This is a genomic window from Pseudomonas sp. Pme6b (genome assembly GCF_058129925.1).
The window spans coordinates 3,327,914-3,384,608 of sequence record NZ_CM176704.1 but is presented as its reverse complement, the minus strand read 5'-3'; the positions used below and the strand labels follow the sequence as shown (position 1 = coordinate 3,384,608).

General features: G+C 57.3%; 48 protein-coding genes, 1 tRNA gene, 4 pseudogenes and 1 other annotated feature (2 of these 54 cut by a window edge). Of the genes and pseudogenes, 36 read left to right on the top strand and 17 right to left on the bottom strand.

From position 1 onward, the window contains the following. Nucleotides 1–525, top strand: partial view of a XylR family transcriptional regulator gene (locus AC4ANE_RS15285; protein WP_460408385.1) — the 3' portion only. It extends 675 nt beyond the left edge of the window; the window shows 525 of its 1,200 coding nt (coding positions 676–1,200); the start codon falls outside the window, past its left edge; its stop codon occupies nt 523–525. A 5-nt stretch (nt 526–530) separates the two neighbouring features. Here the strand turns inward: AC4ANE_RS15285 and AC4ANE_RS15280 are convergent, their stop codons facing one another. Further along, entirely contained in the window at nt 531–1,298 is a 768-nt protein-coding gene (locus tag AC4ANE_RS15280; RefSeq protein WP_002553372.1) for a C1 family peptidase, read from the bottom strand. A 401-nt stretch (nt 1,299–1,699) separates the two neighbouring features. Between AC4ANE_RS15280 and AC4ANE_RS15275 the strand changes: the two genes are divergently transcribed. Continuing rightward, a complete protein-coding gene (locus AC4ANE_RS15275) occupies nt 1,700–2,152 on the top strand; it encodes a DUF3237 family protein (RefSeq protein ID WP_031597066.1) in 453 nt (150 codons plus the stop codon). A gap of 321 nt (nt 2,153–2,473) precedes the next feature. Here the strand turns inward: AC4ANE_RS15275 and AC4ANE_RS15270 are convergent, their stop codons facing one another. Next, nucleotides 2,474–2,905, bottom strand: a complete 432-nt coding sequence (locus AC4ANE_RS15270) for a VirK family protein (protein WP_002553374.1) — start codon at nt 2,903–2,905, stop codon at nt 2,474–2,476. Nucleotides 2,906–3,067: 162 nt separating this feature from the next. Between AC4ANE_RS15270 and AC4ANE_RS15265 the strand changes: the two are divergent. The 6 genes and pseudogenes from AC4ANE_RS15265 to AC4ANE_RS15240 all read left to right on the top strand — a co-directional run. Next, nucleotides 3,068–3,589: pseudogene (locus AC4ANE_RS15265) on the top strand (MCP four helix bundle domain-containing protein); the annotation flags it as partial. Next, a complete protein-coding gene (locus AC4ANE_RS15260; RefSeq protein ID WP_371929229.1) occupies nt 3,563–4,741 on the top strand; it encodes a methyl-accepting chemotaxis protein in 1,179 nt (392 codons plus the stop codon). The pseudogene AC4ANE_RS15265 and the gene AC4ANE_RS15260, both read left to right, overlap by 27 nt. A 216-nt stretch (nt 4,742–4,957) precedes the next feature. Continuing rightward, nucleotides 4,958–5,962: a sugar ABC transporter substrate-binding protein gene (locus tag AC4ANE_RS15255; protein ID WP_002553376.1), complete on the top strand. Its 1,005-nt coding sequence runs from the start codon at nt 4,958–4,960 to the stop codon at nt 5,960–5,962. 15 nt (nt 5,963–5,977) lie between these two features. Beyond that, nucleotides 5,978–7,549: a sugar ABC transporter ATP-binding protein gene (locus AC4ANE_RS15250; RefSeq protein ID WP_460408383.1), complete on the top strand. Its 1,572-nt coding sequence runs from the start codon at nt 5,978–5,980 to the stop codon at nt 7,547–7,549. Continuing rightward, nucleotides 7,536–8,540, top strand: a complete 1,005-nt coding sequence (locus AC4ANE_RS15245; RefSeq protein WP_002553378.1) for an ABC transporter permease — start codon at nt 7,536–7,538, stop codon at nt 8,538–8,540. The genes AC4ANE_RS15250 and AC4ANE_RS15245 overlap by 14 nt, the downstream gene beginning before the upstream one ends. Further along, entirely contained in the window at nt 8,537–9,523 is a 987-nt protein-coding gene (locus AC4ANE_RS15240; protein WP_002553379.1) for an ABC transporter permease, read from the top strand. Before AC4ANE_RS15245 ends, AC4ANE_RS15240 begins: the two co-directional genes overlap by 4 nt. 9 nt (nt 9,524–9,532) lie before the next feature. Here AC4ANE_RS15240 and AC4ANE_RS15235 read toward each other — a convergent pair whose 3' ends face one another. Continuing rightward, complete coding sequence (locus AC4ANE_RS15235; protein WP_002553380.1) at nt 9,533–10,771, bottom strand: acyl-CoA dehydrogenase family protein; 1,239 nt, start codon at nt 10,769–10,771, stop codon at nt 9,533–9,535. Between the two features lie 280 nt (nt 10,772–11,051). On the opposite strand from AC4ANE_RS15235, the gene AC4ANE_RS15230 reads away from it, so the two are divergent. The 9 genes from AC4ANE_RS15230 (at nt 11,052) to AC4ANE_RS15190 (ending at nt 20,350) form a co-directional block, all read left to right on the top strand. Then, the gene (locus AC4ANE_RS15230) at nt 11,052–12,152 is read left to right on the top strand and encodes an AMP-binding protein (protein WP_002553381.1); all 1,101 of its coding nucleotides are present in this window, start codon (nt 11,052–11,054) and stop codon (nt 12,150–12,152) included. A gap of 5 nt (nt 12,153–12,157) precedes the next feature. Further along, nucleotides 12,158–12,952, top strand: a complete 795-nt coding sequence (locus AC4ANE_RS15225; protein WP_029240831.1) for an ABC transporter ATP-binding protein — start codon at nt 12,158–12,160, stop codon at nt 12,950–12,952. A 3-nt stretch (nt 12,953–12,955) separates the two neighbouring features. Then, nucleotides 12,956–13,837 (top strand): branched-chain amino acid ABC transporter permease, encoded by an 882-nt coding sequence (locus tag AC4ANE_RS15220; protein WP_005733105.1) that lies wholly within the window; start codon nt 12,956–12,958, stop codon nt 13,835–13,837. A 21-nt stretch (nt 13,838–13,858) separates the two neighbouring features. Further along, on the top strand, nt 13,859–14,926 hold the full coding sequence (locus AC4ANE_RS15215) for a branched-chain amino acid ABC transporter permease (protein ID WP_031597108.1): 1,068 nt from the start codon (nt 13,859–13,861) through the stop codon (nt 14,924–14,926). Nucleotides 14,927–14,973: 47 nt separating this feature from the next. Further along, nucleotides 14,974–16,305 (top strand): ABC transporter substrate-binding protein, encoded by a 1,332-nt coding sequence (locus AC4ANE_RS15210; protein ID WP_002553384.1) that lies wholly within the window; start codon nt 14,974–14,976, stop codon nt 16,303–16,305. A 5-nt stretch (nt 16,306–16,310) separates the two neighbouring features. Continuing rightward, nucleotides 16,311–17,090: an ABC transporter ATP-binding protein gene (locus AC4ANE_RS15205; protein WP_002553385.1), complete on the top strand. Its 780-nt coding sequence runs from the start codon at nt 16,311–16,313 to the stop codon at nt 17,088–17,090. Nucleotides 17,091–17,274: 184 nt separating this feature from the next. Further along, nucleotides 17,275–18,489 carry an SfnB family sulfur acquisition oxidoreductase gene (locus AC4ANE_RS15200; RefSeq protein WP_002553386.1) on the top strand — a complete coding sequence of 405 codons (1,215 nt, stop codon included), beginning with the start codon at nt 17,275–17,277 and terminating at the stop codon, nt 18,487–18,489. 15 nt (nt 18,490–18,504) lie between these two features. Next, the gene (locus tag AC4ANE_RS15195; protein ID WP_460408382.1) at nt 18,505–18,945 is read left to right on the top strand and encodes an acyl-CoA dehydrogenase family protein; all 441 of its coding nucleotides are present in this window, start codon (nt 18,505–18,507) and stop codon (nt 18,943–18,945) included. 4 nt (nt 18,946–18,949) lie between these two features. Further along, nucleotides 18,950–20,350, top strand: coding sequence for an LLM class flavin-dependent oxidoreductase (locus AC4ANE_RS15190; protein ID WP_031597106.1), 1,401 nt, complete (start codon nt 18,950–18,952; stop codon nt 20,348–20,350). Between the two features lie 484 nt (nt 20,351–20,834). Here AC4ANE_RS15190 and AC4ANE_RS15185 read toward each other — a convergent pair whose 3' ends face one another. Continuing rightward, nucleotides 20,835–21,509: a response regulator gene (locus AC4ANE_RS15185; protein ID WP_031597104.1), complete on the bottom strand. Its 675-nt coding sequence runs from the start codon at nt 21,507–21,509 to the stop codon at nt 20,835–20,837. 5 nt (nt 21,510–21,514) lie between these two features. Then, nucleotides 21,515–22,906, bottom strand: a complete 1,392-nt coding sequence (gene baeS / locus AC4ANE_RS15180) for a sensor histidine kinase efflux regulator BaeS (RefSeq protein WP_002553392.1) — start codon at nt 22,904–22,906, stop codon at nt 21,515–21,517. A 144-nt stretch (nt 22,907–23,050) separates the two neighbouring features. On the opposite strand from baeS, the gene AC4ANE_RS15175 reads away from it, so the two are divergent. From AC4ANE_RS15175 to AC4ANE_RS15155, 5 genes are all read left to right on the top strand, one after another. Then, entirely contained in the window at nt 23,051–24,253 is a 1,203-nt protein-coding gene (locus AC4ANE_RS15175; protein ID WP_002553393.1) for an efflux RND transporter periplasmic adaptor subunit, read from the top strand. 2 nt (nt 24,254–24,255) lie between these two features. Then, complete coding sequence (locus tag AC4ANE_RS15170) at nt 24,256–27,402, top strand: efflux RND transporter permease subunit (RefSeq protein ID WP_031597102.1); 3,147 nt, start codon at nt 24,256–24,258, stop codon at nt 27,400–27,402. Then, nucleotides 27,402–28,805, top strand: coding sequence for an efflux transporter outer membrane subunit (locus AC4ANE_RS15165; protein ID WP_460408996.1), 1,404 nt, complete (start codon nt 27,402–27,404; stop codon nt 28,803–28,805). The genes AC4ANE_RS15170 and AC4ANE_RS15165 overlap by 1 nt, the downstream gene beginning before the upstream one ends. A 114-nt stretch (nt 28,806–28,919) precedes the next feature. Then, entirely contained in the window at nt 28,920–30,659 is a 1,740-nt protein-coding gene (locus AC4ANE_RS15160; protein ID WP_002553396.1) for a tannase/feruloyl esterase family alpha/beta hydrolase, read from the top strand. Between the two features lie 200 nt (nt 30,660–30,859). After that, nucleotides 30,860–30,933 (top strand) — tRNA-Cys (locus tag AC4ANE_RS15155). Between the two features lie 85 nt (nt 30,934–31,018). Here the strand turns inward: AC4ANE_RS15155 and AC4ANE_RS15150 are convergent. Beyond that, the gene (locus AC4ANE_RS15150) at nt 31,019–31,396 is read right to left on the bottom strand and encodes a YceK/YidQ family lipoprotein (RefSeq protein WP_031597096.1); all 378 of its coding nucleotides are present in this window, start codon (nt 31,394–31,396) and stop codon (nt 31,019–31,021) included. 193 nt (nt 31,397–31,589) lie between these two features. On the opposite strand from AC4ANE_RS15150, the gene AC4ANE_RS15145 reads away from it, so the two are divergent. The 4 genes from AC4ANE_RS15145 to AC4ANE_RS15130 all read left to right on the top strand — a co-directional run bounded on the left by AC4ANE_RS15145 (nt 31,590) and on the right by AC4ANE_RS15130 (nt 34,763). Beyond that, the gene (locus AC4ANE_RS15145; protein ID WP_002553398.1) at nt 31,590–32,243 is read left to right on the top strand and encodes a cysteine hydrolase family protein; all 654 of its coding nucleotides are present in this window, start codon (nt 31,590–31,592) and stop codon (nt 32,241–32,243) included. Nucleotides 32,244–32,455: 212 nt separating this feature from the next. Next, nucleotides 32,456–33,469, top strand: coding sequence for an isopenicillin N synthase family dioxygenase (locus tag AC4ANE_RS15140; protein WP_002553399.1), 1,014 nt, complete (start codon nt 32,456–32,458; stop codon nt 33,467–33,469). Between the two features lies 1 nt (nt 33,470). Next, nucleotides 33,471–33,857, top strand: a complete 387-nt coding sequence (locus AC4ANE_RS15135) for a VOC family protein (RefSeq protein WP_002553400.1) — start codon at nt 33,471–33,473, stop codon at nt 33,855–33,857. 144 nt (nt 33,858–34,001) lie between these two features. After that, the gene (locus AC4ANE_RS15130; RefSeq protein WP_031597092.1) at nt 34,002–34,763 is read left to right on the top strand and encodes a lytic polysaccharide monooxygenase auxiliary activity family 9 protein; all 762 of its coding nucleotides are present in this window, start codon (nt 34,002–34,004) and stop codon (nt 34,761–34,763) included. 141 nt (nt 34,764–34,904) lie between these two features. On the opposite strand, the gene AC4ANE_RS15125 is transcribed toward AC4ANE_RS15130, so the two are convergent. Next, a complete protein-coding gene (locus AC4ANE_RS15125) occupies nt 34,905–35,180 on the bottom strand; it encodes a hypothetical protein (protein ID WP_031597089.1) in 276 nt (91 codons plus the stop codon). A gap of 133 nt (nt 35,181–35,313) precedes the next feature. Here AC4ANE_RS15125 and AC4ANE_RS15120 point away from each other — a divergent pair. Then, a pseudogene (locus tag AC4ANE_RS15120) lies at nt 35,314–35,658 on the top strand (tail fiber domain-containing protein); the annotation flags it as partial. Nucleotides 35,659–35,677: 19 nt separating this feature from the next. On the opposite strand, the gene AC4ANE_RS15115 reads toward AC4ANE_RS15120, so the two are convergent. The 4 genes and pseudogenes from AC4ANE_RS15115 to AC4ANE_RS15100 all read right to left on the bottom strand — a co-directional run bounded on the left by AC4ANE_RS15115 (nt 35,678) and on the right by AC4ANE_RS15100 (nt 39,248). Beyond that, nucleotides 35,678–36,463, bottom strand: a complete 786-nt coding sequence (locus AC4ANE_RS15115; RefSeq protein WP_161938536.1) for a radical SAM protein — start codon at nt 36,461–36,463, stop codon at nt 35,678–35,680. 409 nt (nt 36,464–36,872) lie between these two features. Then, entirely contained in the window at nt 36,873–37,853 is a 981-nt protein-coding gene (locus AC4ANE_RS15110) for an IS5 family transposase (RefSeq protein WP_044424202.1), read from the bottom strand. Nucleotides 37,854–37,950: 97 nt separating this feature from the next. Then, nucleotides 37,951–38,646 (bottom strand): annotated as a pseudogene (gene arnD / locus AC4ANE_RS15105) (4-deoxy-4-formamido-L-arabinose-phosphoundecaprenol deformylase); the annotation flags it as partial. A gap of 311 nt (nt 38,647–38,957) precedes the next feature. Further along, complete coding sequence (locus tag AC4ANE_RS15100) at nt 38,958–39,248, bottom strand: hypothetical protein (protein WP_031597969.1); 291 nt, start codon at nt 39,246–39,248, stop codon at nt 38,958–38,960. A gap of 629 nt (nt 39,249–39,877) precedes the next feature. On the opposite strand from AC4ANE_RS15100, the gene AC4ANE_RS15095 reads away from it, so the two are divergent. The 6 genes from AC4ANE_RS15095 to AC4ANE_RS15070 all read left to right on the top strand — a co-directional run bounded on the left by AC4ANE_RS15095 (nt 39,878) and on the right by AC4ANE_RS15070 (nt 47,285). Then, on the top strand, nt 39,878–41,074 hold the full coding sequence (locus AC4ANE_RS15095) for a hypothetical protein (protein WP_144106541.1): 1,197 nt from the start codon (nt 39,878–39,880) through the stop codon (nt 41,072–41,074). Nucleotides 41,075–42,172: 1,098 nt separating this feature from the next. Continuing rightward, a protein-coding gene (locus tag AC4ANE_RS15090; protein ID WP_095178853.1) for an IS3-like element IS51 family transposase occupies nt 42,173–43,395 on the top strand; the annotation gives its coding sequence in 2 pieces (ribosomal slippage) (nt 42,173–42,458 and nt 42,458–43,395; 1,224 coding nt in all). Beyond that, nucleotides 42,451–42,567 (top strand) — a sequence feature (AL1L pseudoknot). Its footprint overlaps the gene before it by 117 nt. Next, nucleotides 43,379–43,888 (top strand): ATP-binding protein, encoded by a 510-nt coding sequence (locus AC4ANE_RS15085; RefSeq protein WP_460408995.1) that lies wholly within the window; start codon nt 43,379–43,381, stop codon nt 43,886–43,888. The genes AC4ANE_RS15090 and AC4ANE_RS15085 overlap by 17 nt, the downstream gene beginning before the upstream one ends. A gap of 136 nt (nt 43,889–44,024) precedes the next feature. After that, nucleotides 44,025–45,092, top strand: coding sequence for an AraC family transcriptional regulator (locus AC4ANE_RS15080; protein ID WP_002553768.1), 1,068 nt, complete (start codon nt 44,025–44,027; stop codon nt 45,090–45,092). 146 nt (nt 45,093–45,238) lie between these two features. Next, nucleotides 45,239–46,312 (top strand): NAD-dependent epimerase/dehydratase family protein, encoded by a 1,074-nt coding sequence (locus tag AC4ANE_RS15075; protein ID WP_002553767.1) that lies wholly within the window; start codon nt 45,239–45,241, stop codon nt 46,310–46,312. Between the two features lie 79 nt (nt 46,313–46,391). After that, nucleotides 46,392–47,285, top strand: coding sequence for a LysR substrate-binding domain-containing protein (locus AC4ANE_RS15070; RefSeq protein WP_002553766.1), 894 nt, complete (start codon nt 46,392–46,394; stop codon nt 47,283–47,285). On the opposite strand, the gene AC4ANE_RS15065 is transcribed toward AC4ANE_RS15070, so the two are convergent. From AC4ANE_RS15065 to AC4ANE_RS15050, 4 genes are read right to left on the bottom strand one after another with little or no spacing between them, the layout of a single operon-like run. Further along, a complete protein-coding gene (locus tag AC4ANE_RS15065; RefSeq protein ID WP_002553765.1) occupies nt 47,258–48,484 on the bottom strand; it encodes an aminotransferase class III-fold pyridoxal phosphate-dependent enzyme in 1,227 nt (408 codons plus the stop codon). The two genes, AC4ANE_RS15070 and AC4ANE_RS15065, sit on opposite strands and share 28 nt — an antisense overlap. A gap of 25 nt (nt 48,485–48,509) precedes the next feature. After that, on the bottom strand, nt 48,510–49,796 hold the full coding sequence (locus tag AC4ANE_RS15060) for a TRAP transporter large permease (protein ID WP_002553764.1): 1,287 nt from the start codon (nt 49,794–49,796) through the stop codon (nt 48,510–48,512). Further along, on the bottom strand, nt 49,793–50,287 hold the full coding sequence (locus AC4ANE_RS15055) for a TRAP transporter small permease (RefSeq protein ID WP_002553763.1): 495 nt from the start codon (nt 50,285–50,287) through the stop codon (nt 49,793–49,795). Before AC4ANE_RS15055 ends, AC4ANE_RS15060 begins: the two co-directional genes overlap by 4 nt. A gap of 4 nt (nt 50,288–50,291) precedes the next feature. Then, nucleotides 50,292–51,284 (bottom strand): TRAP transporter substrate-binding protein, encoded by a 993-nt coding sequence (locus AC4ANE_RS15050; protein ID WP_031598607.1) that lies wholly within the window; start codon nt 51,282–51,284, stop codon nt 50,292–50,294. Between the two features lie 375 nt (nt 51,285–51,659). On the opposite strand from AC4ANE_RS15050, the gene AC4ANE_RS15045 reads away from it, so the two are divergent. After that, nucleotides 51,660–52,778, top strand: coding sequence for a metallophosphoesterase (locus AC4ANE_RS15045; protein ID WP_002553761.1), 1,119 nt, complete (start codon nt 51,660–51,662; stop codon nt 52,776–52,778). 45 nt (nt 52,779–52,823) lie between these two features. Here the strand turns inward: AC4ANE_RS15045 and AC4ANE_RS15040 are convergent. Both AC4ANE_RS15040 and AC4ANE_RS15035 read right to left on the bottom strand, forming a co-directional pair. After that, nucleotides 52,824–53,830 (bottom strand): annotated as a pseudogene (locus tag AC4ANE_RS15040) (EAL domain-containing protein). A gap of 154 nt (nt 53,831–53,984) precedes the next feature. Further along, a complete protein-coding gene (locus tag AC4ANE_RS15035) occupies nt 53,985–55,346 on the bottom strand; it encodes a methyl-accepting chemotaxis protein (RefSeq protein ID WP_002553760.1) in 1,362 nt (453 codons plus the stop codon). 78 nt (nt 55,347–55,424) lie between these two features. On the opposite strand from AC4ANE_RS15035, the gene AC4ANE_RS15030 reads away from it, so the two are divergent. Together AC4ANE_RS15030 and arnT are read left to right on the top strand one after the other, a co-directional pair. Continuing rightward, a complete protein-coding gene (locus AC4ANE_RS15030) occupies nt 55,425–56,405 on the top strand; it encodes an IS5 family transposase (protein WP_044424202.1) in 981 nt (326 codons plus the stop codon). A gap of 68 nt (nt 56,406–56,473) precedes the next feature. Beyond that, nucleotides 56,474–56,695: the 5' end (the start) of a lipid IV(A) 4-amino-4-deoxy-L-arabinosyltransferase gene (arnT, locus tag AC4ANE_RS15025; RefSeq protein WP_460408380.1), read on the top strand. Its footprint extends 1,452 nt past the window's final position; 222 of the gene's 1,674 nt are visible here — the first part of the coding sequence; the start codon lies at nt 56,474–56,476; its stop codon lies beyond the right edge, outside the window.

Here is a 56,695-nt window from a genome sequence, read left to right as displayed (position 1 = left end):
TTGACCAGAACCCTCACGCGTGTCCCGCTGAGCTCGGTGGTTCAAGGCACCGACACAATGGGCCGAACCGCCGCGCGCCTGCTGCACCAGATGTTGCATAGCATGCCGTCTTCCGGCACCCACATTCTGATACCGCCGGACGCTGTCAACGTACAGGCTTCGAGTCTGCACCAACCGTTGGGGGACCCGTATGTCATGCAGGCGTTGCTGTTTATCCGGCAGTACGCGTGCCAAGGCATCAAGACCGCTCAGGTAGCCGCGTACGTGGGCGTTTCGCGCTCGTCGCTGGAAGCGCATTTTCGCCGGGTGCGGGGCTGTAGCGTGCATGACGAGATCCTGCGTTTCAAACTGGCCGCTGCCGCACACGGGCTGCAAAATACGGACTGCGCAATTGCCGACATCGCACGCGATTGTGGTTTCCGGTCGGCGCAATACCTGCATACGGTCTTTCGCCGGGAATTTGGTTGCACGCCGCGAGAGTACCTGCAAGGTGTCAATGCGGCAGTGCAATGCCCAGGTGCCTGAGAAGGTCAGGCAGCCACGACCCTTATCGTCCAGAAGTCGGTGGACAGATTTTCATCCAGCAGATAGCTGTACGGCAGGGTGAAGTAGCCTTCCATGCCCCAGCCAGTGCCCCATGAGTTGCGCAGGATGAAATGCTGATGGGCATCGTTGTAACCCACCGCCAACACGCAGTGCCCTCCGAGCATTTTTTCGTGAGGGCCCGGCATCGGGGCATGACCGGTCTGGGCGACTTTCTTGCTTTCAAAGCTCTCGTAGACGGAAAAACCAATGACAAACGGATAGCCTGCCGCCAGGCAGCCTTTCATCTGGTTGAGGTTTTGCGCAACCTTCTGGTAGGACACCGCTTTGTATTTTCTAGCGTCCTTGTAGCAGGCAGCCGGAGGTTTGACAGCGAACTTTTCAATGTCATAAGGCCACTCTTTTTCAGGGCAATCACCTTGCTCCGCTACACTTTTGATTCCGTGGCGGATCATCGCGCCGCTGTCCGAATCGACGGTATGCTCAATGACCCGTTCGTTGTAGTAGATAAACAACCGCGAGGGCTCGAATGCTGGCGTCAGCTTTTGCTTCATGCGATCAAACTGAATCGCTCCGGCAATACCGTTCGCGGTACAACTGCCCAGTTGGCCCTGGTCGTATACGGGCGGGCAATGGGGACGCAGATCAACCATGTGTGGGAGCGCCGCCAGCGCCGTTGTGGGGGCCGCATAAAGATGATCTCGATGATCAGGCAGATCGCGAATCCATCCATACTGTTTCACGGTATAGGTCATTTCGTATCTCCTTGTAAGACACTGTCGGAAAAGTTGACAGTCCTCATGTAAACAGGTTTTTGGCAGGCGCGGATTAAACTTCATTTAGTAAGTAGTGAGCTATGAGTTGGCCGAGTGGGCTCATTTGGCCAGTACTGTTAGTTGAGTAATAGGCCATGTGAATCAATTTTTAAATGAACTTGCGGAATAGAATTTCCGCTTTTTTCCGCGCTGGGTACGAGCCACAGAGATTTATCGAAAGTGGCAAAACGATACTGCTTTACAGACGCTTATCCTAAGCCTCATAAGCGTACCAGTCGGTACATTTAAATTGACAGCATGCGATGTCCGGGCTAAAAGAAACACCTCGGTACAGTTATGGGCAGGCGCGAGCCACCGCATGCAAGATGAGGGGTAGAGGGATGGAGACGATGCAACTGCATGAAATACTGGCTGCTCACCTGCGTATCGATAAGCCGCAAGCGCTTTGTAACCCTCAACGAGGGCAACGCAGCAGCGGTGAGATACTGGGAGGAGAATTTAACGGCGATCGATTGCAGGGGCAGGTTCTTCCGGGAGGTAGCCTTTTTCTCGTGCCCCAGGATGACAGCCTTGCACGATTCAGCCTGTACTACACCTTGCTGACTGACGACGGAATAAAGATAGATGTCGTCGGAGAAGGGCTCGTGGCCTTCGATGAAACGGACCGCGCGCCATTCTCCGAATCGCGCTGTCGGTGCACGTGCAGCAAACAGTTCAGCGTTCCTTCCGGCGCTCATGATTACCTGCTGAGAAACCTGTACGTCGGCAGATTAAATATAAAAGCCGGGGATGACCGCCTGCGTGTCAGTATTTATCAGGTTAACGAGATATAGAGAGCCTTCAAAGAAGCGCGTGGGTGTGAAAGCAAGTGTCAAGTGTGTTATCAAGGTATAAACCTTGTCGCTGACACTTGGCGGGTCGGCGTGATGGCGTTTAAATCATTTTTGCTGGTTATGTATATAACCAGAGACTGGTCAGTCTGACAGGGCGGCTTGCGTGCAGGCTGGGTTCAACCATTCTCAGTTTATCAATCGGGTTTGACGTGCTCGAAATTGTCCACCAATAAGCAATTCAAGCGTTACTTTCAAGGGCGTGAGGACGGTCTGTCGCCCACGCCGGATATATGTCTGGTTCATTTGGTTGTGGCGTGACCGTTACTGGCTGGCAAAAAAGCTTAGTCCTTTGCCGATCGCGCATTCATAACTCACCGGATTGCCGACCTGCTGGTAGCCGGGAACACTCAGCGTCGTCATGCTGAATACTGCACTGCCATTAGAGCGTATCTGGTAGCGAATGAACTGCTCGATGGGCTTGTTATCGCGATCGAGGGTGAAGTGGCTGTCCGAGAACGCGAGGGTGCCGTCGGGAGTGATGCGGTAGGCATCGATGCGTTTGCCGCCTTTGGTTTTGGACGGCTCGGCACCCGCGACCGAAGACTTGCATTGCCCAAGATCAATCGCCACAGCGACCGACTCTCCGGTGTTCAACGCCTGGACGATAGCGGGGTAGCTGACCAGCGCGTCGCCAGCGTGAGCAGCACCGGGCAGTGCAAGGGCAAGTAATGCGGCAGCGTAATAATGTTTCATGGCAACTCCAGTAAGTCAGTCTGAAGGTTGAAAAGACCGTCATCTCGTGGTTATCGAGCGTCGCGAAACCTACCATAAGGTTTCCTTGAAGTGGGCCCTGAATAGCAGTGGCACTGCTCTGATTCGACGTTCTTCATTCTTTTTCTCGATCAGCCGATAGAAATGACGGTGCTAATTTATTCGTCAGCCACGGGAAGGGGATTGAACATGCTGAGACAGCTGAAAATAGCCGCGCGGACCTCCGCCTGCTTTGCGTTGATGGTGGTGCTGGTGTTCGGGCTTGGTATTTTTAGCATTCAGCAATTGCACGGTATTCGTGAGCAATCGCTTGAAATCGAAAACGACGCGCTTCCAGGGATTGCGCTGGGTGACGATATTGCCCTGGCGGTCGAGAAAACCCGCACCACCGTGGCCAAAATGCTTGCCACGCATGATCTTGCGCAGGTAGCTCAGGCTCACAACGAGTTCCTTGAAAGGAAGGCCGGTTTCCAAAAGGCCGTAGAGGCCTACGACCCGCTGATCACCGATGATGAAGAGCGCGCGCTCGTAGAGGGTCTGAAGAGCACTTATCAGGGCTACATCGAGCGTGCCGAAAAGGTCTATACGCTGATCAACGAGAATCAGGCAGAGGCCGGAAGGTCGCTCGTCTGGGGCGAGATGAAGGCCATGGCGGAAAGTATCGAAGCCGCCCTTGGCAAGCTGGAAAAGATCAATGATGACTCCGAAGCCGAATCCAGCGCTGCAGCGACGTCGGTGTATGAAAACGCCCTGATAGTCACTCAGGGGGTTATGTTTCTGATGGTGTTGCTGACCGTATTGCTCGCCTGGCGCCTGACCAAAAGTCTGGCAGTGCCGATCAGTCAGGCGCTGCACAGCTCGGAAACCATTGCTGCGGGCGACCTGCGTCCCAGCGCAATCAACCGTGAGGGCACTGATGAAGCGGCCCTTTTGCTGCAATCAATGGAGCGCATGCGCGGCAATCTGAGCCAGACCCTGACCCAGGTCGGCGATGCCGCTCACCAATTGGCCTCGGCCACAGAGCAAATGAGTGTGCTGATGGTCAACAGCAACGCTGATCTTGTGGTGCAGAACAGCGAGATAGAAATGGCCGCCACCGCCGTTACCGAGATGAGCCAGGCGGTCGACGAAGTAGCGCGAAATGCGGTGGCCACCTCGGAAGAATCCAAAGCCTCTTCGGTGTCGGCCCGCGAAGGTCAGGAAGAGCTCAATCAAACCGTTCAGTCGATCCTTGAACTGACCCGCAATGTCGGCACCGCGTCGGTCGAGGCGCAGGCGCTGGCAACCCGCACGCTGGATATCACCAAGGTCCTGGATGTTATTCGCGCAGTCTCCGAGCAAACCAACCTGCTGGCCCTCAATGCCGCCATCGAGGCGGCACGGGCTGGCGATGCCGGGCGGGGTTTTGCCGTAGTTGCGGACGAAGTTCGCGCGCTGGCTCATCGCACCAGCGAGTCGACCCGTGAGATCGAGACCATGATCGGGCACATCCAGCAGGGCACCAAGAGCACGCTGGTGGCGCTTGAAGTCAGTACCGAGCAGGCCCAACGTACCAAACAGCAGGCCGAGTCGGCCAACGCCGTGCTGGCCAGTATCGCCAGTTCGGTCATGGTCATCGATGAGCGAAATACGGTGATCGCCAGCGCTTCTGAGGAGCAGGCGCTGGTCGCGCGCGAAGTGGATCGCAACCTGGTACGAATCCGTGACTTGTCGGCGCAGTCGGCAGTGCGCACCGGCCAGACCGGCAGTGCCAGTCAGTCTCTGGCCGAACTGGCGAGTGATCTGACTACTACCCTTAGGCAGTTCAAGCTTAGCTAAGCAGTCAGGCATGACCTTGCTGTTGCCCGGACAACAGCGAATCGACAATGTGTTCGCCGCCTTGGGTCTGAAGCGTCGGCTATCAGCCTAGACGCAATTCGGCGCAATAGCCTGCAAGCCAGGCTCTGCGCCGTTGCCAGCGTAACCGCAGGGCTTTGGGCATGACCTGTGCACTGCTGATCAGGATTGTTTTCCTGAGCCAGCGGAGCCACCCGAATGCCTGATGCCGTCCCGATTTATAAGCCAACCCGCCTGCGTGCAATAGGGCGCGCCCTGGCGCTGACCGTGTTGGCCACCAGCCTTGTCGCGACGGCATATGCCGATGAAAGCGATGTACCTTCGCTGGCGGGCAAGCGCATCGCGATCAGCATGACCGGTACCAGTCACTACTTCGATATCAAGACGTTTCAGGCGCAGGTGGATGAGGTCAAGCGCCTGGGCGGCACGCCTATAACGCTCGATGCAGGTCGCAACGACAAGAACCTGGTCAATCAACTGCAGACCGTGGTTACGCAAAAACCCGACGCGGTGATTCAGACCCTGGGCACACTCAGCGTTATCGACCCCTGGCTCAAGCGCATCAGCAAGGCGGGGATTCCACTATTCACCATCGATGCACCTTCGCAATACAGCCTCAACAACACCACCTCGGACAATATTGCCACCGGCAAGGCACTGGCCGGGCAACTGATCAAAGACGCGGGTGGCAAGGGCAACGTGCTGGTATTCAACGGCTTTTATGGTGTGCCGGTGTGTGCCATTCGTTACGACCAGCTCAAGTTGGCGATCAAGGATCATCCGGAACTGAAAATCATCGAGCCGGAGTTGCGTGACGTCATTCCCAACACGGTTCAAGACGCTTACTCGCAAGTCTCGGCACTGCTTAACAAGTATCCCAAAGGCAGTGTTTCGGCGATCTGGGCGGCCTGGGACATTCCCCAGCTGGGTGCCAGCAAGGCACTGATCGACGCCGGAAGAGCTGAAATCAAGACCTATGGCGTCGACGGCACCCCGGAAGTGCTTGAGCTGGTGCGCCGTGAGAACTCGCCGATTGGTGCGGTGGTTGCGCAGCAGCCGGCCCTGATCGGCAAGACCGCGGTGCAGAACGTCGCTCGCTACCTGGCCGGGCAACGCGACCTGCCCAAAGATACTCAGGTGCCGACCTTGCTGACCACGGCCGCCAACCTGCCGCAAGTGCAGGAACTCAGGGGTGATAACTGACGCAGGAGATCGACCATGAGAGCAGCGATTGCAGACGTTACGAGGGCAACGGCGGCCTTGCACTTGCAGGGCATCAGTAAGCGCTTTGGTGCCACTCAGGCACTGGATGGGGTCAACCTGCGGGTCGAGGCCGGAACGATTCATGGGCTGGTTGGCGAAAACGGCGCAGGCAAGTCAACCCTGATCAAGGTCCTCGCCGGTATCCATCGCGCCGATGCGGGCAGCTTGAGCATTCATGGCCAGCAGTTCGACAGCTTTACTCCGCGCCAGATTGAAGCCGCGGGCGTGCATTTCATTCATCAGGAGCGCTTGCTGCCGGGCAGCTTCAGCGTCGGCGAGGCGTTGTTTTTCGGGCAGGAAATCAAACGCGGTCTGTTCGTCGATCGACGCGCTCAGGAGCGCGAAGCGGCCCGGTTGCTGGATGATTATTTTGCCATGCGCCTGCCGAGCGGGGCGCTGGTACGCGATCTGGACAGCGCGCAGCGACAGATATTGCAGATCACTCGCGCACTGCTGGCCAAACCGCAGGTGCTGGTGTTCGATGAGCCGAGTGTGTCACTGGTCAAACAGGAGGTGGACCGGTTGTTGGCGATTGTCCGGCGCTTGCGCGATGACGGTCTGACCATTGTGTACATCTCCCACTACCTGCAGGAAATCGAATCGTTGTGTGATCAGGTCACCGTGCTGCGCAATGGACGCGATGTGGCGGTGGTTGATCCCGCGCTTGTCAGCACCGCGCAGATCGCCCGGCTGATGGTCAATCGTGACGTGGGTGAGCAATATTTCCGGGCGCAGACGCAGCCCGGCCCGCCAGTGCTTCAATTGAACGGGCTGGGAGCAGGGCGCTTTTACAACGGCGTTGACCTGAGCGTGCGAAGTGGCGAGGTGGTGGGCCTGACCGGGCTGGTCGGCTCGGGTGCCAAGGAACTGCTCAAGAGCCTGTTCGGGCTGCTCAAGCCGGATCGCGGCGGCTTGCTGTTGAACGGTCAGCCGTTGCAACTGAAATCCCCTCGTGATGCGGTGCGCAACGGTATCGCGCTGGTCCCCGAAGAGCGCCGCACGCATGGCGTAGCGCCAGCGCTTTCGGTGCTGGAGAACATTACCCTGGCCAGCCTCGGGCGCTTCAGCCGCTGGGGATTGCTCGACGGTGCTGCGCAGTCAAGGGAAAGCCAGCGCCTGATCGGTGAACTGGCGATCAAGACCTCAGACCATGATGCGGCGGTTCAATTGCTCAGTGGTGGCAACCAGCAAAAGGTCGCCTTGGCCAAATGGCTGATTCGACACTCGACGTTGTACCTGCTGGATGAGCCCAGTGTGGGTGTCGACATTGGTGCCAAGGTGGAAATCTACCGGCTGATTGCCCGGCTGGCCGAAGGCGGTGCAGCAGTGCTGGTGCTGTCGTCGGATCTGCCGGAACTGATCGGCATCACCCAGCGCATTGTGGTGCTGCACAGGGGGCGTATTGCGGGCGAATTCGATTCGTCGAGCACCGACAGTGACCAGTTGCTGGCCTGCGCCACCGGTGCCAGCGAAAGCCGTCATGACGGTAAAAATACTCTCCAGGAGACCCGCCATGTCCACGCTTGAAACATCAGTCATTCAGGTCGGCGATCCCTCGCAACGCTGGCTGGTGCGGCTGGCACAGCGCGGTTCGTTGCTGGTATTTCTGGCGATACTGCTGGGCTTTGCGGTCAGCGCGCCCAACTTTCTCAGCATCGGTAACATCAGCAACGTGTTCGCCCAGTCAGCCGTGCTGGGCATATTGGCGCTGGGCCTGACATGTGTGGTCATCGGCGGTGGCTCCAACGTTGTCAGCGGCGGGCTGGACCTCTCGCTGGCGGCCAATCTCGGTCTGTGCGCAGCCGTTTACAGCAGTCTGAACAACGCCGGTTTCGAAGCATGGCAAGCGATTGGTTTGACGCTCGCCTGTGGTCTGCTGGTTGGCGCGCTCAATGGTCTGGCAGTGGTGTTTTTACGCTTGCCGCCGTTGCTGGCGACACTTGCGAGCATGAATTTGATTGCAGGTCTGGAGCTGGTGCTGACTCAGAACACCGTACTGGCTACCGATTCCGCGCTGCTGGACAGTCTGGCTTCCGGCGTCTGGCTGGGCATTCCGGCGCTGGCGTGGGTGTTGCTGAGTGTTGCAGCGCTGTTGTGGCTGCTGATTCAGCACAGCGCGTTTGGCCTGCGCCTGTATGCCATCGGTGAATACCCGCAAGCGGCAACTGCTGCCGGCCTGAATCTGCAGGGCCATGTGTTCGCCAGCTACCTGATTGCCGGTGGCTGCGCCGCCATTGCGGCGTTCTGCTCTGCTGCATTTTTCAGTGGCAGCACCACCGGCTCCGGCGACATGCTGCTGTCAGTGGTGGCGATTGCCTTTCTCGGTGTGGTGTTCTCGCGGCGCCTGACCGCCAACATTCCTGGCACCTTGCTGGCGACGTTGCTGCTGGGTTTTCTGATCAATGGCTTTCAATTGCTGAACATCTCCAATTTCTGGGTCAATGGCGTTCAAGGCCTGCTGATCCTGCTGGTGGTGGCATTTTCCGGGGCGCTGGGCCGCCGGGAGGGTGAACAATGAATACGCTGACCCTGAACACTTCTTCAACACGGGTGAAATTCCTGCCGCGCCTTTTGCCTGCGGTCCTGCCGCTGTTGGTGCTGATCATCCTGCTGTTTTTCGCCATCAATGCACCGGGATTTCTGAGCTGGGGCAACCTGTCGAGCCTGGTGCTGAATAATTTTGTGTTGCTGGCCATTGTGGCCGTCGGTATGACCTGGGCAGTTGCTGCCGGCGGCATCGATCTGTCGGTCGGAACAGCGCTGGACTTTGCCAGCCTCGGCTTTGTCGTCACGCTTAATGGCGGGCACGGTCTGGGTGCGGCCATCGCGGTGGCCTTGCTGGCAGGCGGCGCGGCGGGCGCGTTCAATGCAACGCTGATCGCCGGGCTGCGTATTTCGCCGTTTCTGGCGACGCTGGGTACGTTGTTTATCGGCACCAGCGTGCAGCAGCTGTTATCCGACGGTGGCCAACCGATCTACATCGCTCAGGGCGCGTTGCCGGGCATCAGCGGTGTGCTGATTCTGGGCGTGCCATTGCCGCTGCTGGTGGTCGGGGTACTGGCGGGTTTTTACGGGCTGGTGCTGGCGCGCGGGCGTCTGGGGCGGGAAATGCTTGCGCTGGGGACTCAGCCGCAGTTGGCGTATTACTCGGGGCTTTCTACCCGGCGCATTGCCGTACAGGTGTTTGTCGCCAGCGCTCTGGCCTGCGCGGTCGCCGGTATCCTGCTCAGCTCCACGGTCAACGCCTACGTGCCGATGTCGGGCAATGCCTACCTGATCAACGCCATTGGCGCGGTGTTCATCGGCACGACGCTGAGTCGCCATGGGCGTGCCAACATTGTCGGGACGTTATTGGGCGTGCTGTTCATCAACGTCATCGCCAATGGTTTGTTGTTGATCGGCTGGAACTTCTATTGGCAGCAGGTGGCGACCGGGGTGCTGATCTTTCTGGTGCTGGCGTTCAGCTTTGCCAGTCGCCACCTGTTGCGTAACGCGGCGTAACCTTACGCCTCAGGCTTTGCCGGTACCGCTGCCGATCTGCCAGACAAAAGGCGGCTCGGTACCATTGATGCGCCAGTCACCGACAATGCGCGCCTTGTAGATCAGCGGATTGTGCGATGCCGCTGTGCGAGCATTACGCCAGTGGCGATCCAGCGCCTTGTTGACGCTGACGCCTGACGCGCCCAGCGCATTGAACAGCTCGGTGGCAGAGCGCAGCACCAGTTCCGACACAATGACCTGCGCCTTGGCAGTCTCGATTTCCGCGGCAATGTTGGCGTCTTTTTCCTGCTGTGGATTATTGCCGAAGCGTGCCACATAAGCGCGTTGCAAAGGCTCGGCAGAACGCAGGGTGGCCGCTTCGGCGGCGTGGACCTGAGAGGAGATCTGCCCGACCACTTGCTGCACCTGTGAGTCCTGGCTGACGCTGCCCGCATTGCCGTGGCTGAAGATGCGCTTGCGGTCGCGCACTTCATGCGCGATGTCGCGTTCGACGGCTCGGCCAATACCTGCCAGCACCGTCAGCAGCACCAGCTGATAGAACGCCGTCTGGTATTTGAAACGCTGCTCGAACGGGATGACATGTGCGGCAGGCAGCGGCACATTGTCGTACACCGAGGTGCCACTGCCGGTGGTGCGCTGGCCAAACCCGTCCCAGTCGTCACTGTGACGCACGCCTGCGTGCCTGGCATCCACCACCGCAATCACATCGGCTCCAGTGTCGGCGCGCTGGGCGTAGACATCGATCCAGTCGGCGAAAATGCTGCCGGTGCTGTAAAACTTGGTGCCGTTAAGCACGAAGCCATCGCCTTGAGGGCTGACTTTGGTTATCACATCGCCGATTTTCACTGCCCCTACTTCGGTCCAGCCGTTGCCGACCAGATCCCCAGCCACGAAGCGTGCAAACCATGTGTCACGGTCGGCGCCGGGTGGTGCATTCAAGCGGTCTTCGACAAAGGCGAAATGCGCTCGCAAGGCTTGCGGAGTGTTCGAGTCGGCTTCGGCCAGTTCTATCAGCAGTTGAAACAGCTGGCTCACCGAAGCACCCGCACCGCCGTATTCGACGGGTACCCGCACAGCGCCGAAACCGGCTTTCTTCAACCAGGCAATCGGTTCATAGGGCAGGGCGCGGGCTTTCTCGCGTTCGACGTTGCCAGCGCCGATCTCGCGGAAAATCGGCCGGAACCGGTTGGCCAGAGTTTCGTAATCGGTGCCCAGCGAGAGAGGGTTTGAGCAGGTTGATTGAGTCATGCGGTACTCCTGAACGCGAAGAGATCGGCACATGGGCCGGGTGGGTTCGTGCAGATCTCTGCATGCTTTATGCCTGAATCTAACTATCTGATTTTTATAGATTTTATTTTAATTGGCGGATTCATCTGTTGTCCGGGCAACAGCCGCGCAACAGCTTGTCTGCAAACCGCACAGTGACAAAACTCATTCAGGCGTTGCAACCTATTGATATTAATAAGGTTGTTAGACTGGCACGCTCGCTGCTATGGCTTCATCGATTCTTTATCGACGGAAGCGCAACATGTGCGACTCATTGCCCCAGGCGCTGCTACAGCAGGCTCAAAGCCGCCCTGAACAGACGGCCTTGCGTTACAAGCAATTCGGTATCTGGCAGAAACGTAGCTGGGGTGAGCCGGCCATTGACGTCAGAAGCTTGGCTGCTGCCTTGAAGGGCGTCGGGTTCGGCCCGGCCGACAGGCTGTTCATTATCAGCGAGGCGCGAGCCGAAGCGTTGTTGTTGACGCTGGCGGCGCACTGGCTTGGGGGCAGCGTCAGCCTGCTCGACCCGGCGCTGGATAACCGCGAGTGGCTGGCAGGCCAGTCCCCGGAGTTTGCAGTGGTCGACGGGCTGGAAGCGCTTCTCCAGGTGCGCGTCGCCTTACCGGGCATCGTCGTGTTGCTGGACAAGCGCGGCCTGACGGAGGCTGATGACAGCGGGGTGATCGACTATGCCCGACTGCTGGACGGACCGGCTGGCAACGTTGCCGATCCGCGCCAGAGCCGGGCTGCGGCCTTTGTCTTTCCCGCTGTCGACTGGCAGCCGGACCTGCAGTTGAGTCATGCAGTTCTGCTTTCGGACGCAAGGCAATTGGCGCAAAGGCATGCGCTTTCCAGCCAGGATCAGGCATTGGCCGCCAGAGTGTTTGCCGCCAGCGGGCAGGCGCGCTATCTGTTGGCACCCTGGCTGGTTGCCGGGTTTTGCCTGAATTTTCCCGAGGCCCTTGGCACTCGCGACAACGACCGTCGCGAACTGGGGCCCACCCTGGTGCTGGGCACTCGCGAGTCCTACGCACGTCTGGAACTCTGGGTAAGGGAGCGCTTGCCGCTACCAGGCAGCATCAGCCACCGGCTTTATCAATGGGCGATGGCTCCTGGTCCGGGTGCCATGCGGCGCTGGCTGGGTTATTGGTTGATTCGCCGCCCGCTGCTGGACGTGTTGGGCATGAGTCGGCTGGCTAAACCATTGCTGGCAGGCGACGCGCTGACGCCACAGAGCGAAGCGTTTTTTACGGCGCTGGGTATCAGGCCAATCAGGTTGGGGGCAGCGAGCCAAACCAGTCAGCCACAAGAACCGGCAGATAATATGCCGCATACGCCAGCACTACTGGGTGTGCCGTCTTGAATGCGCTGGCGCCTGTGGCGCTGTTGGAACTTGAAGATATTTCCTTATCTTTCAAAGGGGTTAAAGCTGTTACCTCAATCAGTTTCTCGGTGGCTACAGGCGAGATCTGCGCATTGATAGGCCCCAATGGTGCGGGCAAGAGTTCGCTGCTCAACGTCATCAATGGCGTGTATCAGGCGCAAAGCGGCTCCATTACTTATGCCGGCCAGACGCGCCGCCGGATGCGTCCGCACCAGGCGGCCGAGGGCGGTATCGCCCGTACTTTTCAGAATATCGCCTTGTTCAAGGGCATGAGTGTGCTGGACAACGTGTTGACCGGGCGCAATCTCAAACGGCGCAGTACCTGGCTTGAGCAGATGCTGCGCATCGGTCGGGCACCTGCCGAAGACGACGAACAACGCCGGCATGCCGAGCGGGTTATTGAGTTTCTGCGCATCCACCCGTGGCGCCATGCATTGGTGGGCAAACTTTCCTATGGCCTGCAAAAACGTGTCGAACTGGCCCGCGCCCTGGCGGCGGAACCGCGTCTGCTGTTGCTGGACGAGCCGATGGCCGGAATGAATGCCGAAGAGAAGCACGAGATGAGTCAGTTCATCCGCGATATCAATCGTGAGCTGGGCGTCACTGTGGTGCTGATCGAGCACGACATCGGTGTGGTGATGGGCCTCAGCGACCATGTGGTGGTGCTGGATTACGGTCGCAAGATCGGGGACGGCACACCCGCGCAGGTTCGCGCCAACCCTCAGGTAATCGCTGCGTATCTCGGCACGCGTCGTTCGTCTTCGGTCGGGAAACCATAAACCATGGAATTCTTCTTTGAAGTGCTGATCGGCGGGCTGTTGGCAGGTGTCATGTACTCGCTGGTGGCGATTGGGTTTGTGCTGATCTACAAGGCGTCGGGGGTGTTCAACTTCGCTCAGGGCGCGATGGTGCTGTTCGCGGCGCTGACGTTTGTCAGCCTGCTGGAGCGGGGTGTGCCGTTTTTCTGGGCGTTTCTGGCAACGCTGGCCAGCATGGTGGTGCTGGCGCTGTTGATCGAAAGAATGGTTCTGCGCCCACTGGTCAATCGTCCACCGATCATCCTGTTCATGGCCACTCTCGGCCTGTCGTACATGATCGAAGGCCTGGCCCAGGCGCTGTGGGGGGCGCAGGTTCACGGCCTGGAGCTGGGCATCCCTGACGAGCCACTGGAAATTCGCGGCATGTTGCTCTCGCAGTTCGACCTGTTCGCGGCGGGCACGGCTGCGGCGCTGGTGATTGCCCTGTCGTTGCTGTTCAACCGTACTCGTATCGGTCTGTCGTTGCGTGCAGTGGCGGACGACCCGCTGGCTTCGCTGGCCGTGGGTATCCGTTTGCCACGCATCTGGGCGGTGGTCTGGGCCGTGGCCGGGTTTGTCGGACTGGTGGCCGGGCTGCTCTGGGGGGCGCGGCTGGGGGTGCAGTTTTCCCTGTCACTTGTTGTGCTTAAGGCGCTGCCGGTGTTGATCATTGGCGGTTTTTCCTCGATTGGCGGCGCGATTGTCGGCGGTCTGATCATCGGCGCAGCCGAGAAGCTGGCCGAGATTTACCTGGGGCCGATCATCGGCAGCGGTATCGAAAACTGGGTGCCGTATGTGCTGGCGCTGTTGTTTCTGCTGGTTCGTCCTGCCGGCCTGTTCGGCGAGCGGGCGATAGAGCGCGTCTGACTTTCATCAAGGATCAATGCCATGCTTTATCGAGAAACCGGACAACTGGCGAGTAGCTACGCGGATGAACGCCGGGTGTTTCGTCTGCGCCAGGACCGCATCGGGCTGTGGAGCCTGTTGGTATTCGCTTTTATCGCAGTGCCGTTGCTGGGTAACGATTACTGGTTCAGCGCGATCCTGATTCCGTTTCTGGTGCTGTCGCTGGCGGGGCTGGGGCTGAACCTGTTGACCGGTTACGCCGGGCAATTATCGCTGGGCTCGGCTGCGTTCATGGCGGTGGGTGCTTTCGCTGCCTATAACCTGCAACTGCGGGTGCCGGGCATGCCATTGCTGCTCGGTTTTGCGCTGGGCGGGCTGGTGTCTGCGCTGGTGGCGTTGCTGTTCGGGCTGCCGAGCCTGCGGATCAAGGGCTTCTACCTGCTGGTTTCGACACTCGCCGCACAGTTTGTGGTCGAGTGGGTATTGACCCGCTTCAGCTGGTTCACCAACGACAATGCGTCCGGCGTGATCACCTCGCCGCCACTGATCATCGCCGGGGTGAATTTCAGCTCGCCGCAAGGCCGCTACCTGTTGACGCTTGGGCTGGTAGTGCTGCTTTTCTGGCTGGCGAGAAATTTGCTGCGCGGCGAGCTGGGCCGCAACTGGATGGCCGTGCGCGATATGGACACCGCTGCTGCGGTGATCGGCATTCGCCTGTTCAAGGCCAAACTTCTGGCATTCGCCATCAGTGGTTTCTATCTGGGCGTCGCTGGCTCGCTGTGGGCGTTCGCTTATCTGGGCACGGTCGAGCCGCATGGTTTTGACCTGAACCGGTCATTCCAGATTCTGTTCATCATCATTATCGGCGGGCTGGGCAGTGTGCAAGGCAACTTTCTTGGCGCGGCGTTCATCGTGCTGTTCCCGATTCTGCTCGGCAACCTCAGCGCCTTGCTGCCGGTCGGCCTGATCGATTCCGGGCAACTGGAAAACATTCAGAAGATGCTTTTCGGCGCCTTGATCATCGCTTTTCTGATTAAGGAGCCCGAAGGGCTGGCGCGTCTCTGGCTGCGCCTTCGTCAGCGCGCACGCGTCTGGCCGCTGCGCTATTGACTGGTTACTCACCCACAAAAACCTCGTGTACCTCAAGGAATGCGCCTATGAAACACCGAAAATCCCTGTTGCGTCTGGCCCTCGGTATGGCCCTGCTGGGGTGTGGTCTGGCTACCACGGCACAGGCTGCCAACGAGCAGTATTTCCCGCTGCAGAGCTACCGGGTTGGCCCTTATGCTGCGGGCGGCACCGGGTTTTTCGGTGGTTTCATCGACTACCTGCAATACGTCAATGCCAACGGTGGGGTCAATGGCGTCAAGTTGACCTGGTCGGAGTGCGAAACCGAATACGTGGTGGAGAAGGGCGTCGAGTGCTACGAGCGTCTCAAAGGCGGGCTTAACGGTGCGCCGGCTGCGGCGACCAATCCGCTTTCCGTCGGCATCGCCTACGCCACGCTGGAGCGCTCTACTGCCGACAAACTTCCGCTGATCACCATCAACCACGGACGCACGGATTCCACAGACGGCAGTGTCTTTCCCTATGTGTTTCCGCTGCAGTTGAACCCGTACTCCGAAGTGTCGGCCATCGTCAATTACATCGGTCAGCGTGAAGGCGGCCTGGCGTCGCTCAAGGGCAAGAAAATCGCTGTGCTGTATCACGGCTCGCCATATGGCAAGGAAACCAATGGTGTATTGGAAACCCTGGCAAAAAATTACGGCTTCGAGCTGACCACCCTTGAAGTACCGCACCCCGGTAACGAACAGCAATCGCAATGGCTGAACATTCGTCGCCTCAAGCCCGACTGGGTGATCCTGCGTGGTTGGGGGGTGATGAATCCGGTGGCGCTGAAGTCGGCGCAGAAGGTTGGTTTTCCGGTGGATCACATCATTGGCAACATCTGGAGCAATTCCGAGGAAGACGTGATTCCCGCAGGGGCAGCCGCCAAGGGCTTCATTTCAATCACCACGCACCCCTCCGGCACTGACTTCCCGGTGCTGCAAGGCATCAAGACGGCGGTGCTCGACAAGGGGCAGGGCAACCTGGCCGACCCCAAGCGTTTTGGCACCGTGTATTACAACCTGGGTGTGGTGAACGGCATCCTCAATGTCGAAGCGCTGCGCATTGCACAGGCCCGATTCGGCAATAAGCCACTGACTGGCGAGCAGGTGCGCTGGGGGTTCGAGCATTTGAACCTTGACGACGCACGCTTGCAGGCGCTGGGTGCCAAAGGGCTGGTACAGCCATTGAAGCTGTCGTGCGCTGACCACGAAGGCGGTGGTGCGGTGCGCTTTCAGCAATGGGACGGCCAGCGCTGGAACCTGATCAGCGACTGGATACAGGCTGATCGTGCCTTGTTGCGGCCCATCATCGAGGCATCGGCTGCGCAGTACGCCAAGGAAAAAGGCATTACCCCGCGCGATTGCAGCAAGGAGCAGTAAACCCGATGAGCCTGATCCCGCATGCTGCGCCCGCTGCCGAAACCATTCTGTCGGTGGAGCAGGTCGAGGTGTTCTACGAGCAATCCATCCTCGCGTTGCGCGGGATCAGTCTGCAGGTTCGGCAGGGCCAGATCGTGGCCTTGCTGGGGGCCAATGGCGCGGGCAAAAGCACTACGCTCAAGGCCATTTCCAGACTGGTGAGTGCCGAGCGGGGCGAGGTGGTCAGTGGCCGGATTCACTACCAGGGCCTGCCAATCACCCATTCCGATCCTTCGGCACTGGTCAAAAACGGTCTGGCGCAGGTGCTGGAAGGTCGACACTGCTTCACCCACTTGAGTGTCGAGCAGAACCTGCTGATCGGCGCTTTTGTGTCGCGACCATCACGGGCCGAAATCAAGGCCAGGCTGGAGAGGGTCTACAGCTACTTCCCCAGGCTGCGCCTGCTGCGTAAACGGCTGACCGGCTATACCTCGGGCGGCGAACAGCAGATGGTCGCTATCGGCCGGGCATTGATGTCCCAGCCTCGTTTACTGCTGCTCGACGAGCCTTCCATGGGCCTCGCTCCGCAGGTAGTCGAGGAAATTTTCGACACGCTGGCGGGGCTCAATCGCGAGGAGGGGCTGAGCCTGCTGGTGGCCGAGCAGAATATCAATCTGACCCTGGAATACGCGCACTTTGGTTATGTGCTAGAGAACGGCCGGGTGGTGGGCTCAGGGACTGCGCAGGAACTGGCCGGGCGTGAGGACATCCAGAGCTTCTATCTGGGCACAGCGACTCAAGCGTGAATCCCCGCTGTTCGCCCAGCAACAGTGTTCGGACATTTTGCCCGGCAGGGCACGTCCAATAATCCGGGTTTTATCGTAAACAATTGTTTTAAAAAGAAAATAATTTACGGCACGGGCTGTGCACTGTTCAAGGTCAAGCGTGTTGAGTGTTTTCAACCTGTCGCCAACGAGCAGGAGCCAGTCCATGAGTAAGTCACTCTCAATTCCACCTGCAGCACCGCCCAGAGCGCATGTCATCGCTTCCGATGCCGAAGCCATCGAAGTCGCCACAGCACTGGCCAGCCGGTTCGCCGAGGAAGCGTCGCTGCGTGATCGCGAACGCCGTCTGCCGGTCGCCGAGCTGGATGAGTTTTCCGCCAGCGGACTGTGGGCCATTACCGTGCCCAAAGCCTATGGCGGCGCAGGCGTTTCCTACGTCACCGTTGCGCAAGTGATCAAGATCATTTCTGCCGCCGATTCTTCGCTCGGGCAGATCCCGCAGAACCATCTGGGCGTGCTCGATATCCTGCTGCAGACCGGCACCGAGGAGCAGAAGCGTCACTACTTCGGCAAGGCACTGGCCGGTTACCGCTTCGGCAATGCGTTCTCCGAGTCGAAAAGCAAGAACGCCGGAGCCTTCCAGACCCGTATCCGCTTCGATGGCGAGCACGCGGTGCTGGACGGTGAAAAGTTTTACTGCACCGGCGCGCTGTTCGCGCACATCGTGCCAGTGGCCGGGGTCAACGAGCAAAATCAGGCCTTCATCGCGTTCGTCGAGCGTGATAATCCTGGCCTGACGATCATCGACAACTGGGACGGTTTCGGCCAGCGCACCACCGCCAGCGGCGGGGCAGTCCTGAATGCTGTCCGAGTCCCGTCGAGCGCGGTGATCCCTGCGCACCGGGCATTCGATGAGCCGACTGCCGACGGGCCGATTTCGCAGATCATTCAGGCGGCGGTGGACACCGGCATCGCCCACGGCGCCTTCGAGGAAACCCTCAAGCACGCACGACTGGCGCGGCCATGGATCGACAGCAAGCAGGATTTCGGCTGGCAGGACCCGTTCAGCATCGCCACCATCGGCGACTTGCAGTGGCGGCTGCATGGCACCGACGCGATTCTCGCCAAGGCCGGCCAAGCCATTGACCATGCGTTGGCCGAACCCAGTGAGGCCAGCGTCGCGCAAGCATCGGTGATCGTCGCGCAGGCCAAGGTGCTGTCGGCACAGATTGCCTTGCTCGCCAGCAGCCAGCTGTTCGAACTGGCTGGCACCCGTTCGGTGCTGGGCAAACTCAATCTGGACCGTTACTGGCGCAATGCGCGCACCCACACCCTGCATGACCCGGCACGCTGGAAATATCACCTGATCGGTAATCAGGTGCTCAACGGCATTGCACCGCCACGCCATGCCTGGAACTGATCAAGGAGTACGCCCATGACGCATCCCGCTATTACCGCACAACTGAAGGTCGCCGCCGAAGACCTTGGTCAGGCGCGCGAAGGCTTGCAAGACACCCTCGATTACCTGCGTGAGCACGCTCAGCCATGGCCGCTCAGTGACCTGCAGCGCATTGTCGATGACCCCCATGTGATCAGCAAAGTCGGCGACCTGCAGATTCGTCTGGAGGTTGCCGCCGCGCTGCTGGAGCGTGCCCGGAGGCTGGATGGCTCGCCCGAGCAGCGCCTTGTCGCCAGCAGCGAGGCGGTCATCGCCAGTGCCGATGCATTGCAGGCGGTGGGCAATATTCAGTACGAATTGACCGGCCAACGTTCGTCATTGCCTGCCCCGACCGGTCGTGAACCGCTGCGCTGGCACTATCAGGTTATCGGCAATCAACGCCTCAATGGCGTGGTTCCGCCGCAGCCTCAGGAGTAAGTGTATGTCTCGTCAGATTCGCCTCAATGCGTTCGACATGAACTGCGTCGGTCATCAATCGCCTGGCCTCTGGGCTCATCCTCGTGATCGCTCCTGGCAGTACAAGGACCTGGAATACTGGACCGATCTGGCCAGAATTCTTGAGCGCGGCAAGTTCGATGGTTTGTTCATTGCCGATGTGCTGGGCATTTACGATGTTTATCGGGGTAACGGTGAGGCGGCCATTCGCCAGGCCACGCAGGTGCCGGTCAATGATCCGTTGCAGCTTATTCCGCCCATGGCGCTGGTGACCGAGCATCTGGGCTTCGGCCTGACCGCGTCGCTGTCGTTCGAACATCCTTATCCGTTTGCCCGTCGTCTGTCGACGCTCGATCACCTCACCAAGGGCCGCGCAGGCTGGAACATCGTCACGTCGTATCTGGAGAGCGGCGCGAAGAACCTGGGGCAGAAAACCCTTACCGAACACGATGCGCGCTATGACTATGCCGAGGAGTATCTGGAGGTTTGTTACAAACTCTGGGAAGGCAGTTGGGAGGAGGGCGCGATTCTGCGTGATCGCGAGCGTCGCGTATTCAGTGACCCCGGCAAGATCCACGAGATTCGCCATGTCGGCAAACACTTCCAGGTGCCGGGTATCCACCTGTGCGAGCCGTCGCCGCAACGTACACCGGTTCTCTATCAGGCTGGGGCTTCAAGCCGCGGCAAGCAGTTCGCCGCCGAGCACGCCGAATGCGTTTTTGTGGCCGCACCCTCCAAGGTTCTGCTGAAAAAGACCGTGGCCGATATCCGTCGCCGCACCGCCGAGGCCGGTCGTGACCCCTCCAGTGTGCTGATTTTCAACTTGCAGACGGTGATCCTTGGCGAAACGGACGCCAAGGCCAAGGCCAAATTCGAGGAATACAAAAGCTGGGTCAGTTATGAAGGCGCGATGGCGTTGATTTCCGGCTGGACCGGCATCGACTTCAGCCAGTTCAAGCCTGATGAGCCGCTTCGGCATGTGCACACCAACGCCATTCAGTCGGCAGTCGAGACCTTTTCCACTGCTGACCCGAATACGGTGTGGACGCCGCAGGCGCTGGCCGACTGGGTCGGTATCGGCGGTTTCGGCCCGCTGTTTGTCGGCAGCCCGGAAACCGTGGCCGACCTGCTCCAGGAGTGGGTTGAAGAAACCGACGTGGACGGCTTCAACCTGGCCTACGCGCTGACCCATGAAACGTTCATCGATGCGGTGGACCTGCTGGTGCCGGAACTTCAGAAACGCGGCGTCTACAAGACTGAATACGCCAAAGGCACCCTGCGCGAGAAACTGTTCGGCGAAGGACCACGCCTGGAAGCAGGGCACCCGGGCGCTGCCTTTCGCGACCTCGCTGCAATGCATCGCACTCGCCAAGCGGAGAGTGCCTGAAGTGTGATGGCTGCCCTTGCGCAGGCGGTGCCGCGCAGATTTGTGACGCGGAGCGTCACGACAGGCACTCCCACGCTGGAGCGTACGGAACGATAATCCCGACTATCGTGCGGCGCTCCGCGTCGCATGCAGCTCTGGACGCTCCGCGTTCGGTCTTGAGGCCGTGGCGCGTCGCAAATCTGTGACGCGGAGCGTCACGAACGGCACTCCCACGCTGGAGCGTGCGGAACGATCATCGTAACTATCGTGCGGCGCTCCGCGTCGCATGCAGTTCTGGACGCTCTGAGTCCGGTCTTGAGGTTACGGCGCGGCGCAGATTTGTGACGCGGAGCGTCACGACAGGCACTCCCACGCTGGAGCGTGCGGAACGATAATCCCGACTATCGTGCGGCGCTCCGCGTCGCATGCCTTTCTGGACGCTCCGCGTCCGATGTTGGGTGCTTGGAACGGCATGTATGATGACGTGTGCTCAACGCTGTGACGCTCACAGCTCGAGCTTGTATCCCACGCCGTAAAGCGACTGGATCGGATCCTGACCAGGACAGGCCTGTTCCAGTTTGCGGCGCAGGTTGCGGATGTGGCTGTCCACTGTGCGGTCGGTCACTACGCGGTGATCCGAGTAGAGCCTGTCCAGCAGGTGGTCGCGGGAGAAGACCCTACCCGGTGAGCGGGCGAAAGTAGCCAGCAGACGCAGTTCGACCGGGGTCAGGTCCAGCGTGACACCGTTGAACGAGGCCTGGTAGTGCGCTTCGTCCACCTGCAAACCCTTGGGCGTGTGCGGCTCGCTGGAAGAGCTCCGACGCAAGATGGCTTTGACGCGAGCGACCATCTCCCGAGGGCTGAACGGTTTGCAGATGTAGTCATCCGCACCGAGGTCCAGGCCCAGCAAACGGTCGATTTCCTCGACCCGCGCGGTGATCATGACAATGGGCACGTCGCTGAAGCTGCGCAGTTCCTTGCAGATGTCCATGCCATCACGGCCTGGCAGCATGATATCCAGCAGGATCAGTTGCGGCGGCTTGGCTCTGACTGCTGGCACTACCTCCAGACCGTTGCTCAGGCAATGGGTCGAATAACCGGCAGCTATCAGGTAGTCGCGCATCAGCGAAGCCAGTTTGGGTTCGTCCTCGACAATGAGAATCGGCGTTTCGGTAGTCATGGAGGTCATGGCCGCAGCCGTCCAGGCAGGCACAGGGTCAGCCAGAGGCCGCCTGTAGGCGAGTGTTCGGCGCTGAGGCTGCCGCCGTGGGCGAGGGCGATGCTGTGACAGATCGCCAGCCCCAGACCCGCGCCGCCGCTGGCGCGGTTACGGGATGTTTCACCGCGATAGAAGCGTTCGAACAGCCTGGGCAATTGTGCGGGATCGACGCCGGGGCCGGAATCCATCACGTCGATACGTACTTCATCATCGCGCATGGCCGCGCGAACCTGCACCGTGCCACCGGCATCGGTGTAGCGCACCGAGTTTTCCAGCAGGTTGCTGATCAACTGTTGCAGACGGCCTGGGTCTGCGTGTACCGACAAGGGGTGAGTCGCAAGTTCCAGCTGCAAACTCAATTGACGCGCTGCGCAACGCTCCTCGAACATCTCAGTGATGTTTGTCAGCAGCTCTGCCAGGTCACAGTCGACCTTGCGGTAGGTCAGGGCACCCACATCCGCCAGGGACAGCTCATACAGATCATCCACCAACTTGCTGAGCATGCCGACTTCGCCCTGTAGCGACTTCATCGATGCCTGATCCAGGGTGCGCACGCCATCCTCAATGGCTTCCAGTTCGCCACGCAGTACCGACAGCGGGGTGCGCAGCTCGTGAGAGACATCGGCCATGAATTCCCGGCGCATCTTTTCATTGCGCTCCAGGGTATAGGCCAGCTGATTGAAGTCGCGAGCCAACTGGCCTACCTCGTCATTGGAGGAAACCGCCACGCGGCTGCTGTATTCCCCGGCGGCGAGCCGATGGGTGGCAGCGGCAACACGTTTGACCGGGTCGAGCAGCGTGCGGGCAATCCACCAGGCAATCAGCACGGCCAGCAGCAGCGACAGCACACCCATCGCCAGGCTGGCGCGCAGCTGGTACTGCTGAAAGCGCTCGCCACCCGCTTCACTGACGCTCTGAAAGGGTGTGACGGCCAGCCAGCCCACGATTTTGCCGGCGACTTCCACCGGGCGCATGAATTCATCGTCATGCACGCCCGGAAACCCCATTACCAGGTTCTTCTGCGCATCCAGCAAGGCGATTCGAAACACTGCACCAGTCAGATCGGAAGTGGGTGGTGTTGCCAGCCCGGGAATGGCGAAGTCCTGTGCGGGCTCCGGGCGCATCACCTCAAACCAGCGATCCTTGTTGTCACGCATGAACTCCCAACTGCCTTCGCGAGCATAGGCCACGGCCAGCCGCGGCAGGACCGGCGACATACGCTGCATGGCCTGCTCGTTGAGATAACCCAGAAAGCCACGGGCAAAACTCCAGTTCGCAGTCAGACCCATGATCAGGATCACTGACAGCACGCTGGCCAGTACCGCGACAAATAATTTGGTGGAGATGCTCGATTTCATGAAGGCTCGGGTTTTCCCTGAAGACGGCGTCCATTTAGGCCTTCGTGACCGCAAGTTTCAAGTCGGCGCAGCAATCTTCAATTTTCCTGCACATTTGCCTCGCACTCTGACATCAGGCTTTCGCCACAACGTCCTGAGGCAAACATGTCGAGCAAGATTTTCGCCAAATACCTGATAACCGTGACCTTTGTCATCTACGCAGCCCTTATCAGTCTTCTGAGCGGTTGTTCGGCGGATGATCCGCCGCCCGCTGCGCCAAAACCAAGCGTGTCGGTCATCACTGTCCAGCCGCGCAGCCAGGCGCTGACCACCGAACTGGCGGGGCGCACTCAAGCGTTCATGGTCGCCGAGATACGGCCGCAGGTCAGTGGCATCGTTCAGCAGCGGCTGTTCGTCGAGGGGGCAGACGTCAAGGCCGGCCAGCCTTTGTATCAGCTCGACAGTGCGACCTACCAGGCTGCGCTGGCGGAGTCACAGGCCACGCTCGCCAAGTCCCGTGCCACGCTCAAATCGTCGCAGGCGACCGCCAGGCGAGATATTGGACTGGCAAAGATAGATGCCATCAGCCAGCAGGATAAAGAAGACGCCGAGGCCAGTCTGTTGACCGCTGCGGCGGAGGTAAAAGTGGCGGAGGCCGATGTGCAGACCGCGCGTATCAACCTGGCTTACACACGTATTACCGCGCCCATCAGTGGCCGTATCGAGACCTCGACCGTCACCCCCGGTGCATTGGTGGTGGCCCAGCAGGACACCGCGCTGACCACGGTTCAGCAACTGGACCCGATTTACGTCGATGTCACGCAGTCCACCACCGAGTTGCTGCGTCTCAAGCGCGACCTGGCCAGCGGAAAGCTGCAAACCAACGGCGATGGGCAAGCCCGAATCACCCTCAAGCTGGATGACGGCAGCACCTATAACCACGACGGCCGCCTGCAATTCAGTGGCGTCAGCGTCAATGAAGGCACCGGCACCGTGACGCTGCGTGCCAGCTTTGCCAACCCCGAGCGGCTGTTGCTGCCGGGCATGTACGTGGTAGCGGTGCTGGAGCAGGCGCAGGATCACAACGCGATCCTGATTCCGCAAAAGGCCGTCAGCCGCAGTGCCAGCGGCCAGACCACCGTGTTACTGGTGGTCGACGGCAAGATCGAGCAGCGGGTGATCAGTGTCGACCGCACAGTGGGCAACCAGTGGTGGGTGAGCAGCGGGCTCAAGGCCAATGAGCAGGTGGTGGTCGAGGGCGGGCAGAAAACGCCGGTGGGCACCGAAGTCAGTGTTCAGAACGCCGACAGCCCGAACTCGCCATCGCCGAGCGGCACTGTCGCTGCCGCTGACGTGAAGGAGCGCTGAACATGGCTCGTTTCTTCATTGATCGTCCCATCTTCGCCTGGGTCATTGCCATTTGCATCATGTTCGCCGGCGGGTTGTCCATCAGCCAGCTGCCGCTTGAGCAATACCCCAATATCGCGCCACCGACGGTAAAGATCTCCGCCACCTACACTGGCGCATCGGCCAAGACCGTCGAAGACTCGGTTACCCAGGTCATCGAGCAGCAGATGAAGGGGCTGGACCGGCTGACTTATATGTCCGCCTCCAGCAGCTCTGCGGGCAGTGCGAGCATCAACCTGACCTTCGCCGCAGGCACCGACCCTGATGTGGCGCAGATGCAGGTGCAGAACAAGCTGCAGCAGGCTGAATCGCGCCTGCCGCAAAGCGTGCAGAGTGAAGGTTTGACGGTGACCAAGGGCAGTTCCGATTTTCTGATGCTGGTTGCCCTGGCATCCGATAACGAAAGTGTCACTGGTACGCAGATAGGTGATTACATTTCCAGCACGCTGCTCGACCAACTCAGCCGTGTGGATGGCGTCGGCGACGTGCAGACCCTGGGTTCGGGTTACGCCATGCGTATCTGGCTGGACCCGGCCAGGCTGGAAAAGTACGCACTGATGCCCTCCGACATCAGCTCGGCGCTGGAGGCGCAGAACACCGAAGTCTCGGCAGGCCAGTTGGGCGCCTTGCCTGCGGTGACCGGCCAGCAACTGAACGCGACCATCAGCGCCCGCAGCAAGCTGCAGACGCCTGAGCAATTCGAAAACGTGGTCGTCAAATCTTCCAGCGACGGTGCTGTTGTGCTCCTGCGCGATGTGGCGCGGGTGGAACTGGGCAGCGAGAGCTACGACATCAATTCGGCGCTCAATGGCAGGCCTGCGGCGGCAATGGGCATTCAACTGGCGTCAGGCGCAAACGCGCTGAGCGTTGGCGAAGCGATCAAGGCCAAACTCAAGGAACTGGAACCGTTCTACCCTACGCAGATGCAACTGAAGACGGTTATTGCCTATGACACGACACCGTTCGTGAGCCTGTCGATCAAAGAGGTGGTGAAGTCGCTGGGTGAGGCGATCGTACTGGTGGTGCTGATCATGTTTCTGTTCATGCAGAACCTGCGCGCCACGCTGATTCCGGCGATTACTGTGCCGGTGGTGCTGCTGGGCACGTTCGGCGTGCTGGCGCTGTTTGGTTATTCGATCAATACCCTGACCATGTTTGCCATGGTCCTGGCCATCGGCCTGCTGGTCGACGATGCGATTGTGGTGGTGGAAAACGTCGAGCGGGTCATGAGCGAAGAGCAACTGAGCCCGCTGGAGGCGACCCGCAAATCGATGGATGAAATTACCAGTGCGCTGATCGGCATCGCGCTGGTGCTGAGCGCCGTATTCATACCGATGGCTTTTTTCAGCGGCTCCACCGGGATCATCTACCGGCAGTTCTCGGTAACCATTGTTTCGGCAATGCTGCTTTCGGTACTGGTGGCGATGACCCTGACACCGGCGTTGTGCGCGACGATGCTCAAAGCCTCGGACGCTCAGTTGCATGCACAACGGGGCGGCTTTTTCGGCTGGTTCAACCGTTCCTTCGACCGCAGCGCCGACCGTTACCAGCGAGGCGTAAGCGGTGTGATCAACCATCGCGGGCGGGCTCTGCTGGTGTACGTGCTGGTGCTGGTGGCCATGGCGGTGGGTTATGTCAGCCTGCCCACATCGTTTTTGCCGGATGAGGACCAGGGCGCGCTGATGGCGCAGATCCAGCTGCCGGTAGGCGCTACCGACAGCCGTACGCAGGCGGTTATGAGGCAGTTCGAGACCTACATGCTCAAGCAGCCGGAGGTCGAGGCACTGATCAGTATCTCCGGGCTGGGGATGGGCGGTAACAGCCAGAACACTGCCAGGGCGTTCATCAAGCTCAAGGACTGGAGCGAGCGTTCCGGCAAGGGGCAGGGCGCAGCGCAGGTGGCTCAGCGGGCAACGCTGGCGCTGGCAAGCATTGGCGACGCCAGCGTGTTTGTCATGCAACCGCCTGCGGTGCGCGGGCTGGGGCAGAGTTCGGGGTTTGATGTGCAGCTCAAAGACCTTGGCGGCGTGGGGCATGAGGCGCTGGTCGCGGCACGCGAGCAGTTTATCGAGCTGGCGAAGAAGGACCCGAGCTTGCTGGGCGTGCGCAGCAACGGCCTGGACGACACCCCACAGTTAAAAGTGACCATCGATGACCGCAAGGCCGGTGCGCTGAGCCTGTCTACCAGCGACATCAATTCGACCCTGTCCACTGCGCTGGGTGGCAGCTACATCAATGACTTCCTCAACCAGGGCCGGGTGAAGAAAGTCTACGTGCAGGGCGAGGCTGCTTCGCGCATGCAGTCAGCCGATCTGAACCACTGGTTCGTGCGCAACAGCAATGACGAAATGGTCCCGTTCTCATCGTTCGCCAGCAGCAGCTGGAGCTATGGTTCGCCGTTGCTGGAGCGTTACAACGGCAGCTCGTCACTTGAAGTGGTGGGCGATCCTGCGCCAGGTGTCAGCTCGGGTACCGCGATGGATGCGGTTGAGGCCATCATCAAGCAACTTCCCGAAGGCATCGGGTACGAGTGGACCGGGCAGTCCTATCAACTGCGTTTGTCCGGCGCTCAGGCGCCGATGCTCTATGCCATTTCAGTGCTGTTCGTGTTTCTCTGCCTGGCAGCCCTGTACGAGAGCTGGTCGGTGCCGTTCTCGGTCATGCTCGTGGTGCCGCTGGGCGTTGTCGGCGCGGTTCTGGCGACACGGCTCAGCGGTTTGAGCAATGACGTGTACTTTCAGGTCGGGCTGTTGACCACCGTGGGCCTGGCGGCAAAGAACGCGATTCTGATCGTCGAGTTCGCCAAGCATCTTCAGGAGCAGGGGAAAAGCCTGCATGAAGCCACCCTCATTGCTGCCCGGCAACGCCTGCGCCCGATTCTTATGACTTCGCTGGCGTTCATGTTCGGTGTACTGCCGTTGGCCCTCAGCACCGGCGCAGGCTCGGCTGGGCGCAATGCAATCGGCACTGGCGTGCTGGGCGGTATGTTCAGCGCCACCGTGCTGGGTATTTTCCTGGTGCCGCTGTTCTTCGTCGAAGTCCGACGCCGCTTCAGTCGTTCTGCAGGCAATGCTCCGGTTGCCCAATCCACATCTACAGGTGAAGCATGATGCGTCTTTTCTGGCCTTCGCTGGCTGTCACGGCGCTGCTCACAGGCTGCGTCAACCTGGCTCCGGATTATCAACGCCCCGAAGCGCCTGTATCGAACCAATGGCTGCCGGCGACGGCGGGCCAACCTGTTGCGTCAGGCAGCGTGCCCACGGATATCGACTGGCAGAACTTTTTCACCGACAAGCGTTTGGTACGCCTGCAAACCCTGGCGTTGGTGAATAACCGTGATCTGCGCCTGGCCAGCCTGAATGTCGAGAAAGCCCAGGCTCAATACCGTATCGAGCGTGCAGCGAGCCTGCCGACCATTGATGCCAGCGGCACGCATACACGCACATCGTCATCGACCTCGATGACCGGCAAGTCGTCGATCAGCCACGAGTACAGCGCGCAGTTGGGCTTGAGCAGCTATGAGCTGGATGTGTTCGGGCGTATCCAGAACCTTCAGGACGAAGCGCTCGAGGATTACCTGGCCTTGACCGAAACCCGGCGCAGCACGCAGATCAGCCTGATTGCCGAAGTCGCGACCGGCTGGCTCACCCTGGCTGCCGACAACCAGCTTTTGAAACTGGCTGAAGACACGTTGGCCAGCCAGCAGAAAAGCTACGACCTGACCAGAAACAGTCATGCGCTGGGCGGCTCTTCCGGCCTGGAAGTGGCTCAGGCGCAAACCACGGTAGAGTCTGCAAGGGGCGATGTGGCGCAATATAAAAGCCAGATTCTTCAGGACCGCAACGCCCTGCGCCTGCTGGTGGGCAGCGATCTGCCGGAGGAGCTTCTGCCCACTGCCGACGTGCCATCCGTGGCGCAACTGGTGCAGGTGCCGGACGAATTGCCCTCCAGCCTGCTGCAACGTCGTCCGGATGTGCTGAGCGCCGAACACAGCCTCAAAGCAGCGAACATCGACATTGGCGCAGCGCGTGCCGCGTTCTTCCCCAGCATCACCCTCACCGCCAATGCAGGCTCTGCCAGTACCAGCCTGTCAGGTCTGTTCAAGTCCGGAACCGGCGCGTGGAGCTTTGCGCCAAGTATCAGCGTGCCGATTTTCGACGGCGGCGCCAATCGGGCCACGCTTGACTCGGCCAAGGTGGAAAACCAGATTCAGATCCAGACCTATCAGCAGACGATTCAGACTGCGTTCAAAGAAGTGGCCGATGCACTGGCGGTGCGCAGCACGCTGGACGAGCGGGTGGCTGCACAACAGGCCTATACCGATGCCAGTCGCAAGAGCTACGAACTTGCCGATGCCCTGTATCGCGGCGGGTCGCAGAGTTATCTGGAGGCACTTGAGTCCCAGCGCTCGCTGTACAGTGCCGAGCAGGAGCTGATTTCCCTTCGCCTTACCGAGCAGAGCAACCGGGTAACGCTCTACAAGGTCATGGGCGGCGGATGGAATCCGCGGTGACTTTTTCTACTAGCCTTTGAATAATTGCCTCGCTTAAACGTTTTACCCTTACCTGCAGTGCGGTCATTTAGATGCTCGCACTGTGGTTTTGATCCTTCATGAACAGGAGTTCTCATGAAACCCTCCCAGCCGAAGTACGTCCGCGCTCTGTCGCTGCTGGTCACTTCACTTATCATTCAGACGCCAGCCCAGGCTCGTACGCCGTCCTCTGCAACTGCCGACAACATTTCCCGGCTTGCGGTGGTCAACCCGGTCAGCGCGTGCTCTGCGCTGACCGGCGTGGACCTCAACGATATCGGCGGGCAGGGCAGTCGTGTGCTATCGGCCAGTGAATCAATGCGCAACGATGTAGCAGTGTGTGCCGTGGAAGGCCGATTGGCACCGCAGATAAACTTCAGGCTTGAACTGCCTACCGGCACTTGGGCACAACGCTACCTGCAAGTCGGCTGCGGTGGGCTGTGTGGCAACATCAACTCGACCGTACGCGCCGCTGATGGCTGTAAGCCGCTTGATACCGGTGCATTTGCAGTAGCCTCCACCGACATGGGGCATCAGGCGGCAGATAACCATTTTGGCGACGACCCGCAAAAACGCGCCGATTTCGCTCACCGTGGCGTGCACCTCACCGCGCTGGCGTCGAAAAAGGTGATCACTGCGTTTTATGGTCGCAAAGCCGAATACGCCTACTTCAGTGGCTGCTCGGACGGCGGCCGGGAGGCCCTGATCGAGGCCCAGCGTTACCCGGACGATTTCGACGGCATCATCGCCGGGGCTCCTGCGCTCAACTTTCAGGTACAGAAAACGCTGTACCACGGCTGGATGGCCCGCTCCAACCGAGGGGCAGACGGCAAGCCGATTCTCCTCGCTTCCCGACTGCCACTGCTGCACAAGGCCGTACTCGCCCAATGCGATGTGCTGGACGGGCAAATCGATGGCCTTGTATCCGACCCACGCATCTGCCACTTCGACCCCGCCGTACTGCAATGCAAGACAGCAGCCGACACTGCCAATTGCCTGAGCGCAGAAGAAGTGGCTGCTGTCAGACGTTTTTACGAGGGGCCGAAAGACCCTGTCAGTGGCGAACATTTGACGTTGGGCGGTCCGCAGCCTGGCTCGGAACTGGCTTGGGCGGGCGTATTCGTACCGGTCAGCGCCGATCAGCCCGTCTACAGCGAAACGGCTGCACTGGAGGCCATTCGCAATGTGGTGTTCGAGAAGAACCCGAGCGCGGATTTCGATCTGAACGCATTGAACTTCGACAAGAAAACCTTTGATCAATTGCGTCCGCTGCATGCGCTGTACGATGCCACCAACCCGGACCTGTCGCCATTCGCCAGCCGCGGCGGCAAGCTGATTCTCTGGCACGGCTGGGCCGACCCGAACATCTCGCCGCTCAACACCCTGGCGTACCACGAGGCGGTCGAAGCACAGATGGGCAAGACACGCACCGAGGCGTTCTCACGGCTATATATGTTGCCCGGTGTTTATCACTGCGGCGGCGGGGAAGGGCCAAGCCTGGTTGATCTTCTGACGCCGATCATGGCCTGGGTTGAAAAAAGCCAGGCACCGGATGCGATTGTCGCCCGACAGGCAGGCCCCGAGAAGGCTGGCAACCGGCAGAGACCGCTGCCAAAAGCCCTGCCAGCATCGATGGTCAAGGAAAACGTCGGTAATCGCGGGCGTACCCGCAAGGTCTTCCCGTACCCGTTCATGGCCGAGTACGACCACAAAGGCTATTCGAAAAACGCGAACAGCTACCAGCGCGCCCAGCCATTGACCACGGAAAAAACACCGCACTGGATGGGGGCAGGCTTCTTCAAACCGTATGCGCCTCTGGAGCGTCAGGTTGATTAGCTATTACACCTGCGCGCAGTGAGCGAATTATTTTCTCCTCGTTCTTGACATGACATGCGAACCAGTACAGAATTGCGTCCATTCCTGAGCGAGGAATTGAAAAAAACCCTTTAGATTCAATGGGTTGGAAGCCAAAGAAATACCGGTTTCCCGCGAAATGAAAATACGTTTGATGTTTAAGTGAAGCATCTTTCGTTTGAGGCCGAGTAGCAAAATGGTTATGCAGCGGATTGCAAATCCGCCTACGCCGGTTCGATTCCGACCTCGGCCTCCACTATTCAAAGCCCCGCAGATTAACGTCTGCGGGGTTTTTTATTGGGCGCGGGAAAGTGATGGGGTTTGAAAACCGAGCTCAGCCGCTATTTAAAGCGGCTTGCGTTGATATAGCCGTATTGGTTTTGCTGATAAATCGTGTAAGGCAGGAGCAATGTATCTACGACGCCTGATAAGCCCATGTCCAGTAAAACCCACTCGGGAGCATTGGTCTTCTGATAAGCGCTACTCTGTTTGGGCTCTGCGTTCAGTTCACAGAAATCGAGCATAACTCCGCTGTAAACGCGCGGAATGGAGGAGCAATTTGATTTCCAGTCAGTGAGCTTTTCACCTGCGACGGAATCGGGCCTGAACGTTGTGTTGATTGTTCCGCATCCCGTCAAAGCAAGCGTGAGCAATAGCAGGCACTGAATTTTCAGATGATGCACACATGACTCTTTTTGCGTTACGAAACCTGGCTTCATGACTACGTTCCTTGTGTTTTCAATGCAATTGGGACGGCAGAGCGAGCGCGCGAGGCACATGCCCGTCGGTGTTGCATGATCGCCGTGGGTGTTCAATGGATGGTTGTTTCGCCGGGAATTGATCTGTCACATGCAGCACGATTATTGCTTGCCATGCCCAACCAGCCTGTCAGGCATAACCGAGGTAAACCCGATGAGCAAACCCCTTGTCCGATGGCCGATCAGCCTGCGCAGAACGGCGGTCATCGTCGTAGACATGCAAAAAGTCTTTTGTGAGCCTACCGGGGCGTTGTACGTAAAAAGTACAGCGGATATCGTCCAGCCGATCCAGACGCTGCTGCAGGCCGCGCGGGCTGCTCAGGTGACGGTGGTTTATCTGCGCCATATCGTGCGCGGCGATGGTTCGGACACCGGGCGCATGCGCGATTTGTACCCGAATGTGGACCAGATACTGGCACGGCATGATCCGGACGTTGAGGTTATCGAAGCGCTCGCGCCCCAGTCGGATGATGTGATTGTCGACAAGCTGTTCTACAGCGGCTTTCATAACACTGATCTGGACACGGTGCTGCGCGCGCGGGATGTCGATACGATCATCGTCTGCGGTACGGTCACCAACGTGTGTTGTGAAACCACGATCAGGGACGGCGTGCACCGGGAATACAAGGTTATCGCCCTGAGTGACGCCAATGCTGCAATGGACTACCCGGATGTCGGTTTTGGTGCAGTTTCAGCCGCAGACGTTCAGCGTATATCGCTGACAACTATTGCCTATGAGTTCGGAGAGGTCACCACGACCGCCGAGGTCATCCGGCGTATTGAAAGTGCGTATCCGCACGGGAGATAAATGTGCGCAGTTCTGGGCCGTTTTTCATCTGTGCGCATTCAAACCATGCGTTCCGTTTCAGACCGTTTGATCTGGCTTGAACGGTCGATACGGCTAACTGTTTGTATGAATTGTGAATTCTTGCAGTGGCATGCTTTCTGCTCTCGTCTCGCTGACCTTCACCCTTGCCGGTGAAACTTTCCCGCACCGTGTCAGCGAGAGGAAGCAGCCGTATGACTCTGCACTATGTGCCCATTATCAACCTGGCCCCTTATTTTTCAGGAGAACCGGACGGCAAGGCAGCCGTGGCGCAGGCAGTCAATCAAGCGTGTAAGGACATTGGGTTTCTGGTAATCACCGAGCACCAGATTCCCAAAGAACTTATTGATAAGGTCTCCGGTTTGACCCGCCAGTTCTTTGATTTGCCGCTGGCGGAAAAACGCAAGGTTGATCGTCCCAGCCCGGAGATGGTGCGTGGGTACAGCGCGATAGCCGAGGAGAGCCTTTCATATTCTCTGGAAGAAAGTGCGCCGGGAGATCTGAAGGAATCCTTCTCCATCGGGCCAAGCAACGTGCCGAATGAAGATTATTACCACAACGCCGAAGCAGGTTCGCATTTCGCGCCGAATGTCTGGCCTGCTGAAGCGTTGTTGCCTGGGTTCAAAGAGGCGTATCAAGCTTATTTCGAGGCGATGAGTGAACTGGCGCAATCGTTGATGCGCCTGTTTGCCTTGGCATTGGAACTGGACGAGTGCTTTTTTGATGACAGAATCGACCGGCATATCAGTATGTTCCGCAGCCTGAGTTACCCGGATATCAAGACCGAAGTCGAAGCCGGCCAGTTGCGCGCCAGTGCGCATACCGACTACGGCAGCCTGACCATCGTGCGCCCTGATAATGCACTGGGCGGCTTGCAGGTACGTAATCAGCAAGGCGAATGGGTCGATGTGCCCTATGTCGAGAACGGTTTTGTGGTCAACATCGGCGACCTGATGATGCAGTGGACCAGCGACCAGTGGATTTCCACCCTGCACCGCGTGGTCAACCCGCCCATTAGCAGTGAGCAGGACAACCGTCGGCAGTCACTGGTGTTCTTCCATCAACCCAACTATGACACCTTGATCGAGTGCCTGCCCGGTTGCCTGCCGCCTGGCACCACGCCACGGCACGCGCCGGTGACTTCGGGCGATCACTTGCTGGCCAAGTTCGTCAAACAGACGACCTTCGGCGGCAGCAAGGTAGCCTGATATGAGCACACTTTCATACGTCAACGTGTTCGCGCAGGACATCATCGGTTTAAGCGGTTTTTACTCGAAGCTGTTCGGCTTCAGTGAAATAGAGGCCATCAGGTCGCCTATTTTTCGTGGGCTGGATACAGGCAAATCCTGCATCGGTTTCAATGCACTCGATGCCTACGAATTGTTGGGGCTGGATGAGTTTACTGGTAGCACCGGTTGCCGGTTTCTCCTCAACATTGATGTCGATGAGCAATCCGAGGTGGACAGGTTGGTGCCTCAAGCAGTGGCGCTGGGTGCGCGATTGATCAAGGCGCCGTATCTGACGTATTACCATTGGTATCAGGCGGTTTTGCTGGACCCCGAGGGGAATATATTTCGGATTAACTTCATGCTTTAAGTGCTGCGGGCACGTACAACAAAGGTGGCGGGTTGGGCAGTTCACCAGCCCTCACGTTTCAGGTTTTCACAGAAAAATCTACTGGCTGTACTGCTAGCTATCCGGCCCATGGAAGCAGGTCTTCAATTGTGCAACAGGCAAGGCATGCCTGATTCAACAATTGAGGATATGGAAATGAGTGAATCTGATAGTAAGCAACCCAGGCACGGTAGGGTAACCAATCCTGAATCCCGTGGTTCTTATGCCATAAAAAAAGGCCTATTGCTGGAATGGGAAGTGGTCGCTATGGAAGGTGGCAAAAACTTTCCCGACCTGGAACCTGGTCTTGCACACGACTTCCCTGGTGTCGATGAACCTAAGTTTGATCCTGCTTCGGCTGCTAAACCACCAGCAGACGGATTTATACTGAGTGGCGGGCAAACTGATAACCGGAGATTCGTAAATCTTACTGATAACGGTATTGTTGAAGAAATAAAAAAACAAAACCCGGGTCAGCAAGATGAGGCGTGGCCTCGCTTGAGCGTCAAGCGCGGAGAAGAGTTTAAGGTGACATGGTTCTATGCTGCTAAACATTTGACACGTGGTTACCGTTGGTTTATTACCAAAGACGGATGGGATGAAACTACACCCATCACCCGAGAAGACTTCAAGGGGAAGAACTATGTCGCTGATAAGCATTTCAAAATCGATTCTCAAGATGGGCTGATGTGGAGTGATATTTCTGATCTGGCTCCTGCCGATCAATATCATACTGAGCTTCAGCCGAAAGATATTACATCAGCAACGCTGCCGAGTGATAAGTCCGGGCACCATGTCATTCTTCTTGCCTGGATCATCGCCGAAACCGATAAAGCTTTTTATCAGGCGTTTGATGTCGAATTTGATGCGTCCGAGTCTGAAGAGTGAGGTGACGGAAGTGAAGGGTAAGGGTGCAAGTGTCCAGCGAGACGTCGCCCTCGCTTATTCTGCAAAGTCTGCGCAGATAAGGAATGGGTGATCAGAAGGCCCGGCCTCAGCGCCGGGCTTTTTTGCATCTGCATTGACTGATCAAAAATCACTTTTCCTGAATGTTTCAGTGTCTGCCTGGTCGTTCATGATCGTCAGCTTCCCATTCGAGACGCGGTAGGTTGTCATCGCATCCCCTTGGGAATATTGCTGACGCCAGCGACCCCATTCGCCGGTATCACTCAGGAATGTTCTCCAAGTGACTCGCTCACCCTCCAGTTTGCAGCGATACCTGAAACTGTCGCCATCGTCCCGTCGATAGGCTATCTCAGGTGGATTTTGCTGAACCGTTTTCATGGTTTTGGTTTTACGACCCATTTCAGCTGTATCCGCGCCACAAACCCCGCCTAGCAAAAATGAGGATTGGGTTTAGCGAGGTATCTCTGACGAGCGGTTCCACGGCAACGAGGCTTCGTAATCTCCTACCGATGTAGCATGCGGCAACCGCTCCACCCTGTTTACGTCTGATTATCGGATCAAGAAGTACATCAAGGACTTCACCCCGGAATCCTTCCTTGACCGAATTGGCGCCTATCGTATTGTTACCTATCAGCGCAAAAAACTTGGCGACTTTTTCAAAGGTGGCGATACGGTATTCCAAGGTTTGATCGCGCATGAGGCGCCGGCAGTTAACCCTCTTGCCGTATCCAGGGAGAAAGACGGTGCGGACGAGAATGGCAATCCACGTATTCAACAGCTCTACCCGATGGCACTGATCACCTATCTCATGGGGGCCGTAAAAGAATTGCGGGCTGAAGTAGCGAGCCTGCGAGAGGCTTATTCGCAGGGCAGCTAATAAATAGATTCTACCTAGCTTACTGAGCGCTTTGCAGTTCAACTAATGGAGTTGAGGTGTCTACAGAACCCACCCATCTTAGTGGAAGTACCTTGTTTTCCCAATTCAATGATTTTCCGATGCTGTGAGTTCTAACGAACTGTAATCTATCAACTCCTATGGTTTGTGCCAGTTTCTCCGCGTACTCGATTTCCTGTTCGGAGTCATTGTGCTCAAATAAAATGTATTTCCAAATAACATTTTGGAGGGGGTTTAAAGATTTAGCGTCTTTAGTGAATTTTAAAGCCTTTTCAAAGCTTTCTCCTATTCTGTACTTTTCGTAACTTGACTGATGCGCGCCATCTATTGAAACTATGATCTCATCTATAAATTCTCCGTGGACTTTTTCTGCGAAATCATGGTTTCCATTTGTTATCAAGCGCTGTTTGGCGGATGGATATGCCTCTCTTGTTGTCCGTACTATGCCTTTGAAATTGGGGTGATCCAATGGTTCGCCTTGTCCGCAATATTCAATATTATGTACAGCGTAGCCCTCGGAAGTAAGACCATCGACTAGGTTTTTTAGGCGGCTCATGTCAAGGGTGTGGGGGCCTGGCCGAAGACGTATTTGCTTGCTTCTAGAGCAGCCGGGGCAACCTAACCCGCAGGCTAAGGTCGTTTCTATTTGAAAGTAAGAAATAACCTTGGCTCGAAGATGATTGTCTACAGGGTCTGTTGGGCGATTAAGTGCGCAGTGATTACAAATTGCGTCCCCATGGCATGCCCCCTGATACAAATGCCTCTTCGATGGCTTGATACTTTTCATTGGAGAATATCTCCGATGGAGAGAACTTCGCGTTCTTTTGCACCCAGCCCAAATTCATTTGTTCACCGAAATCGTCATCGCATGGTATTTCGCCATTAGCTCTGAGGTATAGTGAACGCAATATTCTGCACGGCATATCTAGCTCCTCGTGGTCGCCAGTCTTTCGGTCGGCGAAACACTAATACTAGTTTAGTGCTCCGAAAATGCAACAAAATCCTATTTCATTCGTTTTCTGGGAGGCTAAAACCGCTCATCAATCCTAGGCACCATTTAACTATTCTTAAGGATGCTCCGATCAACTTGCCGCGCAGCGGTGGCAAGCCGTAATTTGCCAGGCACATAGCGCTATTTTTCTGAAAACGGTCTGATGCAGTGTGAGTCGAGCGCGTTTTTCGCTCGGTTTTCCGTGTTAAGCGCGCAACTCACCCAAACCCATTAGTCGCTTTCGAGCCATCCACAGGTTCGACAGGGCGAACAGCGTGGTCAGTTGGGCCGTGTTTTTCATCAGCCCACGAAAGCGTACTTTCACGTAACCAAACTGGCGCTTGATGACCCGAAACGGATGCTCGACCTTGGCGCGTGTCTGCGCTTTGCAGTACTCGATCTTGCGCTTGGCTTTGTACAACAGGCTGCGTTTGTTCAGCTTGGAATACGTGCTGCGCCGCGCCGCGATTTGCCAGATCACGTTACGATTTTCGTGCTCTTCACGCTTCTCGACACCGGTGTAGCCAGCGTCCGCATAGACCGCGTTTTCTTCCCCGTGGAGCAGTTCGGCGACTTGAGTGACATCGGCCACATTGGCCGCAGTGCCATGGACGTGATGAACCAGTCCAGACTCAACGTCAGCGCCGATGTGGGCCTTCATACCGAAGAAATACTGGTTACCCTTCTTTGTCTGATGCATCTCGGGATCACGCTCGCCGTCTTTGTTCTTGGTCGAGCTTGGGGCATGAATAATGGTGGCATCGACGATGGTGCCCTGGCGCAGCGACAGGCCTTTTTCCTGCAAATAACCGTTGATGACCGCGAGGATTGCAGGAGCCAGTTGATGTTTCTCCAGCAGGTGCCGGAAGTTCATGATCGTGGTGTCTTCCGGTATCGGCGCACTCAACGTCAGGCGTGCAAACTGGCGCATGGGGGTGATTTCGTAGAGCGCTTCTTCCATGGCCGGATCACTCAGGGAGAACCAGTTCTGCAGCAGGTGAATGCGCAGCATGGTTTCCAGCGGATAAGGTTTTCTGCCACCGCCGGCCTTGGGGTAGAACGGTTCGATCAGGCCCAGCAGACCTGTCCAGGGGACGACCTGATCCATCTCGGCGAGGAAGCGTTCGCGGCGTGTCTGCTTGCGCTTGCTGGCATATTCGAAATCGGAAAAGCTCATCTGGCTCATGGGAGGCTCGGATCAGGTGGTCAGGCGATTTTCGCATAACCGGGACTTGTTCGGAGATTCCCTAACAGGAGTGCGCCATCACGGTATCTGGAGTGCATCACTGTTGCACTCCCAGCCAGCCTTCGCGACCGGGCAAGTGACCGCGAACAACTTGTCCGCAAGGCAGTTGCTCGATGGATTCCGGCAGCAGCTGGCCCAGCGGGTTGAACTCGATTTCCCGTGCATCGGCCTGCCTTAAAAGCTGCCTGAAGCCGTCCGCCATGACAATGCCTTCGACTTCAGCATGAATGGTGTAGACGTTGAGCCGTTGCGCAGCGAAGCGGTTGAGGATGTATTCGTTGAAGGCACCTGGCTGGAGCTGTGGGCCGACCACCTCGTCGAAGGTCGGCAAGTCCACCGGGATCTGCGGCGTGCCGAGTCTGCCATCAGCCAGTAACGGGCGAAACAGGGTAGCGCCGCGACAGTCGCTGTTGTAGCGGAAGCCAAACGCCTGCTTGGCCTGCACGACATGCTGGTCGGCACGCCAGCCGGCTGCTGCGGAGCAGATCACCGGGTTGCCTAAAATGTCGCTCAGACAGTCGACCCCACGGTGTATCTGTGCGGTCAACTGGCGATCGTTCCAGCGTCCGGCATTGGCTTGCCAGCCATGGTGATCCCACGCATGCAGGCCGACCTCGTGGCCTGCATCCAGAGCGCGACGCATCAACGGGCCAAGGTCGCGTCCGATCGGCTTGCCTGGCCACGCAGTACCCGCCAGCAGAATATCCCAGCCATACAGGCTCGCTGCTCTGGATGCTCAGATCGGGATGATTGGGCCTATGCGGCGGTAGGCTGCCTTACGGCTGTCGGCAGTGCGTCTGACAGTTTGCTCAGATGTTAGTGGAGCGAACGGAGGCGTGGAGGATCAGGCATTATCGGGTCACCTATATAACTCAACTAAATGTCTGTTTAGTTGAGTTATATAGGATATGGCTTGTTGCATAAGTATAAATGGGCGAGGGTTGCTGTTCCAAACCTCGGAACTGTCATATTTATCACCTATCAGGTCATCAGGTCATCAGGTCATCAGGTCATCAGGCTACAGGGTTGGTTTTGGCAGTGCTGTTACATTCCTTTCATACACTTTCGCACATCATCGTCTATAACGTTGCCTGGTTTGATGCAGTCCCTTAGCGGGTTTTCGTCTTGCCTGTCTTCAAACTCAGCTTTGGCTCGATTCCGGCACTGTTTGTTAACAGCCTTGCCCAGCGGCGATGTATCGCCTTTATATGACTCGCATGTCGCTGCATTTGCAGCTTTTTGCATCTGCACGACCATTGGCAGGGTCGCGGGATCTACAGCCCATGCTGGTGAGCTTATGCAGGCAATATCAGTCCTTGATTTCAGGTTTAGCAGGCGTTGGTACCGTCGGGCGGACACTTTACCGCAAAACGTTTTGAATTCGAGTGCTGACTTGGGTACGTGAGCCAGGCGCAATGTCTCGGTCCGTCATTGTTGAAGTTTACGCTGCACATGGGTCGGACACTGAAGTGTGAGGGGCTTCGATTTTCACGTTCTTGAAATACACAGGAGTCAGTTCTCGGCTTCAAATCTGGTGGCCAGGGCTCACCAAGGATGCATGTGTAGGTACGCATAATGTATATTATGTTAAATTATATCTATTTGTAACTGCTACCAGCAACCTTGTGACTGTCAGCCATTAATGCTAATCCTGAAAATCAAAAAAAATACTTAAAAATCAAGCGTTAGCCGATCATTCGTAAGTGCTCTCCTACACGGGCACATCCCCAAATCCGCGAAACCTGATCGACATACGAATATTTCTAGGTGTTCATAGATGCTAGGGCTAGGAGGCATCACATTTGAAAGCGCTGGATTTTCAACACCTTAGAATTCAAGGTTGAATGTCATAGAGACGGATTTCATCTGCATCGAGTATCCGTAAATATTAGATCGAAAGCGTCACCGGAGCTGGCATATCGACTTCTATGAGCTATTTTAAGCTATTTCATCGGAGAATCGTTATGACTGAACCTCGCCCCATGTTCTCTGATCAGGATGCGATAGCGCTTTCGTCCGACGTATATTTCACTTTGCACCCTGAACTTGCCGATTACCTAGCGAGCTTCAGCGTTGAACTAGATCCCGTCTTGATCTTCGATTCGGCGAAGGATTTCCTCCAGGGCTATGCAAACTATGACCAGGCAGCGGACGTTAGTACCACTTTTTTTTATTATCGAGGCATCACTGAGCGATTATTGCTGTGGGCGTGGATCATTAATAAAACCCCCGTTTCCAAGGTCGGTATCAGCGATATTAAAGAATTCCTTAGATTCTGTGCTTCTCCCCCAGAAAGCTGGGTTGGTCGCAGCGCAATGCGCCGATTTAAGCGGAACAGTGATGGCTACTACATCATCAATCGCAGGTGGCGCCCTTTTTCAACTGCTGCCGAAAACTCAGTGGCAAAAGCCAAGGCGCTTAAGAGTATTCGATCAGTATGCACGCAATTTTTTCACTATTTGGAGAAACGCCAGCTAGCAGTTACGAATCCTGCTAGGCATATCGAAGAGTCTTTTATCGATAGTCTTACTGAAAGAAGCGTTTCACTTATTGGACGACTGGAGCGAACCCATTTGAATTACCTATTAAAGGCCGCGGAGAAAATGTGTGAGCATGACAGCGCTCATGAACGATCACTTTTTATTTTAGCTATGATTATATTCATGCTTGTTCCAGTTAGACTTATTTCAGGCAGCAAATCTTGGCGTCCCTCATTACGTGATTTCCAGGAAAAAAATACCATACTGACCTACTGTGCCATCGACGCAGAACGCGTTTTTTGTTTACAGGCACCGGAGGTATTCTCACGCTATTTTGAGCGATACTTAAAAGCGAGAGCTATCGCTAAAAGCGATCGCGCTTCAGCTGACTTGGCTGTTTTCACTACTTTAGGAGGTCGCCCCGGCATAACGTCGAGACAGGTACGTAACGTGATTAAAGACATCAGTCAAACTGCTGTGAGTATGATGACCCAAGATGGCATGACGGAACAGGATACTGCGTTAGTCGCTGCTGCTAGGCTCGATACTATCCGCGCAGCAGCTATTATGGTTTCGCTTCAGGATTTTGGATTCGACAATACACGTAGTCGGCTCGGATACGAGTCTTTAAATGCGCTCCAGAACCGCTGCGCGTCGACGTCAAAAATTACGTTTATGTAAATGAGCTAAGAATTTGAGGTTTAGAGGCGAGTGCGGGCTGATTCTGACAGGCTGAGATCTATCACAAAATGCTATTCAACATTTGCGAAATGTGCACCCTCCTCCCTGGTCCTCATTGCCCAGCTTGATTTCTGCCTTTGAGGATTGGCGGAAATTCGAGAGCTTGCGCGCGCTCCCTTCGGCTGGAAGACTTGTTGTCACCGGTCATTAATTAATGGACAGCTGCCATCAGGTAATAAGCTTTTGATTCTGCTGGATAAATACAGCGCGCGCAAAAATGCATATTCCCGATTTGATCGTTAATCGCCGGAATCCTGTGCTCGAGTGTCGGTGAATTCCCTGCTGCAGGACTTTTCCGCCAATTAACGATCCAAACCCACATGAACTCCAGCGATTAATGACCATGGCGTTCCACCATTTCAGCGTCAACCCGTTGATTCGTTTGGCGTACATTCCACGTCTGAATCTGTAAAGGCTTGTTTCTGAAGCTAACCGTTCGGGCTCAGGTTAGCGCCATGATCGTTAATCACCGGAAAAAGTGCCAAATTTGAGGAGAATTCCGTTGAATAACGGGTATGGAGTTCTCCCAAGTCCTCCGAATAATGACCATGGCCCTTAGCCCGCGTAACTGTAACTTACTGTTTTAAAAAGTTTTTCCTGTCGTTTCGTGAAGCTGCCAGGCGATACCAAAGGCAAACGGTTTGACTATGATTTACCCATTTGGTCAATAACTTGTGGACTAAGGCATCTATAGGAATCTCAACCGCATCGTCGCTATATGCATACGCCCCCAGTCGCTCCCAAGCGCAATCTGGCCAGTAATCTCGAGGTTGTGATGCTGGCGCATTCCAAGTCCACCCATAGCTCAGCCAGAACGCAGTCTAAGTGGGCGATGATCGGCTCTCTGGGTCTGAAGCAAAGATGAAGTCCGGCGCCGGAGTTGCACGCCCCGGTACAGCGGACGGTGGGAAAAAGTCCTCCCAATGTCCTTCCCAAGCATAGCCTAGGTGCTGCATCTCCCAATACGCGAGAGACGCTCCCACTACACTGAACCGCCCCGGGTTTCTCGGAGACTCCAACCTTTGAGAGGATGGAGCGATGAAAAAACTACCGAAGTATTCCCCAGAGGTCCGTGAGCGGGCCATCAGGATGGTTTTCGAACACCTTCCTGAGTACGAGTCGCAGTGGGCCACCATCAGTGCCATTGCCCCCAAGATCGGCTGCACGCCCGAGACATTACGGCTGTGGGTTCGCCAATCTGAGCGCAACAGCGGCCAGCGTGATGGGCTGAGCACAGTCGAACGTGAGCGAGTCAAGCTCTTGGAGCGTGAGAACCGTCAGTTGCGTCAAGCTAACGAGATCTTGCGTAAGGCCTCAGCCTATTTTGCCCAGGCGGAGCTCGACCGCCCATTCAAACGATGAAGACGTTTATTGATGAAAACCGCCAGTCTTACGGGGTCGAGCCGATTTGCAAGGTGTTGCCAATCGCCCCGTCGACGTACTACCGGTACGCTGCTCAGCAGGCTGACCCCAGCCAGCAGTCAGCGCGTGCGCAGCGTGACCAGGAACTGGGTGAGCACATCCAGCGAGTCTGGGATGAGCACTTCCAGGTATATGGCGTGCGCAAGGTCTGGCGACAATTGCTGCGTGACGGACTGCAAGTCGCCCGCTGTACGGTGCAACGTCTGATGGGAGAGCTGGGCCTGCAAGGCGTGGTACGCGGCAAGCCCGTCAAGACGACGGTCAGCGACCAAGCCAGGCCGTGCCCGCAGGATCATGTCAACCGTCAGTTTGTGGCTGAGTGCCCGAACGCCCTATGGGTATCGGACTTTACCTACGTCAGTACCTGGCAGGGTTTTGTTTACGTGGCCTTCATCATTGATGTCTTTGCCCGATTCATCGTCGGTTGGAAGGTGTCCAGTTCAGCGCGTACCGATTTTGTACTCGATGCACTGGAGCAAGCCCTTTACGCCCGTCGCCCAGTCAAGCAGGGTGGACTCATTCACCACAGTGACCGTGGCGTGCAGTACGTGTCCATTCGCTATACCGAGCGTCTTGTCGAAGCCGGTATTGAGCCATCGGTCGGGAGTGTCGGTGACTCTTACGACAATGCTTTGGCTGAGACCATCAATGGTCTTTACAAGGCTGAAGTGATTCATCGACGCTCTTGGCCCACACGGGGGGCGGTGGAGCTGGAAACCCTGAAATGGGTGGACTGGTTCAATCACCGCCGCCTGCTGGAGCCAATCGGTCATATTCCACCGGTCGAAGCAGAAGCAATCTATTATCAGCAACTCACCGAGTCTGCCCAGGTGGCATGACTCAAACAAAAGGGTCTCCGAGAAACCCGGGGCGGTTCACCTGATCATCGGCGGGCCGACGGGCGTAGGTAAAACCTGGCTTGCCTGCGCGCTGGCTCACAAAGCCTGCCGCGACGGTTACAGCGTGCGCTATCTGCGTCTGCCGCGCTTGATGGAAGAACTAGGCCTGGCCCACGGCGATGGCCGCTTCGCCAAATTGATGGCCGGCTACGCCAAGACTGACCTGCTGATCCTGGACGACTGGGGCCTGGCACCGTTTACCGCCGCGCAACGGCGCGACATGCTTGAGCTGCTGGACGACCGCTACGGCAACCGCTCGACGCTGGTGACCAGCCAAATGCCAGTGGACAAATGGCATGCGTTGATCGGCGATCCGACCTTGGGCGATGCGATCCTCGACCGGCTGGTGCATAACGCTTATCGAATTGAACTGAAGGGTGAATCGATGCGCAGGCGCGCAACGAAATTGACGGCGGCAGGGGCTTCAGACTAACAATGCAAACCTGCGTCGCTGCGCTCCGACTGCCTGTCCGGATAAGCGTGGAACGAGTGTCCGGATGTTGGTGGGCTGAGTGTCCGGATGACGTGGAATTCGCAATAAAACCTGTCTGTAAAAGGTCCGGATCAACATGAAGCTCATTGCTGACCCACTGTTCTCTGAAGCCTCGGCTCCGCCGCAGGTATCGCGCATGCTCCTGCAGTACGCGACCGAACGTGGCGTCGATGCCGAGTGGCTATGCCGTGGCCTGGGTTTTGCCCCTGATGACCTGAAAAAGCCCGGCTATCTTCTGTCGCATCGGCAAAGCAACCTGCTGGTACGCCGAACAATCACGGTGCTGGGTGATGACGGCTTGGGTCTGTCGGTCGGCGAGCGCCAGACAGCAGTGTCATGGGGCATTGTCGGGCTGGGTATGCAGGCCAGTCCCACGCTGGGTGAGGCGCTGGACCTGGCCATTCGTTACCAGAAGCATGCCGGTGCCCTGCTCCGCCATCGAATGGCGCTTCATGAAGGTCGCTGCCTGACCTACATGGTGCCGCAGTTCTTTGACCCTGACGTGATCAGTTTTTATCTGGAAGAGGCATTCGCCAGCGCGATGGCCATTGCGCGGCATCTGACTGGGCATCATGACATGCTCCCCAGCCGCATCGAGCTTGAATATCCAGAGCCTGCGCACCGGCAACGATACAGCGAAATATTCCGCTGCCCGGTGGTATTTGCCGGTGCTCACAATCTGATCGAATTCGATGCCCTGTGGCTGGACATTCCATTGTTGACGCGCGATGACTTCGTGGCTGCAGAAGTGGCAGAGTTGCTGGACAGTGCAAACTGGGAAGATAAAGGCACGTCAGATCTTGTCGAAACCGTTCAACGGGAAATACGCAAGCGTCTCTGCGCTCCGCCGTCACTCAATGACCTTGCGCAACAGCTCAATATCGGCGAACGCACCTTAAGGCGTCGTCTTGACGAGGCGGGACAGTCCTATCAGGGCGTCATCGACTCGCTACGCAGGGCCCGGGCATTGTCACTCCTGAGTCACCGTGAAACGAAATTGATCGACGTGGCGACTGAAACCGGCTTCAGCGATATTCGTGATTTCCGTCGGGCGTTCAAACGCTGGACCGGGGTAACGCCCCGCGAAGCCAGATACGAAATTCAACAATTTCGAAAAGACATCCAGGGCCTGTCAACCTCCTGAGTTTTTGCGTACTCGCAAGAACATACGTGATCATCAAACGTCCGCTGCCGCCCCCTTTTTTGTCCGCTCAACCCCTGCGTTCTGTGACCGGTTGTTTATCGTAGCTCTCTGCTCTCCATAAATAATCAAACAAGAGATGGGCCGTGATGACAGAACGAGTGCTTGTTACCGGGGGTGGCGGTTTTGTGGCCTGCCACTTGATTCAGCAACTGCTTGCCAGCGGCAATGTCGTCAATACCACCGTGCGCAACCTCACCAACAGGGCAAAAGTGCTTCCTCTGCTGACGTTGCAAAAGCAACATCCAGGCAAACTTTACCTGTTCGAAGCAGATCTTCTTGTAGACGGCGCGTTTGATGCGCCCATGCACGACTGCACGGTCGTCCATCATGTGGCGTCGCCCTTTCTGCTGCCTGAAAAAATAAAGGACGGCCTCCGGGAAATGCTTGAGCCTGCACTGCTGGGCACCCGGAACGTTCTGAGCAGTGTCGATAAAACGCCCAGCGTCCTTCGTGTCGTCATGACCTCCACCGTCGGGGCAATCTTTGGCGATTACATTGACGTTTTGCACATGAAGAACAAGACCCTTACCGAAGACTATTTCAATACCAGCAGCACGCTTGAAACCAACCCCTATCACTACGCCAAGGTCGAGGCCGAAAAAGAAGCATGGCGGATCTGCGAGAAGCAGACTCGCTGGAGCCTGGTCACTATCAATCCGGGCATGATCCTCGGCCCTTCTCTTACGCCGGCCTCGGACTCCGGAAGCCTGTTTCTTCTGGATGAGATGTTCCGCGGTTACTTCTTCTATGGCATGCCCGACCTGAGTCTGACTACCGTGGACGTCAGGGATGTAGCGGCAGCTCATATCATCGCAGCGAACAAGGTTGACGCTCAGGGGCGCTATATCCTTGCTGAACAACATATGATTTCTTTCGTGGAGATAGCTGGCATTGTGCGCCGTTTGCATCGATGCCCCTGGTTATTGCCGCGTTACCGCATTCCCGACGCTATTGTCAGGTTGATTGGTCCCTTCTTCGGGCTCACTCAGGATTATCTGTGCAAGCACCTCGGCATTCGCTTTGTGGTGGATAACCAGCGCAGCCTGAATGATCTGGGCATCAAATATCGATCCATCACGGAAACGCTGACAGATCATTACCGTTGCTGGGATATGCAGCGTCAGCTCAACAGCCAGGCGAATGAGAAGCTTCGGTCGTGACATTCAAGTTGCTTCACTTCCCGTAACGGAATGGAACGTGCATAGACCTCGCTTATCAGGTTTCACCCGAGGTCTCCCCATGCGCCATCTCGATACCGATTGCCTAGCTGCTTTTGTTGCTGTCATCGATTGCGGCGGGTTCACCACTGCCGGTGAGCGTATCGGCAAGACCCAGGCAGCTGTCAGCCTGATGCTGGGCCGGCTGGAATCCCGGGTCGGGCGCAAGCTGTTGGAGCGGTCACGCCGTGGCGTTACGCTGACGGAGCATGGTGAACGGCTGATCGGCTACGCCAGGCGTATCCAGATGCTCGAAGACGAGGCGCTTGCCGCGCTCGATTGCGGGCAGGAAGCCACTCGCGTTCGTATAGGCATGCCGGATGACTATCTTGAGTCGCTGGGCTGCGAGCTCATGCAGGCGTTCACCCTGCGCTATCCGCATTTACAGGTAGAAATCATCTGTGATTTTTCTTCTCGCCTCGAGTCCATGATTACCGAAGGTAGCATCGACCTGGCGATCATCACCCGCTCCGGCACCAAGGTGCAGGGTGAGTTACTTAGGTGCGAACCGATGTTGTGGTGCGCAGCGCCGGGGCATTTTCCCGAGCAACAGAAGGTTTTGCCGTTGTCGTTATTTACCGAAAGCTGCCGGGCGCGTCCGCAGATCATTGAGGCGCTGGATCTGTTGGGGACGCCCTGGCGGATGGTCAGTTCTTCATCTCATCTGCCGGGCGTCATGCATTCGGTTCGGCTGGGCACCTCGGTGACGGTATTGCCCGCTTCAGTTGTTCCATCTGGCTGGCGCATCCTGAAATCCGAGCAGTTGCCCCGGCTGCCAAGCATCGAACTGGAGCTGCTGGTGCCCGAACATGCCCTGTTGAACACCCGCCGCCTGGCGCATTTCGTCCGTGATTGCTTTCAGGCCGAAAGCCGTTCTGAAAGCGAGTCTCAAAGCGAAGCGATGGCAGCCTTGTAACCTTCAAGCACCGCTTGCAGCGCTTTTTCCTGATGCGCAAAGGTCAGATAAGTTCGGCCAAAGGCAAACGGCATGCTCATGACCCGTTCACGGCGCAGCGCTTTGTGCAGCGAGAGTGTCCACGCGCTGTCAGCCACATGCGCCGCATCGGCGTAGGTTCTGGGTGGCGTCGCCGAGGGCCATAACGTGAACACTGACCCGTAACCCGTACTGCTAACGGCCATGCCTTTGCTGGCAAAGGCTGCGACCACTTGGGCGCGCAGCTGGTCACCGCGTGTCAGCAGTGCGGCATAGTTGGCGGTCGCCAGTTGCTTGAGGGTCGCCAGTACTGCAGCGCACGCTGGCGGCGCTCCACTGTAGGTGCCGGCGCGTACGATTTTTCCCTGCTCGAAAAGACGCATGTATTCGGGTTTGCCAACCAGAGCGGCGACCGGAATACCACTGCCGATCGCCTTGCCGACCGTGGCCAGATCAGGCTCGGCACCCAGCAGCGTGCCGGTCAGCCCTGGACACAGGCGCAACCCCATCAACACTTCATCCAGGATAACCAGTGCGCCATTGCGGTGAGCCAGATCGCTGAGGTGCTTTAAATAGCCCGGCGCAGGCTCGATGCAGCCTGCGTTGGCCAACACGGGTTCCACCACCAGGGCTGCGATGTCGCTGTAATCGCGAAACAGTTGTTCGGCATCCTCAAAATCGTTGTAGCGCAACAGCAGCATGCCATCACGTTCAGGCCGGGTTGTGCCGCTCATCAAGGCCGAGGCCTGCCCCGCATTGCCAAAGGCTACCGAGTCGTACCAGCCGTCATAGCCGGCAGCGAACTTTACAATGCGCTGGCGACCCGTTGCCACGCGCGCGGTGCGGCAGGCCAGGTGCACGGCTTCGCTGCCGGTGTTGAGGAAGATCACCTGGCTGAGATCGCCGGTGAATGTCGCCAATGCGGCAGCAGCGGCCTCCTCGTCCGCGTGGGCAAAGGAAGGCATCGGGCCGTTGAGCATTGCTGCACTGGCCGCTTCCATGACCTCCACCTGAGCATGGCCCAGCATGGTTGCACCAAAACCCATTGCGGTATCCACGTAGCGCACCCCCTTGCTGTCCCACAGCCATGGCCCATTGGAGCGTGCGACATTGAAAGCCTGGCCGTCGATTTCGGGCAAAGCGCGGCCGCCGCTGGAAATTCCACCGATCAAATGTTTCATCTTTATTCTCAGGAAATGGGAGGTATCAATAGCCCATGACGCGGGGCAACCATTGGGTCAGATTCGGGAAAAACACGAGCAAGGCGATGGCAAACGCGGTGGCGATCCAGAACGGTATCAATCGTCGTGATACGGCACCGATATCAATACGTCCTACGTTGCACACCACAAAGATGTTGGTGCCGATAGGCGGAGTGAAAAGTCCCCAACCCAGGGTCATGGTGAAGATAAGGCCGATCTGATAGGGCTCGAAGCCCGCAGCCTTGGCCACGGGGACCAGAATCGGCGCCAGAATGATCATTGCCGGGCCAAGGTCCAGCCAGAAACCGACCACTTTGAGTACCAGAATCACCAGCAATATGGTGACCAGCGGGCCGGTATGCAGGCCGACAATCCAGGTGGCCACTGTATGGGGCACCAGTTCGAAGGTCAGGATCCAGCCAAACGGCATGGCCACAGCCATGATGATCATTACCGAGCCGGTGGTGGTCACCGCTTCGGTCACGGCCGGGAATAGATCGCGCCAGGCCAGTTGTCGATAGACAATGGTACCGACGAACAGCGCATAGAGTACTGACAGCGACGCCGCTTCAGTGGCCGTGGCAAAGCCGGTAACTATCGACCCGAGCACCATGAACGGCATCAGCAACGCAGGCAGCGCGCCACCGGTGTCCCGCAGGAACAGGCCCCAGTCCATCTTGCCTTCAGCTTTTGGAAAGCCCTCGCGAACCCCGACTATGTAAGCGGTCATCATGAAGACTGCGGCGAGCATCAGGCCAGGGATAACGCCAGCCATGAACAGACCACCGATAGACGTGTTGGTCAACACGCCGAACATGATCAGGATGACGCTCGGCGGTACGATAATGCCCAGCGTTCCAGAGGCTGCTGTAACAGCAGCGGCGAAGGCACGTGGGTAGCCACGCGCCTCCATCACCGGAATCATGACCTTGGCAACGGTGCCAGTATCGGCTGTGGCTGATCCGGTCAGACCGCCATAGACGAACGCAGTGGCGACATTTACCTGCCCCAGTCCGCCGCGCAAACGCCCGAAGCAGTGCTCCGCAACACGCATGATGCGCAGCGTCAGACCGCCACGGTTCATCAGCTCTCCGGCCAGCAGAAACAACGGTATCGAGGCCAGGGTCGACGAGTCGGCACCGCGCAGCGTTTGCTGGGCAATCCAGGCCAGCGGCATGTGCAGATCACCCCACAGCAGGGCCGCGATACTGCCACCGGCCATCGCCCAGACAACTGGCAGGCCAGCCATCAGCAAACAGAAAAACGCCAGAAAAAGGATCAGCACGGTCATGGGCGTACTCCGTTGCGAATCAGGCGTGTCAGACGAACCACAGCCAGTAGCGCAAGCATCACGGCGGCGCTGATCAACGCCAGTGAACTCAGCCCGGCGGGCCAGCGCAGCACTGGGGTTGGCATCCAGCCGGTGCGTGAAATGAACGCCACACCGCTGCTCAGCAGCCAAGCGCTGATACCCAGCAGGGCCACACTGGCAAAGGCATCCAGGGCCTTTTGCAAAGACCTTGGCAGCATGCCCACCAGGCCCTGGAATCGCACGTTTTCGTGCCTCATTTCAGCGATCACGGCGCCAATAAATGTCACCCAGATAAACCCGATCGTGGCGATCTCGAACGACCATTCGAAGCCATGCAGATTCAGGTAACGCGAGAAAACGCCTGCCAGAATGGACAGAAAGGTCACGGCGAACATCAGCGAGCCGAATACAGCAAGGCAGCGTTCAGCCAGGCTGCTGGGTGGTTGGTCGGGATGCGGGCTGATAGACATGGCGTCACTCGCCTTGCGCGTCGTGCCGCAGCTGGCTGACGAAGTCTTCGCCCCAGACCTTGCCGAACTGGGCATACACCGGGTTGCTCAACTCGCGGAATGGACGCGGGTTGACGTCATTGAACTTCACGCCTTTGCCCTGCATTTCCTGCTGAATCTTGCTGTACACCGCTTCCAGCTGCGAGCGATACCAGGCTGTGGTGTCTACCACCGCCTTGTCGAGAGCAGCCCGATCAGTTGCGCTCAGGCTTTCATACTTGTCCTTGTTGATGAACCAGAAGTTAGCCGACCACACGTAGTTCGAGAGCGAGACATATTTGGCGACCTCATACCACTTCTGGTCGTAAAAATCGCGCAGCTCGGGCTCCACACCGTCCACTACGCCCGATTGCAGCGAGGTATAAACCTCTCCGAACGGAATCGACTGTCCCAGCCCGCCCAATTGCTTGATGGTTGCCAGAATGACGGGGTTGGGCGGCGTACGTATTTTCAGGCCGCTGAGGTCTGCGGGCTGAATTATCGGGTGTTTGCTGTTGGCGAACTGGCGAAAACCAGAGTCCAGCGCCGAGAGCATGACGAAGCCTTGATCCTGGCCCATGCTGAGGAATTTCTTGCCGGCTGCGCTATCGAGGTAGGCATGCACGGCGACCGAATCTTCGAACAGAAATGGCAGCGACAGCGCGTTCAGGCGTGGATCGATGCCGTCGGTCGAGCCGCCCAGGCCTATGTCGATGGCTCCTGCGCCGACCGAGTCGACAATAGGCGCTTCGTCACCCAATTGCCCGTCGGGATAGACCTGTACGTTCAATTCGCCCTTGGTCTCGGCGCTGACCTCGGCAGCAAAACGTGTCATCGCCTGATTGATCAGGCTGCTGGAGCTTGAGGCGTGGGCTAAACGTAACGTCTGGCCCGCCATTGCGACATTTGCACTGATCAGCAAAGCCAGCCCGGTCAAGGCTCCGAGAACAGCGTTTAGACGAGATGGGAATCTGAGCATGGCGGCGAACCCTACGTTGAATAGCGTTGCAGCCATTAACCATGAGTGCGGACCGTAGCGTCAATTGAGAGATGGCTTTTTGCGATTAGGATGCTTAATGCATCCATACATTTATTTATGGATGCCACTTCCTGCCATTCCAACGTTCTCAGTCAATGCGCCAGGCACTGAAAATCCGCGCCATGAGGGGATCATCGCGAGCAAAGCCGGGCCCGCAGCCGAAAGTGGCCCCAACCACGTTTCCAGTATCGGGTGTTGCTTCATCAGCTTATGAATCAAGTGAGGAAAAACTCCAGTCAACTGCCTCGGAACCCACCGGTCGACGCCTCGAGAGGCGAGCCGTTACTATCGGCGGATGACTAAAGGAGCGCTTTGATGTTTCACGTTATGTTCAGCCTGCCCTGCCTGTACGTTATCGCCAGGTTCTTGTGGCCAATGCCGTGGGCTCTATCGGCAAGAATTGCCGTTGCTCTGCTGCTTGTTCTAGCCTCGCAATATCATCTGTATTGCCGGTTTTCCTCCGGGAGCGTGTTTTCGCCGGAATTTCCACGCACCGTTGTGATGCTGTTCAACTGGGCATTCGGCGCGATCCTGTTGCTTGCGGTGTTGCAAATCATCGTCGATATCGCAACGTTGCTGACGATGCTGATGCGCCGGCAAGCACTGACCATTCCGGCCAATCTGCGCTACGTCATCGGTGTGGCGGCCCTGGCGCTGGCGGCAATCGGCGTGCAGCAGGCCGTGCGCGTGCCGCCTGTGAAAGACATCCAGATCGCGATCAAAAACCTGCCTGTGCAATTCGAGGGCTACAAAGTATTGCAACTGACTGACATGCACATCAGTCGCCTGTTTGACGCACCATGGACGCAGGCGGTGGTGCAGCAGTCAAATGCGCTGGGAGTGAATCTGATCGTCATCACCGGCGACCTGATCGATGGCTCACTCAACAACCGAAAGCAGGATGTCGAAGCGTTGCGCGATTTACGGGCACCTGATGGCGTGTATGTCATACCCGGGAATCATGAATACTTTTTCGACAACCAGACGTGGATGCAGCACTTTGTCTCGCTGGGGATGGTGCCACTCGCCAACAGCCACACTCTGATCGAGCGCGACGGCGCACGGATCGCTCTGGCTGGCGTCACCGATGTGACCGCACCAAAAACCGGCTTCCCCGCGCCAGACGTTGAAAAAGCCATAGCAGGCATCGCAAAAGACACACCGATCATCCTGCTCGACCATCAACCGAGAAACGCGCGAGAAACCGCGGCTAAAGGGGTAACTTTACAACTTTCCGGCCATACCCATGGCGGAATGATCTTCGGTCTTCACCGCCTGCTGGCCCTGGCCAACGGGGGATCTGTGTCGGGGCTTTATGATGTCGGCGGGATGCAGCTGTACGTCAACAACGGCACCGCACTCTGGCCCGGATTTGCCATTCGTCTTGGCCAGCCTTCGGAGTTGACCCGGATTACGCTTCGGCGGGCACCGTAGCTTGCCATTAGTGGCGCGCCACATCCTGTGCGCCCGACGTTCGTGCTACCCGGCACTGGCGCGCGCCCTTATCGGTACTTCGGGCTCGGCCATTGCCAGCAGCGCTGTCACCTGGGCCAAAGGCAAGGGCCGTCCGAACAAGTAACCCTGAGCGAAATCGCACTCGTGGGAGGCTAACCAGTCTGCAAGTTCCTCGTGCTCCACTCCCTCGGCGGTGATTTTCATGCGCAGGCTTTTTCCCAGAGCGAGGATGGCTTTGACCATCTCATTTTGGTTATCCAGTGAGGTGTCAAAGAAAGACCGGTCGATCTTGATTTTGTCGATGGCCAGTTTGGTCAGGTGGTAAAGCCCCGAATAGCCCGTACCGAAATCGTCCAGCGCTACGCTCACCCCCATAGCGCGCAAACGCTCCAGGTTCAGGCGTGCACTGTCGATATTGGCCACAAGGGCATTTTCCGTCACTTCCACTTCCAGCCGACTCAGTGGAAATTGACCTCCACTGGCCACGTGGGCCAACCAGTCGGGAAAATCGACACTTTCGATCATCAATGAAGTGACGTTTATGGACAGCGTAAAGTCGCTGGGCCAGTCACGCGCCTGATCGAAGGCCTGAAGCAGAAGACTTTCAGTGAGTTGCTTGATTAGCCCCAAATGTTCTGCCACGGGTATGAAGTCAAGCGGCATGATAGTTCCACGCTCGGGGTGCAGCCATCGCGCCAATAGTTCGAAGCCCGCGAGGCGTTGCTCCGGAAGATTGACAATAGGCTGATAGAACGGCTGGATTTGCTGTCTTGCAAGCGTTGCATCAGGCGCTTCAAAAGAATGAACGGTACGACCATCGACAGCAATGCAAACCCGGTCGACGTTAATACAAAACGCCAGCGCTCAGCATCTTCGAAGTCTTGATCATACGGTAAGTTCATGGCGTACATGGCGAAGGACTCAAGCTTGAATTCCCACGCGATGGCCACCAAAAAAATAGAAAACAGATAAAACCACAACAGGGTGTAAAGGTATTTACGAGCCATGTGCGGACTGCGAATGAATGACATGAACGCTACGCTCAAATGACGACAGGTGTACGACTGCAGGCAGTTCAGCGGTCGCCAGACTTCACACTAGTAGGCATTCGCTACGCCCTATTGACCCTTGCCAGGATGATGACCGGGAACACTACCGGGCTCGGTAGTGTTCCGCCGTTTGCAACTAACTCGAGCGCTGATCGACAAACCGACTGACGGCTCGAACTACTGTGTTGGCGCCTTGCTGGATTTCCTGGATGACACGATCTGCATCGTTAGCCAGCACCAGCGCCTCGGAAGCCTGCTCGGTACTGCGCACAATCACGCCCACGGCATCTGAAGCAAGGCTCTGATTGGTCTTCACGACGTTTACGATTTCTTCTGCCGCTTTGGTCGTGCGTGAGGCCAACTGGCGTACCTCATCGGCCACCACCGCGAACCCCCTGCCCTGTTCGCCCGCCCTCGCGGCTTCAATAGCTGCGTTCAGTGCGAGCAAATTGGTTTGCTCGGCGATTCCACTGATGGTTTTTATGATCGTTCCAATGACCTGACTTTGAGAGTCCAGTGCCTCGATGCCCCGCGTGGCCTCTTCCATCGAAATCGTCAGCTGGCCCAGCATCTGCAAGGTGTCCTTGATGACTTTTCGGCCTTGCTGGGCACTGCCGTCGGTATCGATAGATGTTTGATAGGCCATCTCCGACGCTTCAGCGACAGCTTTCTCACGCTCAACCTGTTCAGTAATCACCGTTGCAAACTTGGCGATTTTATAGAGCTTGCCATTGGCGTCGGTAATCGGGTTATAGGACGCTTCCAGCCATACATCACGACCGGACTTGTCGACGCGCCGGAAACGGTCAACGATAAATTCACCCCGACGCAGCCTTTCCCAAAACAACGTGTAGGCGTCCGAGGCGGACTCTTCAGGTAAACAAAAAATCTTGTGATGTTTTCCCTTGATCTGATGCAACTCGTAGCCCATTGCCTTCAGAAAGTTATCATTGGCTGCGATGACTATTCCATCGAGGGTGAAGTCGATAACGGCGGTTGACCGTTGCAGTGCGTTCACGAGGGCTTCGTTCTCGCGAGAGGCTTCGATGGTGCGTGTCAAAACGCTTGAGTACAGCGTGATCTGCTCCACACCGCCGGTTTCGTTTTTAAAGGGGACAACCACAGTTCTCAGCCACACCCTGGCCCCTGTTTTGCTGACCAGGCGCAACGTGCCGCTGAAATGTTTGCCATCCCGAATAGCAGCCAGAGCACGCTTCTGGTGAACATCAGCGCTCAGCTCTGGCGGGCTCAACTCAGAGAGACTGCGCCCGGCAATCTCGGCTTGTGCATAGCTCAGTTCTGTCTCGAACAAGGCATTGACTGACTGCACTTTGCCCGCCCCGTCCAGAACGGCGGCAACTGTCTCCAGATTCAGAATTTGCCCTGCTTGTTCAAGCATGGCGAGGCGGCGCTCCAATGCCTTATTGGTTTTTTTCAACTGAGAGTTAAACATTGTGGCTATCCGGGACAGTTTGGGCTTGCCACCTTCATCGGTCATCGAATCGAAATCTTTAGGGAATCTCCGAACAAGTCCCGGTTATGCGAAAATCGCCTGACCACCTGATCCGAGCCTCCCATGAGCCAGATGAGCTTTTCCGATTTCGAATATGCCAGCAAGCGCAAGCAGACACGCCGCGAACGCTTCCTCGCCGAGATGGATCAGGTCGTCCCCTGGACAGGTCTGCTGGGCCTGATCGAACCGTTCTACCCCAAGGCCGGCGGTGGCAGAAAACCTTATCCGCTGGAAACCATGCTGCGCATTCACCTGCTGCAGAACTGGTTCTCCCTGAGTGATCCGGCCATGGAAGAAGCGCTCTACGAAATCACCCCCATGCGCCAGTTTGCACGCCTGACGTTGAGTGCGCCGATACCGGAAGACACCACGATCATGAACTTCCGGCACCTGCTGGAGAAACATCAACTGGCTCCTGCAATCCTCGCGGTCATCAACGGTTATTTGCAGGAAAAAGGCCTGTCGCTGCGCCAGGGCACCATCGTCGATGCCACCATTATTCATGCCCCAAGCTCGACCAAGAACAAAGACGGCGAGCGTGATCCCGAGATGCATCAGACAAAGAAGGGTAACCAGTATTTCTTCGGTATGAAGGCCCACATCGGCGCTGACGTTGAGTCTGGACTGGTTCATCACGTCCATGGCACTGCGGCCAATGTGGCCGATGTCACTCAAGTCGCCGAACTGCTCCACGGGGAAGAAAACGCGGTCTATGCGGACGCTGGCTACACCGGTGTCGAGAAGCGTGAAGAGCACGAAAATCGTAACGTGATCTGGCAAATCGCGGCGCGGCGCAGCACGTATTCCAAGCTGAACAAACGCAGCCTGTTGTACAAAGCCAAGCGCAAGATCGAGTACTGCAAAGCGCAGACACGCGCCAAGGTCGAGCATCCGTTTCGGGTCATCAAGCGCCAGTTTGGTTACGTGAAAGTACGCTTTCGTGGGCTGATGAAAAACACGGCCCAACTGACCACGCTGTTCGCCCTGTCGAACCTGTGGATGGCTCGAAAGCGACTAATGGGTTTGGGTGAGTTGCGCGCTTAACACGGAAAACCGAGCGAAAAACGCGCTCGACTCACACTGCATCAGACCGTTTTCAGAAAAATAGCGCTATGTGCCTGGCAAATTACGGCTTGCCACCGCTGCGCGGCAAGTTGATCGGAGCATCCCTAGCGGCATTCTTGCTGGCCTACCTGCTACCGCTGGGTTTAAATGGTTTGTGGATTCCCGATGAAACCCGTTATGCCCAGATCAGCCAGGAAATGCTTCACAGCGGCAACTGGATCGCCCCGCACTTCATGGGCTTGCGTTACTTTGAAAAACCGGCTGCCGGC

What these genes read in the sequence shown, in the direction of transcription:
- AC4ANE_RS15280 (WP_002553372.1), bottom strand. Translation starts at nt 1,298, where the DNA reads ATGACCTATACCGTGAAACAGTATGGATGGATTCGCGATCTGCCTGAT.
- AC4ANE_RS15275 (WP_031597066.1), top strand. Translation starts at nt 1,700, where the DNA reads ATGGAGACGATGCAACTGCATGAAATACTGGCTGCTCACCTGCGTATC.
- AC4ANE_RS15270 (WP_002553374.1), bottom strand. Translation starts at nt 2,905, where the DNA reads ATGAAACATTATTACGCTGCCGCATTACTTGCCCTTGCACTGCCCGGT.
- AC4ANE_RS15260 (WP_371929229.1), top strand. Translation starts at nt 3,563, where the DNA reads ATGAAGGCCATGGCGGAAAGTATCGAAGCCGCCCTTGGCAAGCTGGAA.
- AC4ANE_RS15255 (WP_002553376.1), top strand. Translation starts at nt 4,958, where the DNA reads ATGCCTGATGCCGTCCCGATTTATAAGCCAACCCGCCTGCGTGCAATA.
- AC4ANE_RS15250 (WP_460408383.1), top strand. Translation starts at nt 5,978, where the DNA reads ATGAGAGCAGCGATTGCAGACGTTACGAGGGCAACGGCGGCCTTGCAC.
- AC4ANE_RS15245 (WP_002553378.1), top strand. Translation starts at nt 7,536, where the DNA reads ATGTCCACGCTTGAAACATCAGTCATTCAGGTCGGCGATCCCTCGCAA.
- AC4ANE_RS15240 (WP_002553379.1), top strand. Translation starts at nt 8,537, where the DNA reads ATGAATACGCTGACCCTGAACACTTCTTCAACACGGGTGAAATTCCTG.
- AC4ANE_RS15235 (WP_002553380.1), bottom strand. Translation starts at nt 10,771, where the DNA reads ATGACTCAATCAACCTGCTCAAACCCTCTCTCGCTGGGCACCGATTAC.
- AC4ANE_RS15230 (WP_002553381.1), top strand. Translation starts at nt 11,052, where the DNA reads ATGTGCGACTCATTGCCCCAGGCGCTGCTACAGCAGGCTCAAAGCCGC.
- AC4ANE_RS15220 (WP_005733105.1), top strand. Translation starts at nt 12,956, where the DNA reads ATGGAATTCTTCTTTGAAGTGCTGATCGGCGGGCTGTTGGCAGGTGTC.
- AC4ANE_RS15215 (WP_031597108.1), top strand. Translation starts at nt 13,859, where the DNA reads ATGCTTTATCGAGAAACCGGACAACTGGCGAGTAGCTACGCGGATGAA.
- AC4ANE_RS15210 (WP_002553384.1), top strand. Translation starts at nt 14,974, where the DNA reads ATGAAACACCGAAAATCCCTGTTGCGTCTGGCCCTCGGTATGGCCCTG.
- AC4ANE_RS15205 (WP_002553385.1), top strand. Translation starts at nt 16,311, where the DNA reads ATGAGCCTGATCCCGCATGCTGCGCCCGCTGCCGAAACCATTCTGTCG.
- AC4ANE_RS15200 (WP_002553386.1), top strand. Translation starts at nt 17,275, where the DNA reads ATGAGTAAGTCACTCTCAATTCCACCTGCAGCACCGCCCAGAGCGCAT.
- AC4ANE_RS15195 (WP_460408382.1), top strand. Translation starts at nt 18,505, where the DNA reads ATGACGCATCCCGCTATTACCGCACAACTGAAGGTCGCCGCCGAAGAC.
- AC4ANE_RS15190 (WP_031597106.1), top strand. Translation starts at nt 18,950, where the DNA reads ATGTCTCGTCAGATTCGCCTCAATGCGTTCGACATGAACTGCGTCGGT.
- AC4ANE_RS15185 (WP_031597104.1), bottom strand. Translation starts at nt 21,509, where the DNA reads ATGACTACCGAAACGCCGATTCTCATTGTCGAGGACGAACCCAAACTG.
- baeS (WP_002553392.1), bottom strand. Translation starts at nt 22,906, where the DNA reads ATGAAATCGAGCATCTCCACCAAATTATTTGTCGCGGTACTGGCCAGC.
- AC4ANE_RS15175 (WP_002553393.1), top strand. Translation starts at nt 23,051, where the DNA reads ATGTCGAGCAAGATTTTCGCCAAATACCTGATAACCGTGACCTTTGTC.
- AC4ANE_RS15170 (WP_031597102.1), top strand. Translation starts at nt 24,256, where the DNA reads ATGGCTCGTTTCTTCATTGATCGTCCCATCTTCGCCTGGGTCATTGCC.
- AC4ANE_RS15165 (WP_460408996.1), top strand. Translation starts at nt 27,402, where the DNA reads ATGCGTCTTTTCTGGCCTTCGCTGGCTGTCACGGCGCTGCTCACAGGC.
- AC4ANE_RS15160 (WP_002553396.1), top strand. Translation starts at nt 28,920, where the DNA reads ATGAAACCCTCCCAGCCGAAGTACGTCCGCGCTCTGTCGCTGCTGGTC.
- AC4ANE_RS15150 (WP_031597096.1), bottom strand. Translation starts at nt 31,396, where the DNA reads ATGAAGCCAGGTTTCGTAACGCAAAAAGAGTCATGTGTGCATCATCTG.
- AC4ANE_RS15145 (WP_002553398.1), top strand. Translation starts at nt 31,590, where the DNA reads ATGAGCAAACCCCTTGTCCGATGGCCGATCAGCCTGCGCAGAACGGCG.
- AC4ANE_RS15140 (WP_002553399.1), top strand. Translation starts at nt 32,456, where the DNA reads ATGACTCTGCACTATGTGCCCATTATCAACCTGGCCCCTTATTTTTCA.
- AC4ANE_RS15135 (WP_002553400.1), top strand. Translation starts at nt 33,471, where the DNA reads ATGAGCACACTTTCATACGTCAACGTGTTCGCGCAGGACATCATCGGT.
- AC4ANE_RS15130 (WP_031597092.1), top strand. Translation starts at nt 34,002, where the DNA reads ATGCCTGATTCAACAATTGAGGATATGGAAATGAGTGAATCTGATAGT.
- AC4ANE_RS15125 (WP_031597089.1), bottom strand. Translation starts at nt 35,180, where the DNA reads ATGGGTCGTAAAACCAAAACCATGAAAACGGTTCAGCAAAATCCACCT.
- AC4ANE_RS15115 (WP_161938536.1), bottom strand. Translation starts at nt 36,463, where the DNA reads ATGAAAAGTATCAAGCCATCGAAGAGGCATTTGTATCAGGGGGCATGC.
- AC4ANE_RS15110 (WP_044424202.1), bottom strand. Translation starts at nt 37,853, where the DNA reads ATGAGCCAGATGAGCTTTTCCGATTTCGAATATGCCAGCAAGCGCAAG.
- AC4ANE_RS15095 (WP_144106541.1), top strand. Translation starts at nt 39,878, where the DNA reads ATGACTGAACCTCGCCCCATGTTCTCTGATCAGGATGCGATAGCGCTT.
- AC4ANE_RS15080 (WP_002553768.1), top strand. Translation starts at nt 44,025, where the DNA reads ATGAAGCTCATTGCTGACCCACTGTTCTCTGAAGCCTCGGCTCCGCCG.
- AC4ANE_RS15075 (WP_002553767.1), top strand. Translation starts at nt 45,239, where the DNA reads ATGACAGAACGAGTGCTTGTTACCGGGGGTGGCGGTTTTGTGGCCTGC.
- AC4ANE_RS15070 (WP_002553766.1), top strand. Translation starts at nt 46,392, where the DNA reads ATGCGCCATCTCGATACCGATTGCCTAGCTGCTTTTGTTGCTGTCATC.
- AC4ANE_RS15065 (WP_002553765.1), bottom strand. Translation starts at nt 48,484, where the DNA reads ATGAAACATTTGATCGGTGGAATTTCCAGCGGCGGCCGCGCTTTGCCC.
- AC4ANE_RS15060 (WP_002553764.1), bottom strand. Translation starts at nt 49,796, where the DNA reads ATGACCGTGCTGATCCTTTTTCTGGCGTTTTTCTGTTTGCTGATGGCT.
- AC4ANE_RS15055 (WP_002553763.1), bottom strand. Translation starts at nt 50,287, where the DNA reads ATGTCTATCAGCCCGCATCCCGACCAACCACCCAGCAGCCTGGCTGAA.
- AC4ANE_RS15050 (WP_031598607.1), bottom strand. Translation starts at nt 51,284, where the DNA reads ATGCTCAGATTCCCATCTCGTCTAAACGCTGTTCTCGGAGCCTTGACC.
- AC4ANE_RS15045 (WP_002553761.1), top strand. Translation starts at nt 51,660, where the DNA reads ATGTTTCACGTTATGTTCAGCCTGCCCTGCCTGTACGTTATCGCCAGG.
- AC4ANE_RS15035 (WP_002553760.1), bottom strand. Translation starts at nt 55,346, where the DNA reads ATGACCGATGAAGGTGGCAAGCCCAAACTGTCCCGGATAGCCACAATG.
- AC4ANE_RS15030 (WP_044424202.1), top strand. Translation starts at nt 55,425, where the DNA reads ATGAGCCAGATGAGCTTTTCCGATTTCGAATATGCCAGCAAGCGCAAG.